This window comes from Campylobacter concisus (genome assembly GCF_003048605.1).
GTDB lineage: Bacteria > Campylobacterota > Campylobacteria > Campylobacterales > Campylobacteraceae > Campylobacter_A > Campylobacter_A concisus_BM.
This window is the reverse complement of the sequence record NZ_PIRX01000004.1, coordinates 1-57176: the sequence shown is the minus strand read 5'-3', so window position 1 is coordinate 57176 and position 57176 is coordinate 1. Positions and strand designations below refer to the sequence as shown.

The 57176-nt window shown below is 39.9% G+C and carries 59 protein-coding genes and 2 pseudogenes (1 of these 61 running past the window's edge); 41 read left to right on the top strand and 20 right to left on the bottom strand.

Annotation, left to right across the window (positions count from 1 at the left end; translation table 11 throughout):
• Positions 1–1091, top strand: the 3' portion of a protein-coding gene (gene pyk / locus CVS86_RS03920) for a pyruvate kinase (RefSeq protein ID WP_107791030.1). Its footprint begins 361 nt before the window's first position; only the last 1091 of its 1452 coding nucleotides appear in the window; its start codon lies off the left edge, out of view; its stop codon occupies positions 1089–1091.
• Between the two features lie 697 nt (positions 1092–1788).
• On the opposite strand, the gene dnaJ is transcribed toward pyk, so the two are convergent.
• Positions 1789–2931, bottom strand: coding sequence for a molecular chaperone DnaJ (dnaJ, locus tag CVS86_RS03915; RefSeq protein ID WP_103596171.1), 1143 nt, complete (start codon positions 2929–2931; stop codon positions 1789–1791).
• 123 nt (positions 2932–3054) lie between these two features.
• On the opposite strand from dnaJ, the gene CVS86_RS03910 reads away from it, so the two are divergent.
• The 10 genes from CVS86_RS03910 to CVS86_RS03865 all read left to right on the top strand — a co-directional run bounded on the left by CVS86_RS03910 (position 3055) and on the right by CVS86_RS03865 (position 11449).
• Positions 3055–3726, top strand: a complete 672-nt coding sequence (locus tag CVS86_RS03910; RefSeq protein ID WP_009294394.1) for a response regulator transcription factor — start codon at positions 3055–3057, stop codon at positions 3724–3726.
• Positions 3723–4979: an ArsS family sensor histidine kinase gene (locus CVS86_RS03905; RefSeq protein WP_107791029.1), complete on the top strand. Its 1257-nt coding sequence runs from the start codon at positions 3723–3725 to the stop codon at positions 4977–4979. Before CVS86_RS03910 ends, CVS86_RS03905 begins: the two co-directional genes overlap by 4 nt.
• Positions 4976–5548: a recombination mediator RecR gene (gene recR / locus CVS86_RS03900; protein ID WP_107791028.1), complete on the top strand. Its 573-nt coding sequence runs from the start codon at positions 4976–4978 to the stop codon at positions 5546–5548. The genes CVS86_RS03905 and recR overlap by 4 nt, the downstream gene beginning before the upstream one ends.
• An 83-nt stretch (positions 5549–5631) precedes the next feature.
• Positions 5632–7248, top strand: a complete 1617-nt coding sequence (gene trpD, locus CVS86_RS03895) for an anthranilate phosphoribosyltransferase (RefSeq protein WP_107791027.1) — start codon at positions 5632–5634, stop codon at positions 7246–7248.
• Positions 7235–7849, top strand: a complete 615-nt coding sequence (locus CVS86_RS03890) for a phosphoribosylanthranilate isomerase (RefSeq protein ID WP_107791026.1) — start codon at positions 7235–7237, stop codon at positions 7847–7849. Before trpD ends, CVS86_RS03890 begins: the two co-directional genes overlap by 14 nt.
• Complete coding sequence (gene trpB, locus CVS86_RS03885) at positions 7839–9020, top strand: tryptophan synthase subunit beta (protein ID WP_107791025.1); 1182 nt, start codon at positions 7839–7841, stop codon at positions 9018–9020. The genes CVS86_RS03890 and trpB overlap by 11 nt, the downstream gene beginning before the upstream one ends.
• Entirely contained in the window at positions 9013–9762 is a 750-nt protein-coding gene (gene trpA, locus CVS86_RS03880; protein ID WP_107791024.1) for a tryptophan synthase subunit alpha, read from the top strand. Before trpB ends, trpA begins: the two co-directional genes overlap by 8 nt.
• A 78-nt stretch (positions 9763–9840) precedes the next feature.
• The gene (locus CVS86_RS03875) at positions 9841–10260 is read left to right on the top strand and encodes a chemotaxis protein CheX (RefSeq protein WP_107791023.1); all 420 of its coding nucleotides are present in this window, start codon (positions 9841–9843) and stop codon (positions 10258–10260) included.
• A complete protein-coding gene (gene fliN / locus CVS86_RS03870) occupies positions 10257–10574 on the top strand; it encodes a flagellar motor switch protein FliN (protein ID WP_002942551.1) in 318 nt (105 codons plus the stop codon). The genes CVS86_RS03875 and fliN overlap by 4 nt, the downstream gene beginning before the upstream one ends.
• Positions 10571–11449, top strand: a complete 879-nt coding sequence (locus CVS86_RS03865; RefSeq protein ID WP_107791022.1) for an excinuclease ABC subunit A — start codon at positions 10571–10573, stop codon at positions 11447–11449. The genes fliN and CVS86_RS03865 overlap by 4 nt, the downstream gene beginning before the upstream one ends.
• Positions 11450–12150: 701 nt before the next feature.
• On the opposite strand, the gene CVS86_RS03860 is transcribed toward CVS86_RS03865, so the two are convergent.
• The 14 genes from CVS86_RS03860 to CVS86_RS03795 all read right to left on the bottom strand — a co-directional run bounded on the left by CVS86_RS03860 (position 12151) and on the right by CVS86_RS03795 (position 24233).
• Positions 12151–13599, bottom strand: coding sequence for a Ppx/GppA phosphatase family protein (locus tag CVS86_RS03860; protein WP_107791021.1), 1449 nt, complete (start codon positions 13597–13599; stop codon positions 12151–12153).
• 3 nt (positions 13600–13602) lie between these two features.
• Entirely contained in the window at positions 13603–14820 is a 1218-nt protein-coding gene (locus CVS86_RS03855; RefSeq protein ID WP_199906515.1) for a sensor histidine kinase, read from the bottom strand.
• Positions 14821–14858: 38 nt separating this feature from the next.
• Positions 14859–15530 (bottom strand): homeostatic response regulator transcription factor HsrA, encoded by a 672-nt coding sequence (gene hsrA, locus CVS86_RS03850; protein ID WP_002942555.1) that lies wholly within the window; start codon positions 15528–15530, stop codon positions 14859–14861.
• A gap of 76 nt (positions 15531–15606) precedes the next feature.
• A complete protein-coding gene (locus CVS86_RS03845; RefSeq protein ID WP_103575439.1) occupies positions 15607–15933 on the bottom strand; it encodes a dihydroneopterin aldolase in 327 nt (108 codons plus the stop codon).
• Positions 15930–16541 carry a glycerol-3-phosphate 1-O-acyltransferase PlsY gene (plsY, locus tag CVS86_RS03840; protein WP_103607835.1) on the bottom strand — a complete coding sequence of 204 codons (612 nt, stop codon included), beginning with the start codon at positions 16539–16541 and terminating at the stop codon, positions 15930–15932. The genes CVS86_RS03845 and plsY overlap by 4 nt, the downstream gene beginning before the upstream one ends.
• Positions 16542–16600: 59 nt before the next feature.
• Positions 16601–18889: an ATP-binding protein gene (locus tag CVS86_RS03835; RefSeq protein WP_107791020.1), complete on the bottom strand. Its 2289-nt coding sequence runs from the start codon at positions 18887–18889 to the stop codon at positions 16601–16603.
• Between the two features lie 8 nt (positions 18890–18897).
• The gene (locus CVS86_RS03830) at positions 18898–19980 is read right to left on the bottom strand and encodes a PilZ domain-containing protein (RefSeq protein WP_107791019.1); all 1083 of its coding nucleotides are present in this window, start codon (positions 19978–19980) and stop codon (positions 18898–18900) included.
• Positions 19981–20102: 122 nt separating this feature from the next.
• On the bottom strand, positions 20103–20702 hold the full coding sequence (locus tag CVS86_RS03825) for a peroxiredoxin (protein WP_002942572.1): 600 nt from the start codon (positions 20700–20702) through the stop codon (positions 20103–20105).
• Positions 20703–20899: 197 nt separating this feature from the next.
• On the bottom strand, positions 20900–21904 hold the full coding sequence (locus tag CVS86_RS03820; RefSeq protein WP_107791018.1) for a beta-ketoacyl-ACP synthase III: 1005 nt from the start codon (positions 21902–21904) through the stop codon (positions 20900–20902).
• A 3-nt stretch (positions 21905–21907) separates the two neighbouring features.
• Entirely contained in the window at positions 21908–22897 is a 990-nt protein-coding gene (gene plsX, locus CVS86_RS03815) for a phosphate acyltransferase PlsX (protein ID WP_107791017.1), read from the bottom strand.
• Positions 22898–22900: 3 nt separating this feature from the next.
• Positions 22901–23047: a 50S ribosomal protein L32 gene (rpmF, locus tag CVS86_RS03810; protein WP_002942540.1), complete on the bottom strand. Its 147-nt coding sequence runs from the start codon at positions 23045–23047 to the stop codon at positions 22901–22903.
• Between the two features lie 11 nt (positions 23048–23058).
• Positions 23059–23418 carry a hypothetical protein gene (locus CVS86_RS03805; protein WP_087582710.1) on the bottom strand — a complete coding sequence of 120 codons (360 nt, stop codon included), beginning with the start codon at positions 23416–23418 and terminating at the stop codon, positions 23059–23061.
• Positions 23419–23432: 14 nt separating this feature from the next.
• Positions 23433–23846 (bottom strand): nucleoside-diphosphate kinase, encoded by a 414-nt coding sequence (gene ndk / locus CVS86_RS03800; RefSeq protein ID WP_002942517.1) that lies wholly within the window; start codon positions 23844–23846, stop codon positions 23433–23435.
• A gap of 102 nt (positions 23847–23948) precedes the next feature.
• Positions 23949–24233, bottom strand: a complete 285-nt coding sequence (locus CVS86_RS03795) for an NADH-quinone oxidoreductase subunit I (protein ID WP_002942606.1) — start codon at positions 24231–24233, stop codon at positions 23949–23951.
• Positions 24234–24406: 173 nt separating this feature from the next.
• Between CVS86_RS03795 and uvrA the strand changes: the two genes are divergently transcribed.
• Positions 24407–27235 carry an excinuclease ABC subunit UvrA gene (uvrA, locus tag CVS86_RS03790; RefSeq protein ID WP_107791016.1) on the top strand — a complete coding sequence of 943 codons (2829 nt, stop codon included), beginning with the start codon at positions 24407–24409 and terminating at the stop codon, positions 27233–27235.
• Positions 27236–27354: 119 nt separating this feature from the next.
• Here the strand turns inward: uvrA and rpmA are convergent, their stop codons facing one another.
• The 3 genes from rpmA to CVS86_RS03775 all read right to left on the bottom strand — a co-directional run bounded on the left by rpmA (position 27355) and on the right by CVS86_RS03775 (position 29008).
• Positions 27355–27612, bottom strand: a complete 258-nt coding sequence (gene rpmA, locus CVS86_RS03785) for a 50S ribosomal protein L27 (protein WP_002942569.1) — start codon at positions 27610–27612, stop codon at positions 27355–27357.
• A gap of 11 nt (positions 27613–27623) precedes the next feature.
• Complete coding sequence (rplU, locus tag CVS86_RS03780; protein WP_021086253.1) at positions 27624–27938, bottom strand: 50S ribosomal protein L21; 315 nt, start codon at positions 27936–27938, stop codon at positions 27624–27626.
• Between the two features lie 107 nt (positions 27939–28045).
• Positions 28046–29008 (bottom strand): hypothetical protein, encoded by a 963-nt coding sequence (locus CVS86_RS03775; protein ID WP_107791015.1) that lies wholly within the window; start codon positions 29006–29008, stop codon positions 28046–28048.
• 143 nt (positions 29009–29151) lie between these two features.
• On the opposite strand from CVS86_RS03775, the gene flhB reads away from it, so the two are divergent.
• Entirely contained in the window at positions 29152–30225 is a 1074-nt protein-coding gene (gene flhB / locus CVS86_RS03770) for a flagellar biosynthesis protein FlhB (protein WP_103594831.1), read from the top strand.
• 44 nt (positions 30226–30269) lie between these two features.
• On the opposite strand, the gene CVS86_RS03765 is transcribed toward flhB, so the two are convergent.
• A complete protein-coding gene (locus CVS86_RS03765) occupies positions 30270–31937 on the bottom strand; it encodes an anaerobic C4-dicarboxylate transporter (RefSeq protein ID WP_107791014.1) in 1668 nt (555 codons plus the stop codon).
• A 333-nt stretch (positions 31938–32270) separates the two neighbouring features.
• Here CVS86_RS03765 and CVS86_RS03760 point away from each other — a divergent pair, with 333 nt between their 5' ends.
• Positions 32271–32705: a DUF2809 domain-containing protein gene (locus CVS86_RS03760; protein WP_234399226.1), complete on the top strand. Its 435-nt coding sequence runs from the start codon at positions 32271–32273 to the stop codon at positions 32703–32705.
• A gap of 85 nt (positions 32706–32790) precedes the next feature.
• Here CVS86_RS03760 and polA read toward each other — a convergent pair whose 3' ends face one another.
• Positions 32791–35427: a DNA polymerase I gene (gene polA / locus CVS86_RS03755; RefSeq protein ID WP_107791013.1), complete on the bottom strand. Its 2637-nt coding sequence runs from the start codon at positions 35425–35427 to the stop codon at positions 32791–32793.
• 175 nt (positions 35428–35602) lie between these two features.
• On the opposite strand from polA, the gene obgE reads away from it, so the two are divergent.
• From obgE to CVS86_RS10145, 27 genes and pseudogenes are all read left to right on the top strand, one after another.
• The gene (gene obgE / locus CVS86_RS03750) at positions 35603–36661 is read left to right on the top strand and encodes a GTPase ObgE (RefSeq protein ID WP_107791012.1); all 1059 of its coding nucleotides are present in this window, start codon (positions 35603–35605) and stop codon (positions 36659–36661) included.
• Between the two features lie 46 nt (positions 36662–36707).
• On the top strand, positions 36708–37037 hold the full coding sequence (locus CVS86_RS03745; protein ID WP_107791011.1) for a GDP-mannose dehydrogenase: 330 nt from the start codon (positions 36708–36710) through the stop codon (positions 37035–37037).
• Positions 37038–37053: 16 nt separating this feature from the next.
• Entirely contained in the window at positions 37054–37959 is a 906-nt protein-coding gene (gene fmt / locus CVS86_RS03740) for a methionyl-tRNA formyltransferase (protein ID WP_107791010.1), read from the top strand.
• 16 nt (positions 37960–37975) lie between these two features.
• The gene (gene thiD / locus CVS86_RS03735; protein WP_107791009.1) at positions 37976–38764 is read left to right on the top strand and encodes a bifunctional hydroxymethylpyrimidine kinase/phosphomethylpyrimidine kinase; all 789 of its coding nucleotides are present in this window, start codon (positions 37976–37978) and stop codon (positions 38762–38764) included.
• A 1-nt stretch (position 38765) separates the two neighbouring features.
• Positions 38766–39401: a biotin--[acetyl-CoA-carboxylase] ligase gene (locus CVS86_RS03730; protein WP_107791008.1), complete on the top strand. Its 636-nt coding sequence runs from the start codon at positions 38766–38768 to the stop codon at positions 39399–39401.
• Positions 39398–40180: a ParA family protein gene (locus tag CVS86_RS03725; RefSeq protein WP_012001330.1), complete on the top strand. Its 783-nt coding sequence runs from the start codon at positions 39398–39400 to the stop codon at positions 40178–40180. The genes CVS86_RS03730 and CVS86_RS03725 overlap by 4 nt, the downstream gene beginning before the upstream one ends.
• A gap of 15 nt (positions 40181–40195) precedes the next feature.
• Positions 40196–41056 carry a ParB/RepB/Spo0J family partition protein gene (locus CVS86_RS03720; protein ID WP_103578917.1) on the top strand — a complete coding sequence of 287 codons (861 nt, stop codon included), beginning with the start codon at positions 40196–40198 and terminating at the stop codon, positions 41054–41056.
• 95 nt (positions 41057–41151) lie between these two features.
• A complete protein-coding gene (locus tag CVS86_RS03715) occupies positions 41152–41574 on the top strand; it encodes a FoF1 ATP synthase subunit B' (protein WP_002939425.1) in 423 nt (140 codons plus the stop codon).
• 9 nt (positions 41575–41583) lie between these two features.
• Positions 41584–42096, top strand: a complete 513-nt coding sequence (locus CVS86_RS03710; protein WP_012001332.1) for a F0F1 ATP synthase subunit B — start codon at positions 41584–41586, stop codon at positions 42094–42096.
• Complete coding sequence (locus tag CVS86_RS03705; protein WP_002939419.1) at positions 42096–42626, top strand: F0F1 ATP synthase subunit delta; 531 nt, start codon at positions 42096–42098, stop codon at positions 42624–42626. The genes CVS86_RS03710 and CVS86_RS03705 overlap by 1 nt, the downstream gene beginning before the upstream one ends.
• 14 nt (positions 42627–42640) lie before the next feature.
• The gene (gene atpA / locus CVS86_RS03700) at positions 42641–44158 is read left to right on the top strand and encodes a F0F1 ATP synthase subunit alpha (RefSeq protein ID WP_009294343.1); all 1518 of its coding nucleotides are present in this window, start codon (positions 42641–42643) and stop codon (positions 44156–44158) included.
• A 9-nt stretch (positions 44159–44167) separates the two neighbouring features.
• Positions 44168–45055 (top strand): ATP synthase F1 subunit gamma, encoded by an 888-nt coding sequence (gene atpG / locus CVS86_RS03695; RefSeq protein WP_103567600.1) that lies wholly within the window; start codon positions 44168–44170, stop codon positions 45053–45055.
• A gap of 11 nt (positions 45056–45066) precedes the next feature.
• A complete protein-coding gene (gene atpD / locus CVS86_RS03690; RefSeq protein ID WP_002939420.1) occupies positions 45067–46464 on the top strand; it encodes a F0F1 ATP synthase subunit beta in 1398 nt (465 codons plus the stop codon).
• Positions 46465–46482: 18 nt separating this feature from the next.
• The gene (atpC, locus tag CVS86_RS03685) at positions 46483–46872 is read left to right on the top strand and encodes an ATP synthase F1 subunit epsilon (RefSeq protein WP_002939398.1); all 390 of its coding nucleotides are present in this window, start codon (positions 46483–46485) and stop codon (positions 46870–46872) included.
• Positions 46873–47457, top strand: a complete 585-nt coding sequence (locus CVS86_RS03680; protein WP_009294341.1) for a MotA/TolQ/ExbB proton channel family protein — start codon at positions 46873–46875, stop codon at positions 47455–47457.
• Positions 47458–47856 (top strand): biopolymer transporter ExbD, encoded by a 399-nt coding sequence (locus CVS86_RS03675; protein WP_002939405.1) that lies wholly within the window; start codon positions 47458–47460, stop codon positions 47854–47856. It abuts the gene before it with no gap.
• Position 47857: 1 nt separating this feature from the next.
• Positions 47858–48805 (top strand): TonB C-terminal domain-containing protein, encoded by a 948-nt coding sequence (locus CVS86_RS03670; protein WP_107791007.1) that lies wholly within the window; start codon positions 47858–47860, stop codon positions 48803–48805.
• Positions 48806–48829: 24 nt separating this feature from the next.
• Positions 48830–50086: a Tol-Pal system protein TolB gene (tolB, locus tag CVS86_RS03665; protein ID WP_107791006.1), complete on the top strand. Its 1257-nt coding sequence runs from the start codon at positions 48830–48832 to the stop codon at positions 50084–50086.
• 64 nt (positions 50087–50150) lie between these two features.
• Positions 50151–50657, top strand: coding sequence for an OmpA family protein (locus tag CVS86_RS03660; RefSeq protein ID WP_002939415.1), 507 nt, complete (start codon positions 50151–50153; stop codon positions 50655–50657).
• 13 nt (positions 50658–50670) lie between these two features.
• Complete coding sequence (locus tag CVS86_RS03655; RefSeq protein ID WP_002939416.1) at positions 50671–51513, top strand: tetratricopeptide repeat protein; 843 nt, start codon at positions 50671–50673, stop codon at positions 51511–51513.
• 55 nt (positions 51514–51568) lie between these two features.
• On the top strand, positions 51569–52153 hold the full coding sequence (locus CVS86_RS03650) for an FKBP-type peptidyl-prolyl cis-trans isomerase (RefSeq protein ID WP_234399228.1): 585 nt from the start codon (positions 51569–51571) through the stop codon (positions 52151–52153).
• Positions 52154–52162: 9 nt separating this feature from the next.
• Entirely contained in the window at positions 52163–53092 is a 930-nt protein-coding gene (gene fabD, locus CVS86_RS03645; RefSeq protein ID WP_107791004.1) for an ACP S-malonyltransferase, read from the top strand.
• Positions 53089–53772, top strand: coding sequence for a 5'-methylthioadenosine/adenosylhomocysteine nucleosidase (locus CVS86_RS03640; RefSeq protein ID WP_103567596.1), 684 nt, complete (start codon positions 53089–53091; stop codon positions 53770–53772). Before fabD ends, CVS86_RS03640 begins: the two co-directional genes overlap by 4 nt.
• Complete coding sequence (locus CVS86_RS03635; RefSeq protein ID WP_103567595.1) at positions 53769–54527, top strand: tRNA 2-thiocytidine biosynthesis TtcA family protein; 759 nt, start codon at positions 53769–53771, stop codon at positions 54525–54527. The genes CVS86_RS03640 and CVS86_RS03635 overlap by 4 nt, the downstream gene beginning before the upstream one ends.
• 137 nt (positions 54528–54664) lie before the next feature.
• Positions 54665–55768, top strand: a complete 1104-nt coding sequence (locus tag CVS86_RS03630) for a Cj0814 family flagellar-dependent secreted protein (protein ID WP_107791003.1) — start codon at positions 54665–54667, stop codon at positions 55766–55768.
• Positions 55769–55885: 117 nt separating this feature from the next.
• Positions 55886–57066, top strand: a pseudogene (locus CVS86_RS10150) (Cj0814 family flagellar-dependent secreted protein).
• Between the two features lie 11 nt (positions 57067–57077).
• A pseudogene (locus tag CVS86_RS10145) lies at positions 57078–57176 on the top strand (cell surface protein); the annotation flags it as partial.

The window sequence follows — 57176 nt, the reverse complement described above, 5'->3', positions numbered from 1 at the left end:
AGGCTGGCGAGTACGTCTATCTCTACGACGGCTCGATCAGAGCAAGAGTTATAGGCGAGGGCAAAGAGGTGGTAAAAACCATCATCGAAAATGACGGAATTTTAAACTCAAACAAAGGGGTAAATTTCCCAAATACCACCCTTGGTATCGAGATCATCACGCCAAAAGATAAAGAAGATATGGAATTTGGCGCAAAACACGGGGTAAATTTCGTCGCCATTAGCTTCGTGCAAGACGCAAATGATGTGATAAAAGCAAGAAATATCTTAAAAGAATTTGGCTCCAAAGCGGCTATCTTGTCTAAGATCGAGAAATTTGACGCGGTCGAAAACATAGACGACATCATCGCAAAGAGTGATGGCATCATGGTAGCTCGTGGCGATCTTGGCATAGAAGTGCCATTTTACAAGGTGCCAACCATACAAAAGCTCATCATCAAAAAGGCAAATGCAGCCAGCAAACCAGTAATCACAGCAACTCAGATGATGCTAAGCATGGCTGAGCATGAAACTGCCACAAGAGCGGAGATCAGCGACGTGGCAAACGCCGTGCTGGACGGCACTGACGCGGTTATGCTAAGCGAAGAGAGTGCGATCGGCAAAAACCCAGTCGCAGTCGTAGAGGCGATGAGCAAAACGATCATCCAGACGCAGAGCATCTATCCATACAATAAATTTGACGAATTTGACTTTTTTGACGAGACTGACATGGTCGCAAATAGCGCAGCTTCGCTAGCTGTTCGCATCAAGGCCAATGCGATACTCTCTATCACAGGATCAGGCAAATCAGCCATAAAGCTAGCTAGAAACCGCACAAACATTGATATCATCGCTATCGCGCACGACGAGCAGACAGCTCACATGCTTACCCTTGCTTGGGGCGTGACACCAGCGCTCGTGCTTGAAAAGACAAAGCTAAATGTCCTACTTGCAAATGTCATCAAAAAGGCTTACGACGCTGGATATGTCGAACATGACAAGACCTATCTCGTCACAGCTGGCCACCCAACAGGCGTAGAGGGCAGCACAAATCTCATACGTATCATCAGGCGCGACCAGCTTGATTATTACTTAGATCTTGCAACCGAGTAAATTTATGGATTTTGGTGCCTGATAGCTTACGGGCACTAAAATTTCTTTTAAATTTATGCGCTTTTATGCACTCGCCTTAATTTATATTTATGCATTTTTACCACTAAATTTAGAAGCGTGATATGTCGGATCTAAATTTGAAATTTAAACTATGTGCTTTAAAATAAAACTACTACTTTTTTGTAAATTTTAAAATTTCATTCACTCGCAAGAATTGACTACTAAAATTTGGCTTCGCTTACAGCTTAGCTCAAATTTTAGAGCCGAAATTACTCGCTCATGAAATTTTAAAATTTGCGAAAACTTACTTGATAACAAAACGCATGTGGCACGATAGTGCTATCGCATGCACTTCTAACGTTGTCGGGGTTAGGGGATCGTTAAGGGGGAAGGGAGCTTCTTTGCTTCACAAGCTCGCAACTGCAAGCAGACCGTAATTCAAGCCTCTTCCCCCTTAACAAAGAAGTAAATATTTAAATTTCTAAAAAAACTATTTTTGCAAATTTTAAAATCTTACTCGCTTGCCTTAGCAACTTACTAAATTTAGGGCTCATAACTATTCGCCACTAAATTTAGAAACGTGATATGCTCGCTCATGAAATTTTAAAATTTGTGTGAAATTTACTTGTAAAAATTAGGATATAAAATTTATTTTGAAAGATTTTGTGACGCCAAATTCTACGTCACAAATTTAAATTTATTTTTTCTTTTTGCCTTTTGGCTCGTCGCCTTTAAACCAGCTTTTTATCTTGTCAAAGACGCTCTCGTCGGTGCTTGACTTGCCTGAAACTATGCCAAAGCTAGCTTGAAGTTTGTTTAAAAGCTCTTTTTGCTCGTCACTTAGTTTATCAGGTGTTTGGATAGAAATTTGAGCTACAAGTCTGCCTTTTTTGCGTGAATTTACGCCCTTGATGCCCTCATTTTCAAAGATAAATTGCTGCTTATCTTTCGCGCCAACTGGTAGTTTTAGCTCGGCTTCACCGCGAAGTGTTGGGATTTTTATGCTCTCACCAAGAACGGCTTGGGTAAAAAATACTGGAATTTCTATATAAACATCGTCATTGTGGCGGATGAAGTGCTTGTCCTCTTTTACGTTTATGCTCACGTAAAGATCGCCTTGAACGCCGTTTGCACCGATGTTGCCTTTGCCAGCGACCCTCATCCTCATGCCACTATCAACGCCCTCTGGGATCGTGATCTTGACGCTTTGTTGCTGGATTTTATAGGCTTTTGCGTTGCAATCAGGGCATGGCTCGCTTATCACTTCGCCGCTTCCGTGGCAGTATGGGCACTCTTGAACGATATTCATAAAGCCATTTCCACGTGTGATCCTGCCGCTTCCGCCGCAGTGTTGGCAAGTTTTGTTTTTACCATCTTTACTGCCTGTTGCGTTGCATGTTGGGCAAGGCACTTTTTGATCAAATTTGATCTCTTTTTCGCAGCCAAAAACAGCTTCGTTAAACTCTAAATTTATAGGAATTTCAAGGTCGGCTGAGTATTTTTCGCTTCGTCTTTTTCTCTGTCTAGAGCCACCGCCAAAACCGCCTCCAAAAAACGAGTCAAAAATGTCTGAGAGGTCAAAATCAGCGCTAAAGCCACCGCCACTGCCAAATCTACCCTCAAGCCCTTCTTTGCCGTATCTGTCATATATTGAGCGCTTTTGCTCATCGCTTAAGACCTGATAGGCTTCGTTGATTTGTTTAAATTTCTGCTCAGCTTCTTTGTCACCAGCATTTCTGTCTGGGTGGTATTTTAAAGCGAGCTTTCTAAAGGCTTTTTTTATCTCGTCGCCACTTGCATTTCTTGAAATTTCAAGGATCTCGTAATAATCAAACTCCACATTTTTCCTTGTTTATTAAGCTTATTTTAAATGTGAGATTTTATCCAAAAAAGTTTAAATTTAAAAAAAAATTTACATTTTTGCCGTATAATCTCTACTATTTTTCAATGAAAAGGATGATTTATGATTAACGTTTTAATGATAGAAGACGATCCAGAATTTGCTCAAATTTTATCTGAATATCTTGATAGTTTTAATATAAAAGTGACTAACTTTGAAGACCCATATCTAGGGCTAAGTGCCGGCATAAAAAACTATGATCTGCTCATACTTGACCTTACATTACCTGGCATTGATGGCCTTGAGGTTTGCAAAGAAATTCGCCAAAAATACGACATACCTATCATCATCAGCTCAGCTCGCAGTGACATAAGCGACAAGGTTGTTGGACTTCAGCTTGGAGCGGATGATTATTTGCCAAAACCATACGATCCAAAAGAGATGTACGCTCGTATCACAAGTCTTATTAGAAGATATAAAAAGACAAACGAAGTTCAAGAAGAGGTCGTTGATAGCGCATTTAGGATAGACGACAAACGCCATGAAATTTACTTTAATAATGAAGCTCTTGCGCTCACACCAGCTGAGTATGAAATTTTAACCTATCTCATCAAACAGCACAGCTTTTCAGTATCAAGAGAGCAGCTAGTTTATAACTGCAAGAGCCTAAAAGATAAGGACTCAAAGAGCCTAGATGTCATCATCGGACGCCTTAGAACAAAGATCGGCGATAGCTCAAAAGCGCCAAAACATATATTTTCAGTTAGAGGCATAGGATATAAGCTTATCGGATGAAATACTCCATAACCACCAAGATAACTATCATCTTTGCCATCGCTTTCTCGCTGATGTGCTTGCTCTTTGTGACATTTGCAAACATTCAGCAAGAAAGTGCGCTTGAGAAGCTAAAAGATAAGCAAATAAGCGCTATGAACTATCTTGTGGCGCTTTACGAGCGTGGCAATCCTCCAAGAGATTTAGAGCACTACTTTAAAAATTTCAACCTAGAATATGTCGGCAATAAAAATTTAGCCACCTCAGTTACCTCAAGCGGAAACGCCATTTTTACGCAGCACACGCCTCTTGGCATGATGCAGTCGGTTAATTACAAAGGCGATTTGTATCTACTTATCAAAAATCCATCTTTTCAGCTGCTACTTGAGAGCAACGACGCAAGACACGTAAATGACCCACTTTGGGTGGCATTTTTGATCATCTCGGCTCTGCTTATCTCACTTTATGTCTCAGTGCTTAGAAGCCTCTTGCCGCTTAGAAGACTTAGCAAAGATATCAGGAAATTTGCCAGCGGAAACATGGAGATGGCGATGACTGCTAGGCTAAATGAAAGCGAGCAAGATGAGATAGGACAAGTCGCAGTCGAGTTTGACAACGCCGTTTGCAAGATCAGGGAGCTCATCCGCTCAAGGCAGCTATTTTTACGTGCGATCATGCATGAGCTAAAGACGCCTATTGGCAAGGGCAGGATCGTCTCTGAGATGGTCGCAAACGACACTCAAAAGATGAGGCTCATAAACGTTTTTGAGCGCCTTGAGATGCTGATAAATGAATTTAGCAAGGTCGAGCAGCTTCTTTCTAAAAGCTACGCCATAAACTATCAAGAGTGCCATTTCTCGCTTATCTTAGAGCAGGTGCAAGATATGCTTATGCTTGATAAATTTGAGGAGCGAGTGAGCTGTGATATCAAAGATGATGTCTTGCTTAGGGTTGATTTTCAGCTTTTTAGCTTGGCGATTAAAAATTTGATAGACAATGCCCTAAAATACGCAGAAGATAAAAAGGCTATTTTGATCTGCGATAGCGAATTTATAGCGGTTAAAAATTTAGGTAAAAAACTAAATCACCCGATTGATTATTACAAACAAGCCTTCGTGCGCGGCGATAAAGTGAGTGCTGGAAGTGGTATGGGGCTTGGACTTTACATCATCGAGCAAATTTGTCAGATGCAAAAATTTGAGCTTGCTTATGACTACGAGGACGGCTATCACGTCTTTAAAATTTTACTTCGTGCAAAGGCAAAACGCGCATGAAAAGGGGCTTAGAGAAATTTAACGAGCTAACTGAGTCTTTTGCTAGGCTTCCAGGTGTGGGTAAAAAATCAGCCGCAAGATTTGCCTACTTTGTTTGCATGCAAGATAGCTTTGCAGGGCTAAGGCTCGCGCAAAATATCGAAGATGCGGTGAGATTTATCAAGCGTTGTGAGCGTTGCGGTGGGCTTAGCGAAAATGAAATTTGCGATATTTGCAGTGACGAGAGCAGGGACAGCGAGGTCATCTTGCTGGTTGAAAGCCCAAAAGATATCTTAGTCTTTGAGCAAAATGGCATCTACAACGGCCTTTACTTCGTGCTTGACGAGATCGACGAGGACGCCATAGAGAGGCTGCGAAGTGCTATCAAGCAAAATGGCTCAAAAGAGGTCGTCTTCGCCTTTACGCCAGGGCTAAATTCAGACGCGCTCATGCTTTACGTCGAGGATAAACTTGCGATGAGTGAAATTTCATTTAGCAAGATCGCTCAGGGCGTGCCAACTGGTGTAAATTTAGAAAACGTCGATATGCTCTCGCTCTTAAAAGCCTACGAGAGCCGCACAAAAGCCTAATTAAAATTTCTTTTAGTTATAATCTCACCTAAATTTATAATATTTAGTCCGCGCAGCCGCCGCTAAATTTAAAAGGATAGAGATTGATTTTACTTATAGATAACTACGATAGTTTTGTCTTCAACGTCGAGCAGTACATAAAAGAGCTCACCAGTGAAGAGGTTAGATGCGTTAGAAACGACAAGATAACGCTTGATGAGATCAAAAAGCTAAACCCAAGTAAGATCATCCTAAGCCCAGGGCCAAAGCACCCAAAAGATAGCGGAGTTTGCCTAGAAATTTTGCAGGCCAACCTTAGCGTGCCAGTGCTTGGCATCTGTCTTGGACACCAAGCCATAGGACTTAGCTACGGCGCAAAGATAAAAAGGCTAGACGACCCACTTCACGGCAAGACCTCGTTTATCGATGTGAAAAACAAAGAGCCGCTTTTTGCAGGGCTGCCTGAGCGATTTGAGGTTATGCGCTACCACTCGCTTTATGTTGATGAGCTACCAGCTATCTTAAGCGCTGATGCGGTGAGCGATGATGGCGTAGTCATGGCACTTAGCGTAAAAGATAAGCCGATCTTTGGCATCCAGTTTCACCCTGAGAGCTACTTCACGCAATACGGCAAAAAGATCGTTGAAAATTTTGTAAATTTCAAAGCAAAAGATGAGGTAAAAGAGCCTAAAATCCGCTCGCTTAAGCCATATCTTATAAAGCTTCAAGAGAGCATACCGCTTGATGATAGCGACTTTGAACAAATTTGCGAGATAATAGCCAGCAAAGAGTATGAGATCGTGCAGCTTTCGGCACTTTTGGTGCTAATTAGCGAAAAGAGCTTATACCCAAAAAGCCTTGCAGCGCTTGCAAAAAATATCCTAAAGTACTCGCAAACTTACCGAGACGATACGCCTATGATCGATCTTTGCGGCACTGGAGGCGATGGCTTTAAGACGATAAATATCTCAACTACAGTTGCATTTATCCTTGCAAGTCTTGGCATAAAGGTTGCAAAACACGGCAACAAGGCCGTCTCAAGCAAGTCAGGCAGCTCTGATGTGCTTGAAATTTTAGGCGTAAAAAGTGAAAAATCACTGGCAAAACAGCGTGAAAATTTAGCTAGTAAAAATTTAGCCTTTTTCCACGCACCATTTTTCCATCCACTAGTTGGCGAGGTGAGAGAGGTACGCCAAAGACTTGGCATAAGGACCGTATTTAACGTGCTTGGACCGCTTTTAAATCCGAATTTGAACCTTACAAATCAGCTAGTTGGCGTCTATCATAAGCCTGTTCTAAAGCTCTACGCACAGACGCTTAAAATCCTTGGCAGAAAGCACGCTTTGGTCGTTCGCGGCGATGATGGACTAGACGAGATCACGCTTTGCAGTGAAACAAGCGTTGTGGAGCTAAAAAATGGCGAAATTTTTGAGTATAGCATCACGCCAGAGCAGTTTGGTTTTAAAAGAGCGCTTCACAGCGACATCGAGGGTGACACACCTGAAGAAAACGCAAAAACCTTGATACGCACGCTAAAAGGCGAGGAGCAGGGGGCGAAATTTGACATAGTAGTCTTTAACGCGATGTTTGCACTCTACGCGGCTGATGGCGCAAAGAGCCCAGACGAGGCTAAAAAAATGGTGCTTGAAGCGATAAATTCTGGTAAGGCGTATAAATTTTTTGAAGAGTTTATAAAGGCTGGGGCTAATGGCGCTAGTTAAAATTTGTGGCATCAAAACGCTAGATGAGGCGAGTGCGGTTTGTGCTTTGGATGTTGATTTTATAGGGCTGATATTTGCTAAAAGTAAAAGAAAGGTCGAGCTAAATTTAGCTAGGCAGATAGCGAAATTTGCTCATAGCAAGGGCAAAAAAGTAGTTGGTGTTTTTGCGGAGCAAAGTGATTGCGAGATAATGGAAATTTGCCAGTTTGCTGGCCTTGACGTGGCTCAAGTGCATGGAGTGGTGAGTGAAAATTTAGAGGCAAATTTGAAAGATATGGGGCTTGAGATCTGGCAGGTTTTTAGTGTGAAAGATAGCTTGCCAGAGGTTGATTTTAAGCATTTTGACATGGCGCTTTTTGACTGCAAGGGTGAAAATGCCGGTGGAAATGGCACCAACTTTGAGTGGGAAATTTTAAAAGAGGTTAAGTTTAAATTTGGCATGGCTGGGGGCATAGGTGAGCACAACATAAAAGAGGCGCTCAAATTTAAGCCATATCTAGTCGATATCAACTCCAAAGTCGAGGACGAAAACGGCATAAAAGAGGCGCAAAAGATAGAGAGGATTTTAAAGATCATAGATGAGGTAGAAGATGAACACTAAAGCATATTTCGGAAAATTTGGCGGGCAGTTCGTGCCTGAGACGGTGATGTTTGCCCTTGATGAGCTAGAAAATGCTTATGAGAGTATCGCAAAGACAAAAGAGTTTAAAGACGGGCTTGATGATCTTTTGAAAAACTACGTTGGCAGGCCTAGTCCGCTCTTTTTTGCAAAGCGTCTGAGCGAGCACTACGGACATGAAATTTACCTAAAAAGAGAGGATCTAAATCACACGGGTGCGCATAAGATAAATAATGCGCTGGCTCAAGCGTTGCTTGCTAAAAAGATGGGTAAAAAGAAAATTTTAGCTGAGACTGGAGCTGGTCAGCACGGCGTGGCAACAGCGACTGCAGCAGCACTTTTGGGCTTAGAGTGTGATGTGTATATGGGAGCTACAGACGTTGCTAGACAGCAGCTAAATGCCTTTCGCATGCAGCTTCTTGGCGCAAAGGTGGTGAGCGTAGAAGATGGCTTAAAAACGCTAAAAGAGGCGACCACGGCGGCCATACAAGCGTGGGTAAATGAGATAGAAAGCGCGTTTTATGTCATTGGCTCAGCCGTTGGCCCGCACCCATATCCAAAGATCGTGCGTGACTTTCAAAGCGTGATCGGCACAGAGGCAAAAGCTCAGCTTGAAAATTATGGCAAAAAGGCTGATTACGTCATCGCCTGCGTTGGAGGCGGCAGCAATGCTATTGGCATTTTTAGTGCGTTTTTGGACGATGAGAGCGTAAATTTAGTAGGTATAGAAGCTGGCGGCCTTGGCATAGATACGCCTTATCACGCTGCTACGCTTAGCAAAGGCAAAACCGGCATCATCCACGGCATGAAAACGACAGTTTTGCAAGATGAGTACGGTATGATCTCACCAGTGCATAGCATCTCAGCAGGCCTAGACTACCCAGGCATCGGCCCAGAGCACGCCCACCTAAACGATATCAAAAGGGTAAGATACGAAGTCGTGACCGACGATGAGTGCATAAATGCCTTGTATTTTCTAAGCAAGATGGAGGGCATCATCCCAGCCATCGAGAGCGCGCATGCGGTGGCGTATCTGGAGAAGCTTTGCCCAAAACTTGATAAAAAAAGCGTCATCGTCGTAAACGTCTCAGGCAGGGGCGATAAGGACATAAACACAGTTATCGGCTACGAAAAAGGAAAAATTTATGGATAAGATCAAAAGCGCATTTAACGGCAAAAAGGCAAACATCGGCTACATCGTGGCTGGATATCCAAGCCTAGAAAAAACTAAGGAATTTTTAGAAAATTTAGATGAGAGCACGCTTGATCTGCTTGAGATCGGCATACCATACTCTGACCCGCTGGCTGACGGCAAACTCATCGCGCAAGCTAGCTTTGAAACGGTGCAAAACGGCGTAAACACTGACGTTGTCTTTGATATGCTTGAGGGCTGCAAGGCAAAAGTGACAAAGCCACTTGTTTTTCTAGTTTATTACAACATTATCTTTGCTTACGGCGTGGATAAATTTCTAAAAAGATCACGTGAGGCGGGAGTGAGCGGCTTTATCGTGCCGGATCTTCCTTGCGAAGAGTGCGAGGAATTTGCTCTAAAATGTAAGGAGCTAAATTTAAGCCTGATACCACTCATCAGCGTCACCTCTGGGGGCAGAGCGGATGGAATTTTGAAATTTGGATCAGGATTTATCTACGCTCTTGGTGCGATCGGTGTTAGCGGTTCAAAAAGAGCTGATGAAGATAGGATAAAAAATTTAGTCCTAGAGCTTAAGAAAAAGAGCGATCTGCCAGTGGCTGTGGGCTTTGGCATCAAAAATAAAGATGATGTTAGCGAAGTGAAAAAATATGCTGACGCTGCGATCATAGGCACGCAAATAGTCAAGCTTTGCGCCAAATTTAGCGCAAAAGAGCTAGTTAAAGAGGTCGATAAACTCTTTTAAAATGCTTAATAAATTTATAGCTAATTTAGTAAAGCCAAAGTATAATGACCCGTGCATTTCAAGTCTTAAGGAAGAGATATGAGAAAAGTTATAGATGAGGCTACGAGCTATCTTTGCAAGGATACTTTGGGGTTGGATTTAGAGTTTGGCAAGAGCCTTGGTAAAGGATTTTACGGGGCTAGCATACCAGTTTATAAGGGCAAAAGCGAGTATCAGTTTTATCTATTTTTTAAAAAAGATACTTTAAAAATTTTCATGAATGCCTTTTTTGGTCACGAAGATGTCGATGGTGGCGATCTGGACGATCTTTGCAAAGAGATAGCTAATCAGATCATCGGCAAGGCTAAAAATCTGCTAAATGAAAAAGAACCAAACACTTATAAACTCGGAACGCCTGAGTTTTTGGGCGAGGTTGAGAATTTTGGCATAAAGCTAAAAGAGAAATTTATATATAAGATAAAAAATAGAACATTTCAAATAGGCTACAAGATACAATGAACGACGAAGGTGCGATAGAGACACTAGAACAGCTAGGGCTTTTTAAGAGCTATGACGAGCTTATGGATATAAGCGTTGATTTTATAGCTGAGCTAGGAACTACCACAGTTAGTATAAATGAGCTTTTGAAATTTGAAGCTGGCTCGGTCATAGACCTCGAAAAACCAGCTGGCGAGAGCGTGGAGCTATATATAAATAATAGAATTTTTGGAAAAGGCGAAGTAATGGTTTATGAGAAAAATTTAGCCATCAGGATAAATGAAATTTTGGACTCAAAGTCAGTTATTCAGTACTTCAAAAAAGAACTTTTATGAAATTTATACTATTTTTTGTGCTTTTTGCTACGCAGATCTTTGCCTCAAACTTGCTAACATACAACATCTATGAGCGCACCGACAGGGTCGATATTATGCTTAGCTTTGATGCGCCTTACGAGGGCAATATCTTTCAAAAGCGTGAAAAAGACACAACCTCTTTGATACTAAATTCTCTAAGCTACGATCAAAGCGCGAGCAAGGACATAAACTCAAAGATCATTCAAGAGCTAGATATTGAGCCAAAGCAAAACTCTTTAGTTTTAAATTTACGCTCAAACGATGCGATCATCGTAAATGCTTCAAAGACAACTGACAGCTTCGGACTTCGCATCCGCGTAACGCTAAAAAACACAAAAACGCAGGTGCAAAATATGCCTCAAGCAAGCGCAAAGATAGAAACTGCTAGCACGCCAAAGACAGAAAATGAACCTATGGTTAGTATTGATTCGAGATACTTCATCGTCCTAAGTGTGCTCATCGCGCTTCTTATATTTTTATATGTTTTTAAAAGATATATCACTTCAAAAAGTAGTGACTTTAGCGGGTTCAAAACGCCGCAAAATCAACTACAAAACGACACAAAGTCGATGAACTGGCTACTTAAAAACCAAAATAGTGGCGTCAATATCATCTATGAAAAATACCTTGACCGCACAAACAAGCTAATGCTTCTAAGCTACGAAAATAGGCGCTATCTAGTGATAGTTGGCAGCTCAAACGTCATGCTTGATAGCTTTGGCGAGGATAAGATCCAAAATGAGCAGGACTTTGCGGTATTTTTTGAAGAAAATAAGAAAAAACTTGGCTCATTTTTGCAAGAGCGTCAAAATAGTCTAAATAACTACAAAGATAAAATGAGCGGGGAATTTTAGTCTCGCTTCGCTATTAAATTTAAAAATTTAGAATAGCATTTTCATAAATTTTAAGATTTGCTATAAATTCTCTCATGTAAGACTCATGCAGTGCGCAAGCATCATTGCATGCCACTTCTAACGTTGTCGGGCTTTACTTCGACTTCGTCTCGTAACTGCAGGCAGACAAGGGATTGTTAAGGAGAGAGGGAGCTTCTTTGCTTCGCTAGCTCGCAACTACAAGCAGACCGTAATTCAAGCCTCTTCCCCCTTAACAAATTAACAAAAAACTTAATCTACAAAACAAATTCGTAAATTTTAAAACTTCATTCACTCACAAGAATTGACTACTAAAATTTGGCTTCGCTTACAGCTTAGCTCAAATTTTAGAGCCGAAATTACTCGCTCATGAAATTTTAAAATTTGTTTGACACTTACCTGTTTTAATAAAGCAAATTTACAAATTTTAAAAATTTACTCACTATCCTTGGTAGCTTACTAAATTTAGAAGCGTGATATGCTTGCCTATAAATTTTTAAAATTTGGCGCAGGTTGTTAATCGTATACAATATACGCTAATACATGCACTGCTAACGTAGTGAATAGATTTTGCTGTCTCGTTATCTCAAGCAATAGTCGCTCAGTCTCGTTTTTAGAATGAAAGAAATTTAAAATTTGCCCAAATACACTAGTGTTTTTTAAAAATATCAGCTACTTTTATCCTACACAAACGAAATGGCAAAAATTTCAGGTTTTGCGATCTTTTTTATCTCTTCTTTTGCCATGGCAAATTCTTTTGCGCCCTCTATTTTTAGCGTGTGGCCGCTAAACTCAAAGCTTAAATTTAGCTTCTCGCAGGTTATATCAAGTGCCTTGGCTAGCGCAAGGATGAAGCTTAGCCACCTTACACACTCAGCCTTTGGTAATAAATTTTTATACTTTTCAAACTCATAAATATTTTTCTTGCCATTTGTGCCGATGACTGCGGCTATTAGTGCCTTTTGCTCGTGTGAGAAGCCGTAGTTTAGGGCATTTAGTATGATATAGGCCGAGTTTTTGTGATCGCCGTAAAAGCCTATCTCTTGACCGATGTTGTGGAGCTTTGCAGCAATTAGCAGCGTCTCAAGATAGCTCTCATTTAGCCCATGAAGTTTTTTAAGCGCCACAAAAATATCCTTTGCGTATCTTGCCACGGCTTTGTTGCAAGAGAGGATGAAGCGATCTTGCAGGCTTTTGACGCTTGGGTTAAAATTTTCTGGGAATTTAAGACTTGGACGCAAAAAGTCTTTTAAAAAGACGCCCTCTCTTACGCCAACGCCACTTGTGATAACGTTTTTGGCGTTTAGCGCCTTGGCAAGGGCTAAAAATATATGTGCGCCCTCTCTGATGGTGTCATATCTATCTTTTTTTATGGGGAATTTATTTAGTTCTAGCACGCTAACGTTTGCGATGCTCTCGATGTAGGCTTGCTCGTCGCTAAGCTTGTAGCAAAAGCCATGCAGCGATGAGAGCGGATATAAATTTTTGCTCATTATGGCCGATGATATCGCTCTTAAAGAGCCGCCGATGGCTATTAAATTTGGACACTTAAATCGCTCATCTATCTGCGCTGTGATCTGCGCTAGAAATTTGGGCAGTTTGTTTAAATTTTTCTTATCAAAAAATAGCTCTTTTAGCCTCACTGTGCCTACATCAAGCGAGAGGACATCGACTATCTTGCCGTTACTTATCCTAGCAAGCTCGGTCGAGCCTCCACCGATATCGATAGTGACGCACTCAGCTAGATTGTGAAGCAAATTTTTAGCCGCTATCGCTCCAAAAGTAGCCTCTTCTTTGCCGTCTATCACTTTTAAATTTATGCCAAGTTTTTTTCTTAAAAGAGAGATCAAAACGCCTGAGTTTGGAGCATCTCTAAGCGCTGAAGTGCCGACACATAGGACTTTGGAGCATTTGTAGCTTTTTATGATGTTATCAAATTCGCTAAAAGCTTTGATCGCTTTTTGCATCGAAGCTTCTGAAATTTCGTTGTTTGAGCCGTATCCGCCTTCGCCTAGTCGCACTTTGGTTTTGTATTCAGCTAGTATAAAAAATGCTAAGCGTGACGTGCGCTCAAATATCGCCATACGCATAGAATTTGAGCCAAGATCGATCACTGCGGTTCTCTTTGCCATTTTTTATCCTTTTAAATTTAAAACGAGGCTTGCAACTGCTCCGTTTGCGCCCTCTCTATTTTTGATAGATATCTCAGCGCCAAGTGCCTGTGCTGCGCCCTTTGCGAGAAATAGTCCAAGTCCAGCACCACCTTTGTTGCCGTATCTTTTAAATGGAGCAAACAAGTCCTTGCTCTCGTCTATACCCACGCCTTCGTCGGTAACCTCGATGATAAATTTGCTCTTTTCAAGCTTTGAGCTAATCGTAATCGTGCTATTTTTTGGAGAAAATTTGATAGCATTTTGGACGAAATTTTGCACGATGTGAGTTAGTAGGCTGGTTTGGATATTTAGGTTAAAAATTTCAGGCTTTAGATCGAGTGCGAGATTTTTTTCTTCACCTTTTGCGAGCACCTCGTAGTTTTTGCCTAGTTTTTTCAAAAATGCGATCACGTCGGTATTTACTGGCTCTTCAAACTGCGCGCCTTCTTGACGACCGATCTCAAGGACCGAGCCTATCATAGCGTTCATGCCGTTGATCGCTTCGTTATTTGATTTTAGCGCTTCTATGTATTTTTCGCTCTCGCGTGGTTTTAAAAGCGTAACTTCATTTTTGGTTTTCATGACGGCAAGTGGCGTCTTTAGCTCGTGAGCAACGCCCACAAAAAGCTCTTTTTGGTATAAGACAAAAGTTTGTATGCGAGTAATTAGCCTATTTATGCTGTTGCCAAGTGGCAAAAACTCGTCTGGCAGGCTTTTGATATCGATCTCTTTTAGAAATTTTTCATCTAAATTTGTAAGCTTGTGACTTAAAATTTTTATAGGTATTAAAAGCATTCTTGATAAAAATAGTGCATAAAATAGCACCAAAAGTATCGCTGTGACGTTTACGATTATAATATCTATAAAAATTTCTTCAACTATCTGGCTTTGAAGCGTCGTCTCTTTTTCTAGGACTAAGTAGCTACTCTCATCTAGCCTTGTTGTTAGAGTGGTTATACTCTTATCTTTTATCTTTTGCATTACAAGGTAGGGCTTTTCGCCTTTAAGCTCGCCCGCTTTTACGGTGGCTAGAGTTTTGTTTGGGATTTCTATAGTAAAAGTTTTTAGATTGTTAGGATTGAAATTTTGTGGATTGTTTTTGTAAGCTGTGGCTTGCTGGTTTAGCTCACTAACTACGCTTTGAAAAACGGTAACTCTTATGTAGTGATAGAGCATCACCGAAACAACGGCAATTAGCATCATCGCACCAGACGCTAATTGCAGTATAAATCTATTTCTTAAGCTTTTTTGGGAAAGCAAAATCTATATCCGCGTCTTCTAACAGTTTCTATTGTTGAAATATTTAGCGGTTTGTCCATTTTTTGGCGAATTTGGTTGATAGCAACCTCGATAACGTTTGGAGTTACGAGCTCTGGCTCTTCCCAGATAGCGTCAAGTAGTTGCTCTTTAGATACGATTTGATCTGAGTGTCTTGCAAGGTGAGTAAGCACCTCAAATGGCTTGCCTTTTAGTTCGATGTCGCGGCCAAGATAAGTGATCTTCTCTTCGTCAGGGTTGATGATAAGCTCGTCTATCTTGATGATATTTGTGCCACCAAAGCGTAGTCTAGCCTCTAGTCTAGCTACTAAAATGTCAAAATCAAATGGTTTTTTGATGTAGTCATCAGCGCCAGCTCTAAGTGCTTTTATCTCGCTTTCTTTGTCGTCTTTTGCAGAAAGAACTACAACTGAAGTGCGTGGAGATTTATGTTTTATGATATTTATAAGATCAACGCCGTCACCATCTTGAAGCATCCAGTCAGTTAAAACTAAGTCGTAGTTTCTGATGCCGATGTAGTACTCAGCGTCTTTGAAATTTTCAGAGCTATCTGTCTGATAACCAAACTCTTGCAACCCCTCAGCAATCGTCTTATTTAGCGTTACTTCGTCTTCTACTATTAAAATACGCATTTCTTTTCCTTAAACTAAAATTTATGGTCGATTGTATCATAAATTAAGAAATATTTCAAGATACTTTAATAAATTTTTAAAAAACAGTGCTGATTTTTGCACCGACGATTGCATTTGGTAAAATCTCGGTTTTTAAAATCTCCATATCCAAACTAGTAAGCGAGCTAAACTTCTCTTTTAGCGCTTTGCAGGTAGCTTCTAGTGACTCTTCTACGCTTTGAAATTTCATCTCATTGTAAAATTCTTTTATAAAATCAGCCACCAAGACATAATCAATCAAGCTAGTTGAGCGAAATTCTAAGCTTACTTTTACCTCTTGCTTTGCAACTCGCTCAAAGTCAAACATCCCGATAACGGTTTGAAATTTATAATCTTTAATGATCGTTGTTATTTCACTTTTCATACGACTTTTTGCTCCTTGCCTGAAAGCAGGCGAACGATATTTGGTATGTGTTTATAAACTACCAAAAATGCGATGATAAGGATCGGCGCGTGAGTGTAAATTTCATCAAGCTCTGGGTGGATGATAAAGCTTGATGCGATGAGAGCTATCAGCGCACAAAGCGAGGCTAGAGAGCTTATCTTTAAAAATTTACCGACCAAAAACCAAACGACAAGAGCGATTATTATCTCAACTGGCAAGAAAAATGCGAGCACGCCAGCTCCAGTTGCCACGCCTTTGCCACCTTGAAAGCCTAAAAATATAGAAAAACAATGCCCCGCAACGCTTAAAACTGCCATCGTCCAAAGCACGCTTTGACTAGCTCCAAGCAAAGAGGCTACGATAAGTGGCAAAACGCCCTTTAAAACGTCACAAACTACTGTTAAAATGGCTAGCTTTTTGGCGAGTTTTGGGTTTGTTTGCTTTAAAACCCTTAAAACATTTGTCGCGCCTATGCTTTTGCTGCCCTCTTTTTTTATATCAACATGTCCAAAAATTTTTGCTAGTATGAGCCCTGATGGGATGCTACCAAGCAGGTAGCTAACGGCATAAAGTATTAAATTTTGCATATTTTACCTTTTAAATTTAAAGAGAAATGATATTAAAAAAATACTAATTTTTTTATAAATCATCTCCACAAAAGCACGATTTTTTCGTCGTAGATGTCGCTTTTTTTTGGCGAAATTTGCGTTTCGTTTATCGTGATGTTTTTAATATCATTTGCCTCTTTTAGCGCATCGCACTCTTGTGCAAATTTCTCTTCGAGCTCGCTTATGGCTAAGTTTATATCATTTACACTTTGCTCGCTAAGCTTGACGTCACTTCGCTCTTTTAAGACCTTGTTTGCGCTTCTTGCACTTGATGCGATCTTGCCGGCGTTTTGGCGAGATAAGAGCTTGTTACCAAATATCGCTCCAAATATGCTTGCGCCTATATTTATAGCAGCATCAAGGCCGCTTGTGGTCATCTCTTTTTGCTCTTTATCAAGCTTTGCAAGGGCTTTGTTTAGCTTATCTTGCAAGCTTTTTTGCTCTTTTTCAAATTTAGCCGTGAGTTTTGCGGTTTGCTCCTCTAAAATTTCATTGCATTTATCTTGAAGCCTTATGAAAAACTCCTCTTTTGACTCGTTTTCTTTTGAGTAAATTCCCATAGCTTCAAAGGTATTAAATTTGAAATTTCTATACAAAAACTCTTTAAAATCTTTCTCTAAAGCGTCAAAATTTTTAGCGCTTGTTATGAAATTTGGCACAGTAGCAAAGCTTGCGCCGCTTGGCTCATTTTCGCTCGCATCAACGTGCATGCCTTCGCTAGCCTCGCTCCAGTTTGGCTCTTTGTCGTTTTCACTAAGCTCGTAAAGATAGCTCACCTCACAAACGCTGTCTATGCCTTTTTTGGCATCATAAATTCTCACTCTTGCGCTTGCTAGCAAATTTGGTGTGAGGCTTTTTGAGTTAGCATAAAGCTGCGTGATCGCACTTGAGATGATAGGTTTTGCACTAAATTTCATCTCGCTTTTATCTACGCCGTGGCTGCTTAAATTCTCTTTTTTATCTTTCATCAAATTTGAAATTTGCTCACGGCTTAGCGGACCTTTTAGATAGCTAAGTGCCCAGCGCGTGGAGATGACGTTTAAGCCGTCCTCGTTTATATTTTTGAGTAAGAAATTTCTCTTGGCTAAATTTGATATGAGATTTTCAAGTGAGGCTTTGTCTAAGCTTGAGCCTGCGATGCCGCTTAGCCCGTCGATCACGCGGGCTTTGTCCTGCGCTGTTTGGAGGCGGCCGATGAACCAAGTGCCGATGTTGCTAAGGCCTTTGTAGTCAAGATCGACCGGGTTTTGCGTGCTTAATACGCAGCCCAAACCAAATGCACGGGCTTGTTTTAAGAGCGTGAGCATAGGCGTTTTTGACGGAGGATTTGCATTTGGCGGAAAAAAGCCAAAAATTTCATCCATATATAGGATCGCTCTAAGTGAGCTAGTGCCCTCTGTGCCGCGCATCCACGCGATGATCTCGTTTAGTAAAAGGGTGACAAAAAACATCCTTTCAGCGTCATTTAGGTGTGAGATCGTAAAGATATTGCACTTTGCTTTGCCATTTTCGTCAAAAAGCATCTTTGAAATTTCAAGCCTAACGCCCTGCGTCCAGCCTTTAAAGCTTGGGCTTGCGATGAGCGCGTTTATCTTCATGGCAAGCTTTAGGCGCTCACTGCTTGGATAAAAGGTATCCACGTCAAAAACGCCTATCTTTTTAAATGGCGGATTTGCTATGAAATTGATAAGCTCTTCGATGCTGACGTCTTTTTGCTCTTTAAATTTGCTCTCAAATATAGTGGAGATAAGCAGCTGCTCTTTTGAGCTCATATCCTCAGAACTCATGCCAATAAGCGATAGCACCGACGCTGCGAGCGAATTTATATAGTTGCTAAAAATTTCTTCGTCACTAATATTTGGGCAGGCAAAGTCGCTAAGTAGCGCAACACCTATGCCAGCTGAGCTTTTTGGTGTGTAGATATTAAAGCTAGCGCTATCTTTTAAAATTTTTACTCGTTCAAGGTCTTGAAAGCTCGACTCTATGCCGTTTCTCCACTGCTCGGCCTGAGCGGCGGCAAATTCCTCTACGCTTTGACCTTTATTTGCCGCTTCTGCTTCATCGACGTATGGTAAAAAATCCTCCGCTCTCATCTGCGGAAAGGTGAGGGCTAAATTTGTGATATCGCCCTTTGGATCGATGATGATAGAGGGGATGTTGTCTATGCAGGCCTCTTCTAATAGCGTGATACCAAGGCCTGTTTTGCCGCTACCAGTCATACCGATAATGGCTGCATGGGTGGTTAGGTCTTTGTTTTTGTAAAAAAATGGCTCTTTATCTTTTAGTCCAATGTAAAAAAGTTTTAAATTCTCTTGTATGGTTTTCACTAATTGCCTTATTCGTATAAATTTATGCGTGAGCGAAGCTCGTCAAGTGTCTCTTTGACGCGCTTTTGCGTGAAGTCTTTTATTGTCTTGTCATCATCGACTAGCTGCATGCAGTATCTGATGTAGCCCTTGTATGCTAGCTCAGTGACTAGCCTTAGCTTCAAAGAGACGTTTTTTACTTCATTTGGTGAGAGCATTATGTCAAAATTTGCCTCTAATTCTTCGCCGTCTTTAAAATTTGTAGCTTGTGAGCTTAATATGCTCATGCCGCCTTCTGAGATGTCATAAAGGCTGCCAACAAGCTCGCCTTGCTCTCCTTTTAGAGAAATTTTGGTAAAGCGGTTTGGCAAGACGCGCTGGAATTTTCTCTTGTTTGCATGCATGGTCGCTGTGCGCGAGAAATTTGAAAGGGTGACACTTTTATCGGCGATATTGTAGTCGATGATGTCGGCGCGAAGTTGCTTTGAGAAGAAGCTGTTTGGCAGGATAAAGCCCTTGCCATCTTGCTTCATAGCTAAAATTTGCATCATATCTACGCGAAAAACGACGCTATCTTCTTTAACCTCTAAAATTTCGGCTTCGTATTTTATATTTAGTCCGTCGTATAAATTTAAAAACTCAGGGCGGACCTTGGCATTTTTCATGCGTGTAAATGTGTTGATTGGATCTTCATAAAAAAATGAGCCAGTATCGATCATCGTTTTTACCGTGGCTTCTTGGTGATCCTGCGTGTTATATAAAATTTCTTTCATCCTTGAGACGGCATTTACAAAATAGCCCACATATACTGCATCGTCGCAGGTGTGACTAAAATTTAGTGTCAAATTTAAGAGCAAGAAATTTACCAGCTCATCTTTTGCATTTAGTTTTGGTATTAGGCTGTTTAAGTCGTCGCGAATTTGTGTGGCATTTGGCTTTTGGATGAGTAGCGCGTCAAAGATACTCTCAAGGCAAATTTTCATCTGCTCGTGTGGCACTACAAGGGTCAGTTGTCTGCAAAATTTGATGCCCTCATCTATAAATTTAGCTCTTAAACCAAGTATGCAATCCTCGCAATTTTCGACAAGTTCTTGCCTGCCCTTAAACTCCATGGGGTCTCCAAAAAAGGTTATTTATTAAAACATCGCTATCATATATAAAGTTATATTAAAAAAATATTTAAATTTGTGTAGAGAGGAAATTTCTAGGCAAAGCTGCCTAGAAATTTGAATAATTATAGTTTGCTTTCGTTGTGTGAAAGATAGTCAGCAACGCCTTCTGTGCTTGGTTTCATACCAGCGTCACCTTTGTGCCAGCCAGCTGGGCAAACTTCGCCGTGCTCGTTTGTAAATAACATAGTATCTACCATTCTAATCATCTCGTCGATGTTTCTGCCAAGTGGTAGGTCGTTTATAACTGCGTGGCGAACTGTGCCATCTTTGTCAAGTAGGAATGACCCGCGAAGTGCTACGCCAGCGTCTTCTAGAAGTACGTCAAAGCCGCGAGCAATTGATTTTGTCATGTCAGCTACGATCGGGAAGCGAACTTTGCCGATACCGCCTTTATTTACTGGAGTCTCTTTCCATGCAAAGTGTGAGAACTGGTTGTCGCAAGAAACCGCGATAACTTCGATACCACGTGACTTGAACTCGTCATATCTTTTATCAAATGCGATGATCTCGCTTGGGCAAACGAATGTAAAGTCCATAGGGTAGAAGAAGACAACAGCGCCTTTTTCGCCGATGTTTTTGTAAAGGTTGAAATCATTTACAATTTGATTGTTTCCTAAAACTGCTGCAGCTGTAAAGTCAGGTGCTTTTTTTGTTACTAACATATTTTCTCCTTAATAATAAATTTTATTGATTGCGAAATTATATCCATAAAAATTTAAATTCAGATTAAATGTATCTGAAAATTTAAATCATTGTAATTTTAATATCTATTTGAAAATGAATGGAAATTTTTTAAAATTTATAAAAGGTGTTGTAGAAATTTTATTAAATTTAGAGTTTTGGGTATAGAAGCGGTTAATTACAGATCGCTAAAATTTCTACCGCCAAATTTTAGTATCGCCGAACCCCAAGTAAAGCCACCACCAAATGCATCAAGAAGCAAAACTGAACCATTTTTAATGCGTCCATCTTCGTAAGCATCATTTATAGCCATTGGGATCGAAGCAGAGCTTGTGTTACCATATTTTGCAACTGTCAAAACGCACTGCTCGTCAGTGAAATTTAGCCTATTTTTTACGGCGTCTATTATCCTGATATTTGCTTGATGAGGTATGAAAAAGTCGATATCTTCGCTTTGCATTTTGTTTGTGTGTAAAATTTCTATCACGCTTTTGCTAAGCGTTTGAACCGCTATCTTAAAGACCTCATTTCCACTCATGTGGATGAAATTTAGTCTATTTTTTAGCGTCTCATCGCTAGCTGGAAATGCACTACCACATCCTGGAGTTATCAAAAGCTCAGCTTGTCTGCCGTCGCTTGCAGTGTGGATGTCGATGATCTCGTTTTCTTCGCTAGCACTTATCACAGCAGCACCAGCTCCGTCGCCAAAAAGTATGCATGTGCTTCTATCTGTGTAGTCGATTATCGAGCTTAGTTTTTCAGCTCCTATGATCAAAACATTTTTTTTAGCACCGCTTATGATAAGAGAATTTGCAAGCTCTAAAAGATAGATAAATCCTGTGCAAGCCGCACTTATATCAAAAGCTGTAATGCCAAAATTTAAGCCTAAATTTGAAGCTATCTTACAAGCAGTTGAAGGCATGCAAAGATGATCTGGAGATATCGTAGCGCAGATTACCGCATCGATTTGTGATTTTTCAAGCCCTGAGCGCTTTATAGCTAGCTCGGCAGCTTTTGTGCCAAGATCGCTTGTTATCTCAGTCGTTGCAATATGTCTTTGCTCTATACCGGTTCGCTTCACTATCCACTCATCGCTCGTGTCGACCATTTTTTCAAAATCAAAATTTGTTAAAATTTTTTCTGGGACATATGACGCAATGGAGATCAATGAAGCTTTTGGCATATTTTACCTTGCAAAGTGCGAAAGTTCTTCTTCTATAACTTTATTTATATTCGAGTTAGCAAATTTAATTGCTTGAAAGATTGCATTTTTTATAGCTTTTGAGTTGCTTTTGCCGTGGCTTATGATGACGCAGCCATTTACGCCAAGAAGCGGAGCACCGCCATACTCATCGTAGCTGACCTGTTTTTTTAGAGTTTTAAAAACTTTTCTCATAAGTACCGATCCAGCCATAGCAAGGGGTGATTTTTTGACCTGCTTTTTGATGATCTTGCCTATGGCATCAGCGACACCTTCACTCGTTTTTAGTAGGATATTTCCCATAAAACCGTCACAGACCATGACATCAATGCTACCATCAAAAATTTGATTGCCCTCTGCATTACCAACGAAGCTATCAAGCCTAGAAACTAGTTTAAAAGCCTCTTTGCTGACTTCATTGCCTTTGCTCTCTTCTTCGCCGTTTGACAAAAGACCTACTTTTGGCTCTTTTCTGCCTAAAATTTCTTTTGCATAGGCTTCGCCCATTATGGCAAATTGAAATAAGTGTTCGCTTCTGCAATCAACATTTGCGCCAACGTCCAAAACCAAAGTGGCTGTCTCTTTTGAATTAGGCATAAGCGTAGCGATTGCTGGACGAGATACATTTTTTAATCTACCAACTCTTAACGTAGCTAAACTCATAGTAGCACCGCTGTGACCAGCAGAAACGACAGCATCGACTTCTTTTTCTTTTAAAAGTTCAACAGCTTTGTAGATCGTGCTATCTTTTCTTTTTAGTGCGTCTGTGGCTCCGTCTGACATCGAGATGACTTCAGTAGCTTCTATAAATTCTATATTTTTTAAATAGGGTTGTGGGATGAGTGGTTTTATGGCATTGCTATCGCCAACTAATACAGCTTTAAATTCTGTCTCTTTTAGTGCCTCGATAACGCCAGATATTATAGGCTCTGCACCAAAATCACCACCCATAGCATCAATAGCAATGCGAATCATATTTTAGTATTCACCTGTTGTTTTGTTTATGCGGTGAGGCATTTTCCAAGAACCATCTTTGTCTTTTACAGGCACTGGAAGTGTAACTTTGTAATGTGTTCTACGTTTTGCTGCACGAGAATGACTCACTCTTCGCTTTGGTACTGCCATTTTACTCTCCTTTATAAATTTTTACATTTTTCACAATAAAAATAATCGCTCTTAAAAGCTTCTAGCTCACTTTCAAAAACTTCTTTTAAATCAATATTGCCATCAAAAAATTCAACCGTATCGCTAAGCTCATTTTCTCTGTCTTTATAGACACCATCACTTAAATTTAGCTCTACGTCTTGATCGATAGGTAGCATAAATTCATCACCACATCGATCACAAATATATTTTATCTCGCCCTTTATAGTGCCTTGGCATTTTACTAAAAAAGGGTCTTTTCTTTTTAAAATTCCACTAAAAAATAGATCATTGTTTCTTACTAGCTCAAAGTTTATCTCTTTGTTTGCTATTTTAGAAAACGGAATAATCAAATTTTAGTCCAAAATTAGCAAATTTCTCTTGAAGCAAAGAAGAAATTTATCTCATTTACAGCGTTTTCTAGGCTGTCGCTTCCGTGAACTGCATTTGCGTCAATGCTATCAGCAAAATCAGCTCTGATAGTGCCAGGAGCTGCTTCTTTTGGGTTAGTTGCGCCCATTAGCTCGCGGTTTTTAGCAACTGCATTTTCGCCTTCTAAAACCATAACTACGACTGGTCCGCTTACCATAAAATCAACTAGATCGTTGAAGAAAGGTCTATCTTTATGAACTGCATAAAATGCTTTTGCATCGCATTTGCTAAGTTTGATTTTCTTTGCAGCTGCGATTCTTAAGCCATTGCTTTCAAATCTATCTATAATCTTTCCAACAACATTTTTCTTAACAGCGTCAGGCTTAATAATAGAAAGTGTTCTTTGCATAAATTTTCCTTAAAATTTAGGTTATTTAAATGAAGTTGGCAATTATATCAAATAAAGCTTAAAAATAAAATAGGCTCAAATTTGAGCCTAAATTTTGTAAATTTATTGGATAACTGGAGTGCTGCCAGTGCGAGCGTCAGCACCGATTTGATCACGTGAAGGTTGTCCTGCTACTACGGCGTCCCAAACGATGCAGCCATCAGTTGGACAGGCAGATGCACAGGCTGGCTCATCGTTGTAGCCTACGCACTCAACGCATTTGTTTGAATAAACATAGTATGTATCTGCTCCAGTTGGGTTGTCGCTATCATCAACAATAGCTGAAACTGGGCACTCATCGATGCATGAACCACAGCTTATGCATATATCGGTTATTTTTACAGACATTTTTTCTCCTTAAATAAAATTTTGGCGTAGAATATCAAAAAAAACTGAAAATGATATAAATATACTCTTAAATTTTCATAACACGCTTAATTTCTCTAAACTACTTTATAAAGTTTTTATCACTTTTAGACTAAATTTACAGATTAAAATTTTAAAAAGGTCGTATAAATTTAATGAATGATACTATAAAAATAACTGGCGCGCGAGAGCACAATCTTAAAAATTTAAACCTTGAAATTCCTAAAAATAAATTAGTGGTTTTTACTGGTCTTAGCGGCAGTGGCAAGAGTACGCTAGCCTTTGACACGCTCTATGCTGAGGGGCAGCGCAGGTATATGGAGAGCCTTAGCAGCTATGCTAGGCAGTTTTTAGACCGCGTGGGTAAGCCTGATGTCGATAAGATTGAGGGTTTAACGCCTGCAATTGCGATAGACCAAAAGACAACTTCAAAAAACCCTCGCTCAACGGTTGGCACGATCACTGAAATTTATGATTATCTAAGGCTTTTATACGCAAGGGTTGGCGTGCAGCACTGCCATAAATGCGGCAAACCTATCTCAAAAATGAGCGCGAGTGACATCATAAATGAAATTTCAAAGCTCCCACTTGGTGCAAAAGTGATCATCTATGCGCCGTTAGTTCGTGAGAAAAAGGGAACATGGGCGGATCTGATCGAAAATTTACGTCAAAAAGGCTTTGTTAGAGCACATATAGATGGCGTGGTGGTGAGGCTTGATGAGGAGATCGAGCTTGCAAAAACGAAAAAACACACGATAAAGGTCATTGTTGATAGGATCGCCATCGACGAGCAAAATCACGAGCGCCTAGCAAGCGACGTCGAAAAGGCGCTAAATGAGAGCTTTGGCGAGGTCGAGATAGAGATCGCAAACGCTGACGAACTGGGCTTAAAAGAGAGTTTTATACATTACAGCGAGCATATGGCTTGTTTTGACTGTAAAATTTCATTTACGCCACTTGAGCCGCTAAGCTTTAGCTTCAACTCGCCAAAGGGCGCTTGCGAGCACTGCGACGGACTTGGCATAAGATATAGCCTAGATATGAGCAAGATCATCGACGAGGAAAAGTCGATAGAAAACGGCGCTATCAAGCTACTTTACGGCTATAACATGAGCTATTACTATAAATTTTTGCTTGCTTTTTGTGAGCAAAATGGCATCGATATCAAAAAGCCATATTATGAGCTTAGCGAAGATGAAAAGAGGCTCGTTTTATACGGCAACGTCAAGGATGTTTCGTTCTTTTGGAAGCGAAACAAGCTGCTTAGAAAATTTGACGGAGTAGTTAAAATTTCACACGGGCTTTTGAAGGACTACAAGGACTTTGACGAGTATATGAGCGAGAAAATTTGTGACGCTTGTAACGGACACAGACTAAAGCCTCAAAGTCTAGCGGTAAAGGTCGCTGGTCTTGGGCTTGGTGAAATTTTGGATATGAGTATAGAAAACTGCACCGCATTTTTCTCAAATGAGAAAAATTTCGCATATCTCAGCGACTATGACAAGGCGATCGCAAAGCCTATCTTAAAAGAGATCAACGAGAGACTTTTCTTTTTGTATGACGTGGGACTTGGCTACTTGTCGCTTGGACGTGATGCTAGGACGATCAGCGGTGGCGAGGCACAGCGCATCAGGATCGCGAGCCAGATAGGAAGTGGGCTAAGTGGCGTCATGTACGTGCTTGATGAGCCAAGCATCGGTCTGCACGAGCGTGATACGCTAAAACTTATAAAGACGCTTAGAAATTTGCAAGCCAAAGGCAACTCCGTAATCGTCGTCGAGCATGATAAAAAGACGATAGAGGAGGCTGATTTTATCGTAGATATCGGCCCTGGAGCTGGTAAATTTGGCGGCAGCGTGGTCTTTGCAGGCACAGCAAAAGAGCTTTTAAGCTCAGACACTCAGACTGCACAATACATAAATGGTAAGAAAAAGATCGACTATCAAAAAAATAGAAAAGCTGAGAAGTGGCTTGAAATTTCAAATGTAAATATCAACAATATCTCAAATTTAACCACTAAATTCCCACTTAGAAATTTAGTTGGCATCACTGGCGTATCAGGATCTGGCAAGAGCTCTCTAGTGCTTCAGACCTTGCTCCCAGAGGCGCAGGAGCAGCTAAATAGAGCTAAAAAAGTGAAAAAAATAGCTGGGGTAAATTTAAGCGGACTTGAGAATTTAGACAAGGTCATATACCTCGATCAAAGCCCGATTGGCCGCACCCCACGCTCAAATCCAGCGACTTATACTGGTGTGATGGATGAGATAAGAAATTTATTTGCGCAGACTAAAGAGGCCAAGCTTAGAGGCTATAAAATAGGGCGCTTTAGCTTCAACGTCAAAGGTGGGCGCTGCGAGAAGTGCCAAGGCGAGGGCGAGATCACGATCGAGATGCACTTTTTGCCTGATATCAACGTGGTTTGTGACGTTTGTAACGGCGCTAGATATAACGCTCAGACCTTGGAAATTTTATACAAAGGCAAAAACATCGCTGAGGTGCTAAATATGAGTATAGATGAGGCGGTTGAGTTCTTTAAGGCTGTGCCAAAGATCGCTTCAAAGCTCACCACGCTGCAAGACGTGGGGCTTGGCTACATCACGCTTGGACAAAACGCAGTCACTCTTAGTGGCGGCGAGGCGCAGCGCGTGAAGCTAGCAAAAGAGCTTAGTAGAAGCGACACTGGAAATACGCTTTACATCCTTGATGAGCCAACGACGGGACTTCATTTTGCCGATGTTGATAGGCTAGTAAAGGTGCTAAATCACCTGGTCGATCTTGGAAATTCTGTCTTTGTGATCGAGCATAATATGGATGTCATCAAAAACTGCGACTATATCGTAGATATGGGACCAGAAGGCGGCGCAAAAGGCGGTAAAGTGATAGCTTGTGGCAGTGTCAAAGAGGTAGCTAAAAACTACAAAAAAACTGGCAGCTACACAGGGGAATTCCTAGCGCAAGAGCTTGCTTTGTTAAAAGCGAAATAAAATAAATTTAATAGTTTGGTGTTTTGCTAAAATGCCAAGCTATATAATAAGTAAGATAAATTAAATTTGTTAAATTTTGGGTGGATTTAAAAAGAAAAAAGGGGCAAACGCCCCTGGGATTATGCAGCTGGATAAACAGATACTTTTTTTCTGTTTTTATCAAGTCTTTCAAATTTTACAAAGCCATCAACTAATGCAAAAATAGTGTGATCTTTGCCAAGACCTACGTTATTTCCAGCGTGAGTTGCTGTTCCTCTTTGGCGGATGATTATATTTCCAGCACGAACGAACTCGCCACCAAATTTCTTAACACCTAATCGGCGTCCGATACTATCACGGTTATTTTGGGTTGAACCTTGACCTTTTTTGTGTGCCATATCTTATCTCCTTAAGCTGCGATACTTACGACTTTTACACGTGTAAATTGTCTTCTAAAGCCGCGTTTTAGTTTTGAGTCTTTACGTCTGCGTTTTTTGTAGATAACTACTTTTTTGTCTTTGCCTTCATTAACGACCTCAAGAACAACTTTTGCACCCTTAACAAATGGCGCACCTACCTTTACTTCGCCGTCATTTACAGCTAAAACTTCTGTAATCTCAACGGTTGATTTAGCTTCAGCGCTAAAGTGATCTAGCTTAAGGAACTCGCCCTCGCTAACACGATATTGCTTACTGCCATGCTTAAATATAGCGTATTTTGACATACTCTACCTTTCTAAAATTTGGTAAGACCAAAAAGCACTTTTTTGCAAAAGATTTATGGAGCTTTGTTGGTTGTAAGGTGTGAATATTAGCCAAAAGTTTATAAATTCTACTTTAATGCCCCTAATCTTATGATCTCATCGGCTAAATTTCTTATCATAGATGTATGATCTAAGAAAAATGTTTTATCACTTGGCAAATGTGGCTGATATACTAGCGTTTTGGCTACTGGTGCGCTTAAAATCACATTTATTAGTTCAAGCTCAGGCGGAAAAGTAAAATAGAGTTTTGGCTTGGGAATTTCATTTTGAAAGAGCCTCTTTGCGTAAAATTTACTGAAATTTTCATTTTTTGGTAGCTTTATCTCTTTAAAGAGTTCAAGCGGTAAAAAGTAGCGCGCCAAAGCGTGAAGTCCGTGCGCGAAAATGTAGAGGCGTTTTTCAAATTTAGGTGCCTCTGTCCTGCCAAAGGTAGAGCAAAATTTCTGCAAATGCTCGCTCATGGCAGCCGTGTCTTTTTCGTGTAGGGCAAGCACAAATTTAACCGCCTCTCTTTCGTTTGCTGGCTTTTTGGACTCTGCAAAAGTGCGTGCTTTTTCTAGGGCTGGATCAAGTAAAATTTCATCTTGCCAAAGTATCGCAGTGAGCAGATCGTGCATAACGCATAGAAATTTATAGCCGTTTTTGCTAGGTGGCAGGCCTTTTGGAAAGATGCTTGCCATACTATCTGTGTCGCCACAAGCGATAGCAAAAAATGCTGGGATCAGCTTCTCACACTGGTCATATCCACCGCTACATCCTGGGAGTAAATTTAGCTTAGCGTATTGAAAGATGAGATCATTTAGTCCCTCAGCGTCGCCCTTTTCTAGGCACTTCTCAAGACAAAAGTCGTAACGCCTAGCTCTTGAAAAAGAGAGTAATCGTATGAGTTCACATAAAAAGTCGTAATCGTCTAAATTTTTCTCTTTTATCTCGGCGTAGATGCTTGCGTACTCGTCTAAAAGTAGCTCTTCATCGCTTTTTGGTGGTTTTTTGGCTTTGAAAATGTTAAATAAGCCTTCTAAAAATGACATTTTGCCTCTCCTTATTTTTGCTAATTTTAGCCAAAAACGCCTAAAATGGCTTAGTTTTTTGGCTCACAAAAAGTTAAATTTAACGGATATTTTAACCGCATTTTGGCTATAATCGCCCAAATTTAAGCAAGCTCAGGACAAAGATGGCAGGCGAAGATCAGGAAAAAACCGAAGAAGCGACCCCCAAAAAGATAGAAGACGCCAAAAAGGATGGCAACGTCCCCAAAAGTCAGGACCTATCTGGCTTTGTGACCCTAGTCATCGCTATTGGTGTGCTGCTTGCGATGCTAAATTTCATGAAAGATCAGGTCATCTCGCTTTACATCTACTACTCTAAATTTATCGGTCAGCCACTGACCTTGCCAACGGTAAAGATGATCGTTGTAAATACCTTTGGTAGGGCACTTCTGATGATCCTGCCAGTTTGCATCTGCGTCGCGGTTGCCGGCATAATCGCAAATGTAATGCAGTTTGGTTTTATATTTACCACAAAGCCCATAACACCAAATTTTGGCAAGATAAATCCACTAAAAGGGCTAAAAAATTTATTTTCTATGAAAAAGGCTATCGAGAGCGTCAAGATCGTCGTTAAAGTAAGCATCGTCTTTGGAGTTGGATTTTACTTTTTCTTGCAGTTTATCAAAGAGCTTCCACACACGCTATTTTTTTCTATGTTTGACCAGCTTGTGTGGCTAAAAGAGAAGCTCATCATCTTAGTTAGTGTCATGCTTTTTATACTTTTTGTGATCGGCCTTGCTGACCTGCTTATCGTGCGTTTTCAGTATTTTAAAGACCTTCGCATGAGCAAGCAAGAGATCAAGGACGAGTATAAGCAGATGGAGGGCGACCCACAGGTAAAAGGCAGGATCCGCCAAGCACAAATGCGTGCAGCCAAACGACGAATGATGCAAAATATCCCACAAGCTGATGTCGTCATCACAAACCCAACTCACTATGCCGTGGCGATCAGATACGATAAAAGCCGTGACGAGGCACCGATAATACTTGCTAAAGGGGTTGATTTCTTAGCGCTTCAAATAAAAAAGGTAGCGGTTGAAAACGGAGTGCAAATTTATGAAAATCCACCTCTTGCAAGGGAGCTTTATAGAGTTTGTGAGGTCGATGATACGATACCAGCGCATCTTTTTAGGGCTGTGGCTGAAGTGCTAAGCTTTGTTTATATGAGTAATAAGCAGAAATTTAAAGATAAGCTTTAATGAAGAAATTTCTTGCCACCAAAGGGCAGCAAGAAATTTATCTATTATAGATAGCCAAACGCAGTAGCGAAGATATAGCCAAATATACAAGAGACTATAACGCCGATAAGGCCTGGGAAGATGAAGCTGTGGTTGATAACAAATTTACCAATGTGTGTTGTACCGCTTCTGTCAAACTGAATAGCCGCAAGGTCGCTTGGGTATGTTGGTAGGATGTAGTATCCATAGCAAGCCGGCGCAAAGGCTAGGATTACAGCAGGGTTAACGTCGATATTTAGTGCTAATGGCACGAACGCAACCAAGGCTGCAGCTTGAGAGTTAACAAATTTAGAGATGATAAGTAGCATAACCGCATAGGTCCAAGGGTGCTCTTTTACGATGCCACCAAGGGCTTCTTTCATCATCGGAGTATGTACTGCAAACATAGTCTCAGCCATCCAAGAGATACCAAATACTGCAACAAGTGCGATCATACCCGATCTAAAGATCTCATTTTTGCCGATCTTGCTAGCATCTGTTGGAGTAAATATCAAGATGAGTGCACCTGTTAAAAGCATGAAAATTTGAATAACATGAACCATGCTTAGGCTCTTTGAAGAGGCTAGTTTGTTGCTGATATTTATATAAGCGCCTTGAAATTCCTCTTTTGCACCTTTTTCATTTATATATGTTACTGCACCATCAGCTGTGCGAGTAAGAGTTTGATTTGCATCTTTGCCGATGATTTTAACTGATTGAGCTTTTTGATTTGAGTTTAGCTTATCGTTTGAAACTTTTAACTCAGCAGCTTCTGTTTGGATGCTGGCGTCTTTTATCTTTAAGGTTTTTAAGACTTTTTGCTCAGTTGGAAGGTTTGCTACTATTTGAACGACTGTTGCGTCTTTGTAAGTAGTCCAGCTTGGGCGAAGATCTTTAAAGTATCCAAGAAGTGCGACTACAAGGATAGAGCCTAAAAATATCCACATTGCAGCCCATTGGTGCATAGGAAGTTTTTTGCCTAGAAGTGTTGCGCTGTCGCCATAAACGTATTTTTTAAACTCAGGGTCTTGAAGTTTTGCTTGAAAGACTTCGTCTTTATCAAGGTCTTTGCCTCTAAACCAGCTAAAAATACCTATCGCCAAAACGCCACAAAATGTTGATGGGATAGTGATCTTTAAAAGGTCCAAATATCCATCAAAACCAGCTAAGTGAGTTTTAGCGTTGATAAGAAAGCTAGTAAGGGTTACAACAGCAACTGAAACTGGGCTAGCGATGATACCCATTTGTGAAGCTATCGAGCTTGCAGCCATAGGACGCTCTGGGCGGATACCGTTTTTGATAGCGATGTCATAAACGATAGGAAGCACAGTATAAACAACGTGTCCAGTTCCGCATAAAATAGTAAGCGTACATGTTACAAATGGAGCTAGGATACTTACATATTTTGGATTTTTTCTAAGTATGGTTTCTGCTATTTGAAGCATAACGTCAAGACCGCCACTAGCTTGAAGTGTAGCGCTAGCCACAACAACGGCTAAAATGGTTAGCATAACATCGATAGCAGGCTTGCCAGGCTCGATGTTAAATCCAAAAACTAAAACTACAAGACCAATACCGCCTAGCATACCAAGCGCTATACCGCCTTTTTTAGCTCCGTAGAACAAACAGATAAGGACGATGAGAAGCTGGATAGCAAACTGCACGCCTTCACTTAAATTCATGAGAAAATCCATGAAACCTCCTAAGTTAAATGTAAATTTAATGTTGATTATATCTCTTATGAATTGAGATTAAACTTATATTTTAAGATTAATTTGACAAAAGCGAGAGTTTTGTATTAGTTGAAAGCTTGTGCTAGGTGGTTTTGGTCTAAATTTCTGCATCATTACCACTCTTTTGAAATTTATAAATTTTACTTTGTATAAACTATAAAATCTAAATTTTTCATACTTTGTTTTTAAAAATTATTAATATAAAAATTTAAGTTTTATTTTATATTATTGCAAAAAGTTGTTAAGAATTTTCATCTGTGTTAAAATCTACGAGATAAATTTAAAAGGATAAATTTGAAAGAATATACCAAAGAAGCGATATCTTTACCTATAAACAAAAGCAAATTTAGCCAAAAGAGAAGAGCTGGCTGGGCGGTGACCGGCGTTATTATTTTGGCGATAGAAATTTATATTGCTATCTTTATAAAAGGCGGTTTTATAAGGCACTATATCGGCGATGTGCTAGCTACTGCGATGCTTTATGCGTTTGGGCGAGCTATATTTAGGGTAGCCCCTATAAATTTAGCCATTGTTGTCTTTATCATTTCACTTTTTATAGAAGCCTTGCAATACCTCAAAATTCTTGAAATTTTAGGTGTCAAAAGCTCAATATTACGGATAATTTTTGGTGGGACATTTGACTGGACGGACATTATTTGCTACTTAGTTGGTTGCATTTTGGCTTATATGTTTGAAAATTTATATATGCAAAAAAGCAAAGCGCGCTAAAATTTACCTATTATATATGTCGTTTAAATTACAAAATAAAAATAGGCTAGCTCATTTAAATTTAGATAGGCTAGCCAAATTTACTCTATTTCAGTTCGCCCCAGTTTTTGGCGATATTTAGCGATGTTTTAAGTGGCACATTTAAGGTGTAAATTTCCTCCATCGTCTTTTGCGTCGCCTTGCCAAATTCCTGCGCAAACTCGTCTTTTACTTCAAAGATCAGCTCATCGTGGATCTGAAGCAACATACTCGCTTTTTCATCTAAATTTGCTCTAACTTTTACCATCGCCATCTTGACAAGGTCTGCTGCGGAGCCTTGAAAGACCGTATTTACCGCTTCGCGCTCAAACATAGCTATTTGCATAGGTGTGGCACTTTTAAAGTCAAAGTAGCGCTTTCTACCAAGTAGTGTCTGCACAAAGCCGTCGTTTTTGGCTGAAATTTTTATGCTCTCTAAAAATTCTTTGATCGTCGCAAATGCCTTAAAATATCGCTCTATATACTCTTTTGCCTCGGCTCTTGTGATATTTACTTGATTTGCCAGCTTGCTTGAGCCCATGCCGTAAATGAGGCCAAAATTTATACTCTTTGCCACGGCTCTATTTTGTCCGTCGCTGCTACCAAATATGCTAATAGCCGTCCTTGCGTGGATATCATCGTCATTTTTAAACGCCTCAAGAAGCGCAGGATCACGGCTAAAGTGAGCTAGCAGTCTAAGCTCGATCTGGCTGTAGTCAAGCGCCACAAAGCTATATCCCTCGCGCGCCTCAAAGCACTCTCTGACATCCTTTGCGAGGCTGCCACGAGCTGGGATATTTTGTAAATTTGGATTTTTACTTGAAAGCCTGCCTGTGCTTGTGCCAGTTTGCAAAAAGCTCGTGTAAATTCGTGAGCCCTCATCCTTTTTTGCAAGCGCTAAAAGTGGCTCGCAGTAGGTGCTTTGTAGTTTATATAGCTCTCTGTAAGCTAAAATTTTTTCAATCACTGGATGAGCGTCCGTAAGCTCAGCTAGCACGCTCTCATCGGTGCTATATCCTGTTTTTGTCTTCTTTTTGGTAGGAAGCTTTAGGTGCTCAAAAAGTATGACGCCAAGCTGTTTTACGGAGTTTATGTTGAAATTTTCGCCGCTTAGCTCGTAAATTTCACTTGTTAGCGCCTTTAGTTTGGTGTCGTTTTCAAGGATGAGCTTTTGCATCTTAGCTTCGTTTATCTTGATGCCGTTTTGCTCCATGTCAAAGAGTGTGAGGATAAAAGGAAACTCGTGCGTATCGGCAAGGGCCAGTAAATTTTTATCAAGTGTATTTTGAAAAGTTTTATAAAATTTAAGCGTTATCCAAGCGTCCTCACTCGCGTATTTAGCGGCATTTTCTAGGGGCACATCGCCAAAAGTTTGCCCTTTTTTGACCACATCTTCAAATTTGATCGTGTCGTAGTCATATAGCCTCTTTGCCAGCGCGTCCATGCCCACACTTGAGTTTGGATCGCTAAGCCAAGCAAGTATCATCGTATCTTTAAAATTTGCTGAAGGGTTGAGCCCAAGATTGTTTTTCACGATCTCAAAGTCATATTTTAAATTTTGTCCGATCACGCAGCCTTTATAAATTTGCCCTACCGCCCAAGTGGCAAATTTTAGGTCTATTTGCTTTGGCGCGCCTAGGTAGTTGTGAGCCACTGGCACGTAGTATGCGTCCTCGTCGTTAAAGCAAAAGCTAAAACCAACGATCTTTGCGCTCTTGCTATCAACGCCCGTGGTCTCAGTGTCAAAGGCGACGATGGTCTCTGGCGTGACGCTTGAGAGCAGCTTTTCGATGCTTGCCTCATCAAGTAGTAAATTTGCTCTAAAGCCAAGCTTAAATTCAGCATTTTCCTCTTTTTGCAAGCTCTTAAGAAGCCTGTTTAGATCGTACTCTTTTAAAATTTCTGAGATATTTATCAAAGGATTTTGCTCTGGAAATTTGGACTGCTCAAGATCAAGCGAAGTGATCGCGTCATCAAAGAGCGTGGCTAGCTTTTTGCTCAAAAACGCCTCGTCTCTTGCGGCTGCTAGCATATTTTTGGTGCGCTCGTTTCTAAGAAGGGATAAATTTTCATAAATTCCCTCTAAGCTACCATACTCGGCTAAAAGCTTCTTAGCTCCCACTGCGCCGATACCTTTGACGCCTGGGATGTTATCTGAGCTATCACCTGCGATGGCTAAAAAGTCCCTCACCTGAGCTGGATAGACACCATACTTTTCAAAGCAACTAGCGCTATCGTGGTCGATCTTGCTTTGTGGGCTGTAGATGCTCACTTTGCCGTCTTCTATGAGCTGATAAAGGTCCTTATCATGCGTGACTATTCGCACAAATATATCTTTATCTTTGCAAATTTTAACCGCACTTGCGATGATATCATCAGCCTCGTAGCCCTCGCGGCTAAGGCTGTAAAGTCCCATTTTTTCTATCATATCTATACAAACTGGCAGCTGCTCTTTTAGCTGAGCTGGCGGCTCGCTCCTGTTTGCTTTGTATTCGCCTAAAATTTCGTGGCGCAGGGTCTTGCCCTTGCTATCGAGTGCGAAGATGAGGTAGTCGCTTTGGTACTCATCTTTTAGGCTCGCTATGAAATTTGCAAAGCCACTTATCATGCCACTTGGTTTGCCCTCTCTGTTTTTAAGCCCACTCATAGCGTAGTAAAGCCTAAAAAAGAAGCCAAAAGTATCAATAATCGTAAGTGTTTTCATTCTCTATCCTTTTGCGCCATTTTATGAAATTTAGGCAAAAATTTGGCTGATTTTATAAATTTATCAGACGCTAAAAGCAAAGTGAGATTTTAAACGCAAAACAAATTTTAATCATTTAAAAGATATAATCTCGCCTAAAATTCAAACTAAATAATAGATAAATTTAAGGTAAAAAATGTTTATAGATAGCGTGAAATTAACCCTAAGTTCAGGCCATGGCGGAGCCGGAGCAGTAAGCTTTCGCCGCGAAAAGCACGTCATTTTAGGCGGCCCAGACGGCGGAGATGGCGGAGATGGCGGAGATGTCTATTTTGTCTGTGACAACAACACCCACACACTGGCAAACTACAAGGGCAAAAGGGCGATGAGAGCAAGCGACGGCGAGGCTGGCATGGGCAGACGCATGACTGGCAAAAAGGGTGAGAGCTTAGAGCTTGTCGTGCCGCCAGGAACGGCGGTCTATGACGCACAGACAAACGAGCTACTTTGCGACATGGTAGAAGAGGGGCAAAGGACGCTATTTTTAAAAGGTGGCAAGGGCGGACTTGGAAATTTTCACTTTAAAAACTCTATCAACCAAGCTCCAGAATACGCTCAAAAGGGCATGCCAGAAGAGAGCGTAGAGGTCAGGCTCGAGCTAAAGCTGATAGCTGACGTGGGCCTTGTTGGCTTTCCAAATGTGGGCAAATCAACCCTCATCTCAGCCGTCTCAAACGCCAAACCACAGATAGCAAACTACGAATTTACCACGCTTACACCAAAGCTCGGACTTGTTGAGGTCGATCAGTTTAGCGGCTTTGTCATGGCCGATATCCCTGGCATCATTGAGGGAGCGAGCGACGGACGTGGCCTTGGCGTGCAGTTTCTAAAGCACATCGAGAGAAATAAAATTTTGCTTTTTATGATAGATAGCGCAAACTACAGAAGCATGAGCGAGCAGTTTAGCGTGCTAAAAGAGGAGGTCGCTAAATTTTCAAGTGTGCTTGCTAGCAGGGACTACGCGATCGCTATCACCAGAGTCGATGCGGCAGAAAATTTAGATGAAAATATAAAAGAATTTATGAAAAGTATAAATTTAGAGCCAAAACAAGTTGGTAAATTTGTCTATAAGCAAGACCTATACAGCTTTGATGCGAAAAAACCATACTTTGTTTTGCCAATCTCATCAGCGACAAACGAGAACATCGAAGAGCTTAAATTTGCACTGCTTGAGCTACTTAAAAAAGAGCTTTGAGTTGCGACTTTTTGGCACTTTGAACTTAGAAATTTAAGAGTATAAAATGAAGAAATTTTTTTGCATTATGCTATTTTGCCTTGGTGCATATAGCTGCGAGCCAGCAGATCCGGCATATATGTTTTTGGATTTTAATGACATAGATCGCGACGGAACGTTAAATTTAGATGAGTGGATGGCGTGCAAGGCGCCACCAGCGCTAAAAATAGTACCAGATCTATGCACTAGTGAGGAATTTAAGAGGCTTAGTCACAACGGCAAAGTTAGCATTGATGAGCTAAGAAATTTAGTATTGCAAAAGATTAGCTGGCAGAAATATCCATGCGCCTCTTGGCCGCCAAGCAGCAAAAACATAGATCAAAATAAAAGTCGTTGAAATTTAAAGGAAAGTGATGAATGTAGTTTTTATGGGGACGCCTGATTATGCTGTTAGGATACTTAGGCACCTAAAAGAAGCTGGCTTTAATATAAAAGCGGTCTTTACCCAGCCTGATAAGCCAGTTGGCAGAAAGCAAATTTTAACCCCAAGTGAGGTCAAAATTTACGCTCAAAATGAGCTAAATGGCGTGCCAGTTTTTACACCAAATACGCTAAAAGATGAGGCGGTGGTTGCCGAGCTAAAGGCATTTGAGCCTAAATTTATCGTGGTGGCAGCTTATGGCAAAATTTTGCCACAAAGTGTGCTTGACGTGGCGACTTGTATAAATTTACACGCCTCGATCTTGCCAAAATATAGAGGTGCAAGCCCTATACAAAGCGCGATCCTAGCAGGCGAGAAGCAAACTGGCGTCACAGCTATGCTAATGGACGCTGGCCTTGATACTGGCGATATGCTGGATTTCATCTACACGCCTTGCGAGAGTAAGATGTCAAGCGAGCTTTTTAGTGAGCTAGGCGAGCTTGGCGGTGAGCTAATCGTAAAAGTGCTAAGAAATTTTGAAAATTTAAAGCCACAAAAGCAAGATGACGCAGAGTCCTCGCACTGCAAAAAGATAAGTAAAAGCGACGGACTTTTTAGCTTTGATGAAGAGGCGGGGCAAATTTATAATAAATTTCGTGCGCTCACACCTTGGCCGGGGCTTTATCTGGCAAGCGGGCTAAAAATTTTATCTCTTGAGCTAAGCGACAAAAGTGGCAAAAGTGGAGAAATTTTAAGCGTAGAAAAAGATCATGTTGTGGTTGCTTGCAAGGGTGGGGCGGTCAAAATTTACGAGCTTCAAGAGCCAAGCAAAAAGCCAACAAACGCAAAAGCATATATAAATGGTAAGCGCCTTAGCGTTGGCGATGAATTAAAATAAATTTAAAGGAGCGGTTATGAAAAATGCGCTAAGTATAGCAGGTGTTGATCCAAGCGGTGGAGCTGGAGTTTTAGCTGATATAAAGGTCTTTATAGCACACGGCGTATATGCGATGGGAGCGATCACAGCGGTCACTGCTCAAAACACAAAGGGCATATTTGGTATGCAGCTAGTTGAGACCAAGCTCATCGAGGATCAGATCAAGGCGATATTTGATGATATAAGAGTTGATGTGATAAAAATAGGCGTTGTCCCAAGTGTTGAGATCATCAAAAGCGTTGCAAAAACGCTACGAGAGATCAAAAATTTACCGCCAGTCGTGCTTGATCCTGTAATGAGCTGTAAAAATGGTGACATCTGGCTAGAGGGCGCTGCAAAAGACGCGATCGTGGAGGAGCTTTTCCCGCTTGCAAGCGTGATCACGCCAAATATCTTTGAAGCGCGCGAAATTTTAAAGCGTGAGCTAAAGGACGAGGACGAGCTAAAAGAGGCTTGCAAGGATCTTTTGAAATTTGGCACAAAGAGTGTTTATCTAAAATGTGGCGAGCTTGACGGCAAGTCGCTTGATATATTTTATGACGGCAAGGAATATGAAATTTTTAGCGATGAGCGCATAAAAACGACTGCGACACACGGCTCAGGCTGCTCGCTATCTAGCGCGATCGCTTCAAATTTAGCAAATGGTCTTAGTCTAAAAGATAGCGTGAAAAACGCACATGATTATATCTTTAATGCTATTAAAAACGCAGTCATCATCGGCGGCGGGCAAAATCCGGTAAATCACTTCTATAAATTTAAGGTGTGATTTGAAGGTTGAGTTTATCCAAAGTCTGCCTTCGACGCAGGAATTTTTGATAGACGCCCTAAAAAACGGGGAGATAAAGCCACCGCACATGGTCGTGGCATACAATCAAACAAAAGGGGTCGGCAGCCGTGGCAACAGCTGGGAGGGGCTTGGCGGAAATTTATTTATGTCATTTTGTGTAAGCGAAGATGAGTTGCCAAGCGACATACCTCCGCCCTCGATCTCGATATATTTTTCTATGTTGATGCGTGAAGTCTTGAGCGAGTTTGGCTCAAAGTGCTGGCTAAAATGGCCAAATGATTTTTACGTAGATGGCCTTAAAATAGGCGGCACTTTGACAAATAAAGTGGATGAAATTTACATTTGTGGCATGGGGATAAATTTAGCTAGCGCACCCGAAAATGCGGGCATTTTGGACATAAAAGCTAGCGTAGATGAGCTAGTTTGGGGCTTTGTTGGTATGCTTGATAAAAAGATTTTATGGAAGCCAATTTTTAGCAAATTTAGGATAGACTTTTGCAAGTCAAAAAGTTTTATTACGCATATTGCAAATAGAGCTGTTTCGCTTCAGGATGCTGAAATTTGCGAGGATGGAGCGATATTATTAAACGGGGAAAAGGTATATTCTTTAAGATGAGCGAGATAATAACAATAGCTAACCAAAAAGGCGGCGTTGGCAAGACCACAACAGCCGTAAATTTAGCAGCATCACTGGCGGTTGCTGAAAAAAAAGTATTATTAATAGACATCGATCCACAGGCAAATGCGACGACTGGACTTGGTTTTAGCAGAAGCGATTATGAGTTTAACATCTATCACGTCTTAACAGATAGAAAAAAGCTCTCACAAATCGTACTAAAAACTGAGATACCAACGCTTTTTTTAGCTCCGTCAAATATCGGACTTGTCGGCATCGAGCAAGAATTTAACGACCAAAGCAAAGACTATAAACTAATCCTTAAAAACAAAATTTCAGAAGTTGTAGACGACTATGATTTTATCATCATCGATAGTCCTCCGGCACTTGGTAGTATCACGATAAATGCTCTTAGTGCAAGCGATAGTGTGATCATCCCGATCCAGTGCGAATTTTACGCACTTGAGGGCTTGGCGCAGATCCTAAACACTGTAAAGATCATCAAAAAAACGATAAATCCAAAGCTAAATATAAAGGGCTTTTTACCGACAATGTTTAGCTCGCAAAACAATCTCTCAAAAGAGACCATTGCAAATTTAAAGCAGCATTTTGAAAATAAGCTCTTTAAGAGCAAGGACGGAAAAGACGAATTTGTAGTCGTTCCAAGAAACGTAAAACTTGCTGAAAGCCCAAGTTTTGGCAAGCCGGTGATACTTTATGATATAAAATCACCAGGCTCGATCGCATATCAAAATTTGGCATATTGTATTTTAAACTAAAAAATAAGGAAAAAAATGGCGAAAAAAGGTGGATTAGGGCGCGGACTTAGCGCGATACTTGAAGATGTAGAGCAGGCCTACAGCAAAGAGATCGCAAATTTAAACGACTCTGAGATAGTCGAAGAGATAAATATAGATGAAATTTTACCAAACCCTTACCAGCCAAGGACGCATTTTGACGAAGAGGCTTTAAAAGAGCTAAGTGCTAGCATCAAAAGGCACGGACTAATACAACCAATAATCGTCATCAAAAAAGATGACGGCTACATGCTAATAGCTGGTGAGCGTAGATACCGCGCCACAAAGATGCTTGGAGTAAGCAAGATAAAAGCGATCATCGCTGATATCAAGTCTCAAAATTTAAGAGAGCTTGCGCTTATCGAAAACATACAACGTGAAAATTTAAATCCAATCGAACTTGCAAAGTCATATAAAGAGCTCATAAATGAGTATAAGATCACACAAGATGGCTTAGCAAACATCATCCATAAGAGCAGAACTCAGATAACAAATACAATGAGACTTTTGCTACTTAGCGACTACACGCAAAGACTTTTGCAAGAAGACAAGCTCACGCAAGGCCATGCTAAAGTCATCGTAGGGCTTAGTAGTGAAGAAGAAAGAATGGTCGTTGATACGATCATCGGACAAAAGCTAAGTGTTAGAGATACAGAAATCTTAGTAAAAAAGATAAAAAATAAAGAAGAAGTAAAAGAGCCAAAGCCTCAAATTTCAGAGGAAATGAGCAAAAAGTTATCAAATTTACAAGAAATTTTTAAAAATTTAAAGATAAAGACAAAAGTAAAATCTAAAAATTTAATATTAGAATTTAGCGATATTTCGCAGGTAGAAGAATTTATCGCTAAGCTAAAATAGAATTACAAATTTATTTTTATTTTTAGTATTTTATTGTAAAATCAGACTTTGATTTGAATATTAAATAAAACTTAATAACAAAATAAGGAGAGTGGATGTTAGAAATAGATGTGCCATTGATGCTTTTAACGGCTATCGTTTTCTTTGTCTTGATCGCCATTTTAAATCCTTTGCTATACAAGCCAATGCTTAAATTTATAGATGACAGAAATGCCTCTATAAAAAATGACGAAGAGAGCACTAGCAAAAATGCAAGCGACTTAAGCGTTCATGAAAAAGAGATCGAAGAGATCATACAAAATGCAAGATCTGAGGCTAACAAAATAAGACAAGAGGCCTTAAATTTGGCAAAAGAAGAGTCTTTAAAAGAGATAAATGCGGTAAAAAGTAGTTTAGAGGCTGATTATAATGAGTTTTTAAACGCTTTAAGCTCTCAAAAAGATAGCCTAAAGGCAGATCTATCAGCTAAACTACCTGAGCTTAGAGCAGCTTTAAACGCTAAGCTCTCTAAAATTTAAAGGAAATTTATGAAGATAAAAATTTTATTTTTTCTAGCACTTCCATTTCTAGCATACGCTAGCGAGCATGGTGGAACAAACTACGACATAGTTGAGAGAACGCTAAACTTCTTACTTTTCTTTGCTATTTTGGTCTATTTTGCTGCTAAGCCACTAAAAGCTCTTTATCAAAGCAGGATCGATAGGATCGCAAACAAGCTTGAGAGTATCCAAGAGAAGCTTCGTGAGTCAAAAGCTAAAAAAGATGACGTTTTAAAGCGTGTAGAAGAGGCTAAGCAAAATGCAAATGCTCTAATCGAAACTGCGAAAAAAGAGGCTGTAAATTTAGCTGCTAAAGTTAAAAAAGAGGCTCAAAACGATATCGCAAATATCGAAAAAGGCTACAAAGAGCAAAAAGAATTTGAAGAGCGCAAGATGACAAAAGGCGTTGTAAATGAAATTTTGAGCGACATTTTCTCAAGTGATAGCCTAAAAGTCGATCAAAAAGAACTTGTAAATATCATACTTAAAAAGGTTAGCTAATGAATGAAGTAGTAGCTAAAAAATACGTAAAGGCAATCTTAAGCGACGTAAAGTCTAATGAACTTAATGCATTTGTTGAAAATTTATCAGAGCTAGCTGCTGCTTTTGCTAGCGATAAATTTAAAAGCATTATAAGTTTGCCAACATTAAAGGCTTCACAAAAGGTTGAATTTGTACTATCTTTGGTTAAAAATCAAGATGCTAAATTTGCAAATTTTATAAAGCTTCTTGGTGCAAACAAAAGGCTAGAGCTTATACCTGCGATACTAGATGAGATGAAGATAGAGCAATCTTTGCTTGAAAATACATATCGCGGCGAGGTTGTTGGAAATTTTGATCTAAGCGCTGAGCAACTAAAAGCTTTGGAAGAGAATTTCTCTAAGAAATTTAACTCTAAGATCAAGCTTGATGGCTCAAAGAGCGATTACAACGGTGTAAAAGTTGAGTTAGACGATTTAGGTGTTGAGGTAAATTTCTCTATCGACAGACTAAAAAGTCAAATGAGTGAATATATATTAAAAGCAATTTAAAAAGGAGTGAAAGCGTGAGTGCAAAAATTAAAGCTGACGAAATTAGCACGATAATCAAAGAGCGTATTGAAAATTTTGATTTAAGTGTTGATGTAGAAGAGACCGGTAAAGTCATCTCAGTCGCTGATGGCGTTGCTAACGTTTATGGTTTGAAAAACGTTATGGCTGGTGAGATGGTTGAGTTTGAAAGCGGCGAAAAGGGTATGGCTCTTAACCTTGAAGAGAGCAGTGTTGGTATAGTTATCCTTGGAAAAACTAGCGGTATCACAGAAGGAAGCTCTGTAAAAAGACTAAAAAAACTTTTACGCGTTCCAGTTGGCGACGCATTGATCGGCCGTGTTGTAAATTCACTCGGTGAGCCAATCGACGCAAAAGGACCAATCGAAGCTACTGAATCTCGTTTCGTCGAAGAAAAAGCAAAAGGTATCATGGCAAGAAAAAGCGTTCATGAGCCACTTCAAACAGGTATCAAAGCTATCGACGCACTTGTGCCAATCGGTAGAGGTCAAAGAGAGTTAATCATCGGCGACCGCCAAACTGGTAAAACAACAGTTGCTATCGATACTATCATCAACCAAAAAGGTCAAGATGTCATTTGTATTTATGTAGCTATCGGTCAAAAACAATCAACCGTTGCTCAAGTCGTTAAAAAACTTGAAGAATATGGCGCTATGGACTACACAATAGTTGTAAATGCTGGTGCTAGTGACGCAGCTGCGCTTCAATACCTTGCACCATACGCTGGCGTAACAATGGGTGAATACTTTAGAGATAACTCTCGCCACGCGCTAATCATCTATGATGACTTGTCAAAACACGCGGTTGCTTACCGTGAGATGTCTTTGATCTTAAGAAGACCACCAGGTCGTGAAGCTTATCCAGGCGATGTTTTCTATCTTCACTCAAGACTTCTAGAAAGAGCAAGTAAGCTAAATGATGCGCTAGGTGCTGGATCTTTGACAGCTCTACCTATCATCGAAACTCAAGCAGGCGACGTTTCAGCTTATATTCCAACAAATGTTATTTCTATTACAGATGGTCAAATTTTCCTTGAGAGTGACCTATTTAACTCAGGTATCCGCCCAGCGATCAACGTTGGTCTTTCTGTATCTCGTGTCGGTGGTGCAGCTCAGATCAAAGCTATCAAACAAGTATCTGGTACGCTAAGACTAGACCTTGCTCAGTACCGCGAACTACAAGCTTTTGCTCAGTTTGCAAGCGACCTTGACGAGAGCTCAAGAAAGCAACTAGAGCGCGGACAAAAGATGGTTGAAGTACTAAAACAACCTCCATATTCTCCGCTTCCAGTTGAGAATCAAGTAGTTATCATATTCGCTGGTGCTAAGGGTTACTTGGATGATGTTGCAACTGCAAATGTAACAAAATTTGAAGCTGAGCTATATCCTTATATCGAGGCAAAATACCCTGAAATTTTTGAACAGATCAGAACTAAAAAGGTTCTTGATAAAGAAGTAGAAGAAATTTTACATAAAGCGTTGAAAGATTTTAAAGCGACTTTTGCCGCTAACTAGGGCTAAGATATGTCAAATTTAAAAGATATAAAACGAAAGATCAAGAGCGTCCAGAATACTCAAAAGACGACGCGTGCGATGAAACTTGTCTCTACAGCAAAGCTTCGCAAAGCTGAAGAGGCTGCACGCTACTCTAGAGTTTATGCACTTAAGATCAATGAGGTTTTATCAGAGATAGCTTATAAGATCAATCAATACGCTTCAGTTATGACTGAGAGTAAATTCTTTAATACAACAAAGAGTGTAGAAAAGGTTGATATTATATTTGTGACGGCTGATAAAGGACTTTGCGGTGGCTTTAATGTCCAGACTATAAAGACAGTTAGGCGCATGATCGATGAGCTAAAAGCCAAAAAGATCAAAGTTAGACTAAGAGCTGTTGGTAAAAAAGGTATAGAATTTTTCAATTTCCAAGGCGTTGAACTACTTGAGACTTATGTCGGAGCTAGCTCTTCTCCTACTTATGAAAAAGCTCAAAAGATCATAAAAGATGCCATTGATGACTTTACAAACGGCATAACAGATAAAGTAGTGCTAATACACAATGGCTATAAAAATATGATTTCTCAAGAGATTAGAGTAAATGATATTGTGCCTATTGAGCCGTCTAAGATAGTTGCGGTAGAGACAAATTCTTTGATGGAATTTGAACCAGAAGACAACTATACTAAGATTATGGATGAATTGCTCAATAAATATTTTGAGTATAGTATGTATTATGCTTTGGTTGATTCTTTGGCGGCTGAGCACAGCGCTAGAATGCAAGCTATGGATAATGCAACAAACAATGCTAAAGAGCGCGTCAAACAGTTAAATCTTGCTTATAATAAAGCAAGACAAGAGTCTATTACCACTGAGCTTATCGAGATTATCAGTGGTGTTGAATCAATGAAATAAAAGGAGTATGAATGAAGGGTGTTATTAGTCAAGTTATGGGCCCTGTGGTCGATGTTGACTTTAATGACTACTTGCCGAAGATCAATGAAGCTATCGAAGTTTTCTTTGAGGTTGAGGGCAAGAAACATAAACTAATATTAGAAGTTGCTGCTCACCTAGGTGATAATAGAGTTAGAACGATCGCTATGGATATGAGTGAGGGTCTGACTCGTGGCTTAGAGGCTAAAGCGCTTGGTGCACCTATAAGCGTGCCTGTTGGCGAAAAAGTTTTGGGTAGAATTTTTAACGTAGTTGGCGATTTGATTGACGAGGGTGAGGGTATAAATTTCGATAAGCACTGGTCTATCCACCGCGATCCTCCTCCATTTGAAGAGCAAAGCACTAAGAGTGAAATTTTTGAAACTGGTATCAAGGTAGTTGATCTTCTTGCTCCTTATGCGAAGGGTGGTAAAGTAGGTCTATTTGGTGGTGCTGGTGTTGGTAAAACGGTTATTATTATGGAGCTTATCCACAACGTTGCATTTAAACACAGCGGTTACTCTGTATTTGCAGGCGTTGGTGAGAGAACTCGTGAAGGAAACGACCTTTATCACGAAATGAAAGAAAGTAACGTTTTGGATAAAGTTGCCTTGTGCTACGGCCAAATGAACGAGCCACCAGGAGCAAGAAACCGTATTGCGCTAACTGGTCTTACAATGGCTGAGTACTTCCGTGATGAGATGGGACTTGACGTTTTGATGTTTATCGATAACATCTTCCGTTTCTCTCAATCAGGTGCAGAGATGTCAGCTCTACTTGGACGTATCCCATCAGCTGTTGGTTATCAGCCAACTCTTGCAAGTGAAATGGGTAAATTCCAAGAGAGAATTACATCAACTAAAAAAGGCTCAATTACGTCTGTTCAAGCTGTTTATGTTCCAGCTGACGACCTTACAGACCCGGCTCCTGCAACTGTTTTTGCTCACCTTGATGCCACGACAGTTCTTAACAGATCGATCGCAGAAAAAGGTATCTATCCAGCTGTTGATCCGCTTGATTCAACTTCAAGGATGCTCGATCCTCAAATTTTAGGTGCGGATCACTATAAAGTAGCTCGAGGCGTTCAAGCTGTGCTTCAAAAATATAAAGACCTTCAAGATATCATCGCTATCCTTGGTATGGACGAGCTTAGCGAAGAAGATAAGCTAACAGTTGATAGAGCAAGAAAGATAGAGAGATTTTTATCTCAACCATTCTTCGTTGCTGAAGTATTTACAGGTAGCCCTGGTAAATACGTAAGTCTTGATGAAAATATCGCTGGCTTTAAGGGAATTTTAGAAGGTAAATATGATCATCTACCTGAAGCAGCATTTTATATGGTCGGAAATATAGATGAGGCTTTAGCTAAAGCTGAGAAACTTAAGGCTTAAATTTAAAAAGGAAGCGTAATGGATAAATTACATTTAGAAATCGTAACTCCTCAAGGTCAGATATTTAATGATGACGTGAGTAGTGTAGTGCTTCCAGGTAGCGAGGGTGAGTTTGGTGTTTTACCAAACCACGCCTCATTAATATCTCTTTTAAAAGCAGGTATTATAGATATAGAAGATAAGCATAAAAAGCACGATGTAGTTGCTATCAACTGGGGCTATGCAAAGATTGACGAGGGCAAAGTAGTTATACTAGCTGACGGCGCGGTCTATGTCTCTGGAAATAGCGAAAGCGAGCTTGCAAATTCATTAGAAGCTGCTAGAAATTTGATAGAGAGTATGAGTAGTGATACAAATGCTTTTGCAGCAACTATATCAAAAATGGAAAATGTAGTGAGAGCAAGATAAGTGGGCGGAATAGATATATTTTTAAATTACATTCAAAGAAGTAGTTTTATTACAATTATAGTTTTAACTTGGTTGTCAATATATTTTATAGTTAGTTTTACAATTCTTTTTTCAAGAATGGCTGGCATAGGAGCTTGGCAAAAACGCGAGCAAAATGCGCTTGAAGCACTACTTATGGGTGCTAAGAATATACCAAATGACTCGTCTTTAAAGAAATGCGCAAGCGGTAGAATTTCAAAAGAAAAGCTAAATGTCTGCATAAGCATTGCAGAAAAGAATGCTACAAGTGGGCTTACATGGCTTAGCGTAATAGCTTCTACTTCTCCTTTTATCGGTCTTTTTGGAACAGTTGTATCTATCTTGGAGACATTTTCACAGTTAGGAAATGGTGCAGGCTCATCTCTTGGAGTTATAGCCCCAGCTATCTCTGAAGCACTTGTTGCGACAGGTTGTGGAATTTTTGTTGCCATCCCAGCATATACATTTAACTTGCTTATAAAAAGAAAAGCTTATGAACTAATGAGCGTTATCGAGCGTCAAGCTGACGTTATGATAGCACTTAAAAAAGATGATGAGACGTTATAGATGGCTCTTAAATTTGATGACGAAACACCAGAGCTAAACATAACGCCTCTTGTTGATATCATGCTTGTTTTGTTGGCTATTTTAATGGTTACAATGCCAACTATAACATATCAAGAAGATATAACATTGCCAGACGGCTCAAAGGCAAAGACATCTACATCCAAACAAAAAGATCTTATAGTCTCTATAAATGCACAAGGACAAGTTAGGATAGATCAAAGTACAATGAGCCTTGCTGAACTCCCAGATAATATTGCGCTGATGAGTGCAAAATATGACAAAACCTCGCCTATATACATAAAGGCTGATAAAAATTTAAAATACGATGATGTTATGTTTGTATTAAAGACTTTAAAAGGTGCTGGTTTTAATAAAGTAGCTTTAGAGACAAACGGTTAAGATGCCTAATAAAGTTAAATTTCCAACGCTTAGTTCATTTTTTGTAGCGTTTTGTATTTACATTATCATTGTGCTTGCTTTGTTTATAAAGCTTACTTTTTTTAGCGAACCTCCTAAAAAATATACTGATGACAAAGATGCTATTATGGATGTAGTTATGGTTGATAGAGAAGTTGATCAAACCATAAAAGCGCCAAAACAAGCAAAAGAGGTCGTAAAAGAGACAAAGCCAGAACCAAAAAAAGAGTCAGAAGAAGATAAACAAGAGACCACAAATAAACCTGTTGTGCCAGATGAGCCATTGCCAACCCCAAGCTTGCCAACTCCTCCAAAAGAAGAGCCAAAGCCTGAGCCTAAAAAACCAGAACCAAAGCCTGAAATCCCAAAACCTAGCGAAGAGCCTAAAGAGGATGTCAAGCCAGAGCCTAAACCTGAGCCTAAACCTACACCAAAGCCAGTTGAAAAGCCAAAACCAAAAGAGCCAAATATAAAAGATCTCTTTAGCGATATAGACTCTACTAAGCTTAAAAAAGATGATGGTATAAAAAAGGCTGAAAATAAAGTGCAAAGCCGCAAAAAAAGCGAGGCTTCTAGCTCAAAAGCTGCAAAAGAGGCTAGCGACATCATCAAGAGCTTAAAAATAGATCAAAACCCAACAGCTCCAAAATCGCAAATGACAGGTATTTATGATAAATTATTTGGTGAGATAACAAAACAAATTCAAAGAAGATGGCAAAGCTATAAAGCTGACTCTGCAAATATAGCTAAGGTAAAAGTCATGATAGATCAGAGTGGAAATTTCAACTATGAAATTTTAGAGCTATCATACAATGAAGAGTTTAATGCAAAGGTTAGAGAGTGCCTGGAAAAGCTTACTGCAGAGAAATTTCCATTTAATCCAGACAAAAGTACTACTTTTAATTTAAATTTAGAAGATAAAATAAACTAAAATTTATAAATTTACGGAGTAGAGATGAAGAAAATTTTTCTTTTTTTGTGCGTTGCTCTAGGGCTTTATGCTGCTGATGCGACGATATCTGTTGTAAATCAAGGTGTTGCTTTGCCAAAGATAGCTTTGCAAGATGCAACTACAGCTGTTAGTGATGCAGGCTTTAAAGATAAATTCTTTAAGATCATGCTAGGCGACTTGAAAGTTAGTTCTGACTTTGAGGTTATCGAAGATCATGTGCCTTCAACCTACGAAGGAACAGCAGCTACAAATACAATGAGCGACAAAGGTGTTGAGCTTATCTTTAGATATGCTCTTGAGGGTTCTATGGGCTCACCTCTTACTTTAAGAGTAAAACTCATCGATGCAAAGACTGCAACTACAAGGTATGAGAGAGTATATAACATGCCTGATGGTGCGAAGTATCCGTTTTTAGCACACAAAAGTATAGTTGAGCTAACAAATGAGCTAAATTTACCACCAGTTGGCTGGATGGAGAAATTTATCATCCTAGCAAAATACACTTCAGCGCGCCAAAGCTCTATTATAGTGGCTGATTACACGCTTACATATCAAAAGACAATCGTAAGCGGTGGTCTAAACATCTTCCCTAAATGGGCAGGCGCTGATCAAAGTAAATTTTACTATACATCTTATGTGAATAACAAACCAACTTTGTTTAGATACGACCTAAATTCTGGCACAAAAACAAAGATAATTGACAGCGTTGGTATGCTTATAGCTTCAGACGTTAGCAAAGATGGAAGCAAAATTTTATTAACTATGGCGCCAAAAGATCAGCCAGATATTTTTATCTACAATACAGGTAGTAAGAATTTAACTCAGATAACAAACTATCCAGGCATTGACGTAAATGGAAATTTTGTAGATAATGACAGCAGAATAGTTTTTGTCTCAGATAGACTTGGATATCCAAACATCTTCGCAACACCTGCAACTTCAGGCGGAAGTGTTGAGCAAATGGTATTTCATGGTAAAAACAACAACTCAGTAAGCACTTTTGAAAACTATGTAGTTTATTCAAGTAGAGAGGCTAGTGGTGGCTTTAATATCTATCTGATCTCAACTCAAACAGATTTTATCCGTCAGCTTACAGCAAATGGTAAAAATAACTATCCAAGATTTTCAAGTGATGGTCAAAGTGTCGTATTTATCAAAGAACTTGGCGGTCAAAGCTCGCTTGGCGTTGTTAGATTAAATGAGAACAGAAGTTTCCAATTTCCACTAAAAGTAGGTAAAATTCAATCTATTGATTGGTAATATTCTGATAATATTTAAAAAAAATATGTTATAATTCGACCAAATTTTTCAAAAAGGATAAGGAATGAAAAAAGTAGTTCTAGCAAGTGTTGCAGTTGCAACTTTATTGTTGAGCGGTTGTAGCTCTAAAAACCCTGAAGTTGATATGAATGCAAATTCAAATCAATCTGCAGATAACTCAGGTAGCATGAGCGATGCTGATAGATTAGCAGCTCTTATCGCTAACATCGAGAGCCAAGTTAAAAGTGTATACTTTGACTTTGATAAATTTAACATCAAAGCTGATCAACAAGGTGTTGTTAGCTCAAATGCATCAGTATTTAACCAAGCTGACGCTCAAGCTCTTTCTATAAAAGTAGAAGGTAACTGCGACGAGTGGGGTACAGATGAGTATAACTATGCTCTTGGTCTAAAACGTGCTAAAAGTGCTAAAGATGCTCTTGTAAGAAATGGCGTTAGCGCTGATAGAATCGCTGTAGTAAGCTTTGGCGAAAGCAACCCAGTTTGTACAGACAAAACAAAAGCTTGCGACGCTCAAAACAGACGTGCAGATTTCAAAGTACTTCCTTAATCTGTAAGTAATAATGAATAAAAAAATAATCATTGCGGCTCTTCTTGGAGCCGCTTTTTCTATAGGTTCAGCTCAAGAAGTTTCAGCATTTGACGCAGGTAATATGGATAGCGCAAATCCATATGGACTAACAGATGATGAAAAGGCAACTCTAAGCAACAAAAGAAGTGTTCAAAATATCGAAGAAAACATGGATAATGTTTCAGAACAACTTCAAGGTTTGCAAAGCTTAATTGAGAGCATGAGTGCTAGGATGAACAAGCTTGAGCAAAGAATGAACGATATCGAAACCAAAGTCAATGGTGGTATAAGCGATTCTGGTGTAAGTTTAACATCGCTAAAAGCTTACGTTGATGAGACTAGAGATATACAAGATAAAAACTATAAAAACATTACTGCTGCCTTAAATAAGTTAGGCGCGATAATGGATAAAAACGCTGCTCAACCAAAGCAAAATGCAAATCCAAAACAACAAAATAAGCCAACTTCAAATTTCAGTGGCAAAAGCGACAAGGACATTTTAGCTGATGGCATTAAGCTTTTAAATTCTGGTAATAGTACAGAAGCAGCTGAATATTTTGAATACTTAAATAAAAAAGGCTATAAAACTGGTGCTTCAAATTATTATCTAGGCGAAGTTGCTTATAGTCAAAAATCATACAGCACAGCCATACAATACTATAAAAAAAGTATACAAAGTGAAGATAAGGCTGACTACACTCCAAAACTTTTGTATCACACAGCTATAAGCTTCGATAAGATCGGTGATACTCAAAGTGCAAATAGATTTTATAAGGCTTTAAAAGTAGGCTATCCAGATAGCAAAGAAGCCAAAGCCGCTCCTAACAGAAACTAAAATTTACTCTTTTTTAGATATAATCTCACATTAATCAAAACTAAATTCCAAGGAGATTATTGTGAGTAAAGATCAAGTTATAACTATGTTTTATGAGCTAAAAGACGCTAATACTGGCAAAATTTTAGAGTCAAATATGCAAGAAGGTGGTCAAATTTCTTTTATTACAGGACATGGCCACATTATAGAAAAGCTTGAAGAAGAAGTTAGCAAACTAAAATCAGGCGACAAAGCTACTATAAACATTAAAGCAGCTGAGGGTTGTGGCGAATACAATAAAGACGCCATCCAATCACTTCCAAAAGAGCAATTTGCCGGTATAGACCTACATGAAGGCATGGAGCTTTTTGGTCAAAATGAAGATGGCTCAAGTGTTCGTGTCATCGTTAAAGAGATCAAAGACGACGAAGTGACAGTTGATTTTAACCACCCATACGCTGGCAAAGACTTGCTATTTAATGTTGAAATTTTAGAAGTTAGAGACGCGACTGAAGATGAAAAAGCAACTGGCATGGTAGCAGGTGCTCACACTTGCGGTTGTGGTGGACATGATCATGATCACGAGCATGAGTGCTGCGGTGGTCACGGACATGGCGAAGGTGGTTGCGGTTGTGGCGGTCACGGACATCATCACCACTAAGAAGCCAAAATGAAAAAATTTGCTTTTATTTTTGCGGGTCAAGGCTCGCAAAGTGTTGGCATGGGGAAAGACTTTTATGAAAATTTCTCTTCGGCAAAACTTCTATTAAATGATGCTTGCAACGACATAGGCATCGATTTTGAAGAGCTTTTATTTACGCAAAATGATAAGCTAGATAAGACCGAATTTACTCAGCCAGCTATCGTTTTAAACTCGCTTATGAGCTACCTGGCATTTTCAAATTTCATAAAAGCCAAGCCAGAATTTAGCTTAGGCCATTCACTCGGAGAATTTACAGCTCTTGCCGTTAGTGGTGCATTTAGCTTTGTTGAAGCGATTAGACTTGTAAATTTACGTGGTAAATTTATGCAAGAAGCCTGCATTGGCAAAGATGCTGGCATGATGGTGGTGCTTGGACTTAGCGATGAAGTCGTTGAAGAAATTTGCAAAGAAGCGCAGGATGAGGGCTTGCAAATTTACGCTGCAAACTACAACTGCGATGGTCAGATCGTTGTAGCTGGTGTGAGGTCTGACCTTGCTAAATACGAGGCAAAATTTAAAGAAGCAGGCGCAAAAAGAGCGATGCTTTTAAATATGTCAGTTGCGAGCCATTGTCCGATACTTGAGCCAGCTAGCGTTAAACTAGCAAACGAGCTTGAGGGCGTTTTGGCTGCAAATTTTGCCCCAGTCGTTTCAAATGTAAATGCAAAAATTTACACTGATAAAAAAGAGGCATTAGTTCTTTTAAAAGAGCAGCTAACGCATCCAGTTCGTTATAAACAAAGCATTAAAAACTATGAAAATGAGGTTGATTGCTTTATCGAGCTTGGTGCGGCGACACTAAAAGGCATAAACAAAAAGATCACAGAAAAACCGACATATAGCGTCACTGACATGGCGAGCCTTGAAGAGGTTGTGAAGATTTTGGAGGAGAGATGATAGCAATACTTGGAGCGATGCAAGAGGAGATCACACCTATCCTTGAGATGGTGGGAGAGTATAAAACCACAGAGTACGCAAACAATAAATTTTACGAGGCAAACTACAAAGGCAAGGACCTAGTCGTCGCCTACTCGAAGATCGGCAAGGTAAATGCGGCGATCACTGCGACCTTGATGATAGAGAAATTTAAGGCTTCAAAGCTGCTTTTTACAGGCGTTGCTGGCTCGCTTGATGAGAACTTAAAGATAGGCGATATGCTATATGCCACTAGCCTTGTGCAGCACGACCTTGACATCACGGCGTTTGGTCATCCATACGGCTTTGTGCCAGGGACAAGTATCTTTGTCAAGAGTGATGAAGGTCTAAATGAGCTAGCTAAAAATGTCGCTAGCAAAAAGGGCATGAGCCTAAATTCAGGCATCATCGCAACTGGCGATCAGTTCATCTGCGACAACGAGAAAAAAGAGTGGATCAAAAAGATATTTAACGCGAGTGCTACCGAGATGGAGGGTGCGAGCGTTGCGCTAGTTTGCGAGACACTTGGCGTGCCATTTTTCATCCTTAGAGCCATCAGCGACGGAGCTGGCAACGAGGCTGAGTTTGACTTTGATAAATTCTTGCAAGACTCAGCAAACGTGAGCGCTAAATTTATCCTAGAAATGGTGGAGAGCTTATGATAGAGCTTAGCAAAAGGCTACTAAGGCAGGTTGGTCAGACAAACGCTAGATACAAGATGATAGAGGGCGGAGATAAGATCTTACTCGGTCTTAGTGGCGGCAAAGATAGCCTCGCGCTCGCTCACGTGCTAAAACATGTGCAAAACGTCACGCCTGAGAAATTTGAGTTTAAGGCGGTGACGCTAAGCTACGGCATGGGCGAAGACTACGCTTATTTGACCGAGCACTGTAACGAGCACGGCATAGAGCACGAGGTGATAGATAGCTCGATATTTGAGATATCAAAGGAGAAGATCCGCAAAAATTCTAGCTTTTGTAGCTTTTTCTCGCGCATGAGAAGAGGCTATCTTTACACCTATGCGCTAAAGCATGGCTTTAACAAGCTTGCGATCGCTCACCACTTGGACGACGCAGCCGAGAGCTTTTTTATGAATTTTACTTATAATGGCGCGCTAAGGACGCTTGCTCCAAAATACAGAGCTAAAAATGGCATCGTCGTGATCAGGCCATTTATCTTTGTGCGCGAAAGACAGCTTCGCGAAAATGCGATCAAAAATGAGCTAAGAGTAGTTGGCGATGAGGCGTGTCCTGCGATGAGATTTGACGTGAAGATGCCACACGCTAGATATGAGACCAAGCAGCTTTTGGCAAATTTAGAAAAAGAAAATCCAAAGCTCTTTACATCGCTTAAAGCAGCATTTGAAAATATCCACACAGATACATTTTTTGGTATCAACGAAGGCAGTGAAGAGTAAATTTAACTCTTCGTTTCTGCCCTTAAAGCTAAATTTACAACCAAATTTATTACAACACATCCAAAAAGTAAAAACTTATTTTGAAGTAGGAACACTCCTTGCTTACTAAATATAAATTTGATAAGCAAGGATCGTAAATGAGCATTTTTAGTGTTAGCACGCAAAAGTATAGCTCAGTAGCTACTGAGGCAAAAGCAAGGAAACTTCAAAAAGAGCAGTCTGAAAGTGTCAAATTTCAAAACGCTCTTGCAAATAATGAAAAAACAAAAGACATTGCACAAAATTTACAAAGACTTGAGCTTACAAAAGATACACAGCAAAGCATTTATAGCGTGAAATTTAAAGACAAAAACGAGCTTGGCTATCAAAGCGATAAGGCTGGCTTTATGGACGCTAGCTTTAATAAAGCAGCCGGCTTGCCACAGGACTTTAAGCTTCACAAAAGCACTATAAAAGAATTTCTAAACTTCGTAACAAAGCAAAATAATATAAATAGCGTCCTTTATAGCAACGCCAGCGGCAAGCTTTTTGACAATGATGTCTTTGAAAATATCGACATAGCAGACACGATAGGTCAGTATTACGCTATTTTTTCTCAGGTAATGAGTAAGAGTTTAAACAAAGATAGTTTTACAGATAGCGACCTAGCAAATTTGCCAAAAGGCTACATCTCGCAAGGGATGAAAGGTATCGATTTTAACGCAGATTTGAGCGATAGATCAAATATTGATTTTTTAAATAGTCGCAAAAACGAGGTCGTTACAAACATCTTTAGTAGCGAAGATGAAATGAAGCTTGCATCAAATTTAAGCGAAGATCTATCAAAACTAGGCATAAAAACAAACCTTAAAAAGCTAAATTTTGCAAATTTAGAGCAGGAAAATAGTGGTGGCTTTAGCCCAGATGTCTCTTACTATAAAACGGAGTCTGGTTACAAAAAAGAGGCTTTGTTTATTAGTTTTCTAAAGTCAGAAAATCCTGCGATCCTAGAGGGTGGGGAGACTGCGCTAAAGTCTGAAGTCTTGCTAAATAACGCTTTCATCGCTGCCCAGACAAAGGATCATAGAAGCAAAAGCTTGAGTGATGTGGCTAGCCTTAAAAAGCTAGCAGAAGATAGAGAAAATTTTAAAAATTTAGTGCTTGAGCTACTAAAAAATAGCACCCTAAAGCCAAGTGAGGATAATATAAATTTAGCTTTTAATGAGCTAAATCAAATTTATGCTTTAGGCAGACAAAAGTAGTTTAGGCATCTCTTAAGATCGTCGTTTGATCTAGCCAAAGTAGCTAAATTTACTAGGTAAATCTTTTCATAAAAAAGACGATATCTTTGGCGTGAGTTAAAGCTAAAAGGATCTAAGATGATAAACGCACTTGGTAGCTACCCCTTGAATTTAGAGCAGAACATAAAGGTATCAACCAAAGTTTCTACCAACCAAACGAGCTCTTTAGTTTTAGGCTACAAGGTAGATAAGGATGGCTACTTTACAGATGAGTTTAACAAGCAAGCTGGCATACCAAGCGAATATAAAATTCACTCAAGCACACTGGAGTCTTTAGTCAGGATAGAGACGCAGCCTGACTATATGCAAAGGGTTTTTGACAGCATCGATATACTAAAAACTGTAAATAATGCCTACAAAGTTCTCTCCCAAGTAGTTGGCGAAGATATACTAAATTCAAAAGAAAGCTTTAGCTTAGATGAGATAAGAAATTTCCCTCAAGGCTTTTCTTATAACCGCCAAAGTATGCAAGTAACCAAGATCCATAACTCCATTCATGAATTTGGCTCGGCTGCGGCTGATTTCAACGGCAAAGAGTCAAATAAGCAGATGATAAGCACGCTTTTTTCAACCCAAGCTTTAAAGGAGGAGACGGCAGACAGCCACTAAAGCCAACAACAGATATCTTTAACAACAACAATGGCGGCAAGGAGAGTGTGGGAAGTGGTGTATTTATGGATCCGCATGGAGAGAAATACACTAATAAAGATGGCTCAATAACCAAAGGCGGACTTATAGCAGCCGTCATAAATAGCAACCTTGATGTAAGAGAGGGCGAGACAACAGTACAAGGTAAAAGAGAAGGCTATGATAAGAGCATAGATAGTAAAGAATTTAATAGAGCTTTTGAGCTGTTCGAGCTTATGGGTGAGATGAAATTTGGACCTGGCTTTATAAATGCTACTGATAATGACATAGCTGGCATGCCTAAATATATGCAAGATCACATTAGATCTAAAAGAGACTTTATCTATATCGACTTACAAAGTGGCTTTGTCAGCACTCCTGAAGATAGACGTAGGGGATATGAAGAAGACGAACTATCATTTAAAAAGATGATGGAGCGCAATCTAAAAATGCTAAAGCTACTCTTTAGTGAGATAGACAAAGACGGCAAAAAGAGCAAGGACTTTATGGATAGCTTTTTGAAATTTAGTATGCCACCTTTAAATTTAGTAAAAGAGCTAAATGAAAACCCAGCTGGAAAATACCTAGTAGATATGCTTGGTATAAAAAGAGATGTTGATATAAAGGCGTAGAGGGAGTTGAAATGATAACTAGCATAAACGGACTTAGCAATACACCAATACAAGATAACACTATCCAAAAAGAAAATGCAAAAATGTCAAAGGAGCAAGAAAAGGCTCTA

What these genes read in the sequence shown, in the direction of transcription:
- CVS86_RS03910 (WP_009294394.1), top strand. Translation starts at nt 3,055, where the DNA reads ATGATTAACGTTTTAATGATAGAAGACGATCCAGAATTTGCTCAAATT.
- CVS86_RS03905 (WP_107791029.1), top strand. Translation starts at nt 3,723, where the DNA reads ATGAAATACTCCATAACCACCAAGATAACTATCATCTTTGCCATCGCT.
- recR (WP_107791028.1), top strand. Translation starts at nt 4,976, where the DNA reads ATGAAAAGGGGCTTAGAGAAATTTAACGAGCTAACTGAGTCTTTTGCT.
- CVS86_RS03890 (WP_107791026.1), top strand. Translation starts at nt 7,235, where the DNA reads ATGGCGCTAGTTAAAATTTGTGGCATCAAAACGCTAGATGAGGCGAGT.
- trpB (WP_107791025.1), top strand. Translation starts at nt 7,839, where the DNA reads ATGAACACTAAAGCATATTTCGGAAAATTTGGCGGGCAGTTCGTGCCT.
- trpA (WP_107791024.1), top strand. Translation starts at nt 9,013, where the DNA reads ATGGATAAGATCAAAAGCGCATTTAACGGCAAAAAGGCAAACATCGGC.
- CVS86_RS03875 (WP_107791023.1), top strand. Translation starts at nt 9,841, where the DNA reads ATGAGAAAAGTTATAGATGAGGCTACGAGCTATCTTTGCAAGGATACT.
- fliN (WP_002942551.1), top strand. Translation starts at nt 10,257, where the DNA reads ATGAACGACGAAGGTGCGATAGAGACACTAGAACAGCTAGGGCTTTTT.
- CVS86_RS03865 (WP_107791022.1), top strand. Translation starts at nt 10,571, where the DNA reads ATGAAATTTATACTATTTTTTGTGCTTTTTGCTACGCAGATCTTTGCC.
- CVS86_RS03860 (WP_107791021.1), bottom strand. Translation starts at nt 13,599, where the DNA reads ATGGCAAAGAGAACCGCAGTGATCGATCTTGGCTCAAATTCTATGCGT.
- CVS86_RS03855 (WP_199906515.1), bottom strand. Translation starts at nt 14,820, where the DNA reads ATGCTAATTGCCGTTGTTTCGGTGATGCTCTATCACTACATAAGAGTT.
- hsrA (WP_002942555.1), bottom strand. Translation starts at nt 15,530, where the DNA reads ATGCGTATTTTAATAGTAGAAGACGAAGTAACGCTAAATAAGACGATT.
- CVS86_RS03845 (WP_103575439.1), bottom strand. Translation starts at nt 15,933, where the DNA reads ATGAAAAGTGAAATAACAACGATCATTAAAGATTATAAATTTCAAACC.
- plsY (WP_103607835.1), bottom strand. Translation starts at nt 16,541, where the DNA reads ATGCAAAATTTAATACTTTATGCCGTTAGCTACCTGCTTGGTAGCATC.
- CVS86_RS03830 (WP_107791019.1), bottom strand. Translation starts at nt 19,980, where the DNA reads ATGGAGTTTAAGGGCAGGCAAGAACTTGTCGAAAATTGCGAGGATTGC.
- CVS86_RS03825 (WP_002942572.1), bottom strand. Translation starts at nt 20,702, where the DNA reads ATGTTAGTAACAAAAAAAGCACCTGACTTTACAGCTGCAGCAGTTTTA.
- CVS86_RS03820 (WP_107791018.1), bottom strand. Translation starts at nt 21,904, where the DNA reads ATGCCAAAAGCTTCATTGATCTCCATTGCGTCATATGTCCCAGAAAAA.
- plsX (WP_107791017.1), bottom strand. Translation starts at nt 22,897, where the DNA reads ATGATTCGCATTGCTATTGATGCTATGGGTGGTGATTTTGGTGCAGAG.
- rpmF (WP_002942540.1), bottom strand. Translation starts at nt 23,047, where the DNA reads ATGGCAGTACCAAAGCGAAGAGTGAGTCATTCTCGTGCAGCAAAACGT.
- ndk (WP_002942517.1), bottom strand. Translation starts at nt 23,846, where the DNA reads ATGCAAAGAACACTTTCTATTATTAAGCCTGACGCTGTTAAGAAAAAT.
- CVS86_RS03795 (WP_002942606.1), bottom strand. Translation starts at nt 24,233, where the DNA reads ATGTCTGTAAAAATAACCGATATATGCATAAGCTGTGGTTCATGCATC.
- uvrA (WP_107791016.1), top strand. Translation starts at nt 24,407, where the DNA reads ATGAATGATACTATAAAAATAACTGGCGCGCGAGAGCACAATCTTAAA.
- rpmA (WP_002942569.1), bottom strand. Translation starts at nt 27,612, where the DNA reads ATGGCACACAAAAAAGGTCAAGGTTCAACCCAAAATAACCGTGATAGT.
- rplU (WP_021086253.1), bottom strand. Translation starts at nt 27,938, where the DNA reads ATGTCAAAATACGCTATATTTAAGCATGGCAGTAAGCAATATCGTGTT.
- CVS86_RS03775 (WP_107791015.1), bottom strand. Translation starts at nt 29,008, where the DNA reads ATGTCATTTTTAGAAGGCTTATTTAACATTTTCAAAGCCAAAAAACCA.
- flhB (WP_103594831.1), top strand. Translation starts at nt 29,152, where the DNA reads ATGGCAGGCGAAGATCAGGAAAAAACCGAAGAAGCGACCCCCAAAAAG.
- CVS86_RS03765 (WP_107791014.1), bottom strand. Translation starts at nt 31,937, where the DNA reads ATGGATTTTCTCATGAATTTAAGTGAAGGCGTGCAGTTTGCTATCCAG.
- polA (WP_107791013.1), bottom strand. Translation starts at nt 35,427, where the DNA reads ATGAAAACACTTACGATTATTGATACTTTTGGCTTCTTTTTTAGGCTT.
- obgE (WP_107791012.1), top strand. Translation starts at nt 35,603, where the DNA reads ATGTTTATAGATAGCGTGAAATTAACCCTAAGTTCAGGCCATGGCGGA.
- CVS86_RS03745 (WP_107791011.1), top strand. Translation starts at nt 36,708, where the DNA reads ATGAAGAAATTTTTTTGCATTATGCTATTTTGCCTTGGTGCATATAGC.
- fmt (WP_107791010.1), top strand. Translation starts at nt 37,054, where the DNA reads ATGAATGTAGTTTTTATGGGGACGCCTGATTATGCTGTTAGGATACTT.
- thiD (WP_107791009.1), top strand. Translation starts at nt 37,976, where the DNA reads ATGAAAAATGCGCTAAGTATAGCAGGTGTTGATCCAAGCGGTGGAGCT.
- CVS86_RS03725 (WP_012001330.1), top strand. Translation starts at nt 39,398, where the DNA reads ATGAGCGAGATAATAACAATAGCTAACCAAAAAGGCGGCGTTGGCAAG.
- CVS86_RS03720 (WP_103578917.1), top strand. Translation starts at nt 40,196, where the DNA reads ATGGCGAAAAAAGGTGGATTAGGGCGCGGACTTAGCGCGATACTTGAA.
- CVS86_RS03715 (WP_002939425.1), top strand. Translation starts at nt 41,152, where the DNA reads ATGTTAGAAATAGATGTGCCATTGATGCTTTTAACGGCTATCGTTTTC.
- CVS86_RS03710 (WP_012001332.1), top strand. Translation starts at nt 41,584, where the DNA reads ATGAAGATAAAAATTTTATTTTTTCTAGCACTTCCATTTCTAGCATAC.
- CVS86_RS03705 (WP_002939419.1), top strand. Translation starts at nt 42,096, where the DNA reads ATGAATGAAGTAGTAGCTAAAAAATACGTAAAGGCAATCTTAAGCGAC.
- atpG (WP_103567600.1), top strand. Translation starts at nt 44,168, where the DNA reads ATGTCAAATTTAAAAGATATAAAACGAAAGATCAAGAGCGTCCAGAAT.
- atpD (WP_002939420.1), top strand. Translation starts at nt 45,067, where the DNA reads ATGAAGGGTGTTATTAGTCAAGTTATGGGCCCTGTGGTCGATGTTGAC.
- atpC (WP_002939398.1), top strand. Translation starts at nt 46,483, where the DNA reads ATGGATAAATTACATTTAGAAATCGTAACTCCTCAAGGTCAGATATTT.
- CVS86_RS03675 (WP_002939405.1), top strand. Translation starts at nt 47,458, where the DNA reads ATGGCTCTTAAATTTGATGACGAAACACCAGAGCTAAACATAACGCCT.
- CVS86_RS03670 (WP_107791007.1), top strand. Translation starts at nt 47,858, where the DNA reads ATGCCTAATAAAGTTAAATTTCCAACGCTTAGTTCATTTTTTGTAGCG.
- tolB (WP_107791006.1), top strand. Translation starts at nt 48,830, where the DNA reads ATGAAGAAAATTTTTCTTTTTTTGTGCGTTGCTCTAGGGCTTTATGCT.
- CVS86_RS03660 (WP_002939415.1), top strand. Translation starts at nt 50,151, where the DNA reads ATGAAAAAAGTAGTTCTAGCAAGTGTTGCAGTTGCAACTTTATTGTTG.
- CVS86_RS03655 (WP_002939416.1), top strand. Translation starts at nt 50,671, where the DNA reads ATGAATAAAAAAATAATCATTGCGGCTCTTCTTGGAGCCGCTTTTTCT.
- fabD (WP_107791004.1), top strand. Translation starts at nt 52,163, where the DNA reads ATGAAAAAATTTGCTTTTATTTTTGCGGGTCAAGGCTCGCAAAGTGTT.
- CVS86_RS03640 (WP_103567596.1), top strand. Translation starts at nt 53,089, where the DNA reads ATGATAGCAATACTTGGAGCGATGCAAGAGGAGATCACACCTATCCTT.
- CVS86_RS03635 (WP_103567595.1), top strand. Translation starts at nt 53,769, where the DNA reads ATGATAGAGCTTAGCAAAAGGCTACTAAGGCAGGTTGGTCAGACAAAC.
- CVS86_RS03630 (WP_107791003.1), top strand. Translation starts at nt 54,665, where the DNA reads ATGAGCATTTTTAGTGTTAGCACGCAAAAGTATAGCTCAGTAGCTACT.